This is a genomic window from Natronococcus sp. A-GB7 (assembly GCF_029688865.1).
In the GTDB taxonomy this organism is placed as follows: Archaea; Halobacteriota; Halobacteria; order Halobacteriales; family Natrialbaceae; genus Natronococcus.
Genome location: NZ_JARUKV010000001.1, coordinates 165,776 through 220,778, shown reverse-complemented (window position 1 = coordinate 220,778; position 55,003 = coordinate 165,776). Strand labels below are relative to the sequence as shown.

Sequence of the window (55,003 nt, the reverse complement as noted above, 5' to 3'; positions counted from 1 at the left end):
AACTCGGCGTCGGCAAGGAACGCTACGCGGGCGACATCGGCGACCTCTGGGAGGGTGATCCCACGCAGCTGCTCGCGTACAACCTTCGGGACGTCGAAATCTGCGTCGAGCTCGACCGCCAGCAGAGCATCATTCCGTTCTGGGACGAGGTGCGCGCGTTCGTCGGCTGCAAGTTAGAGGACGCTCCCACGCCCGGCGATGCGGTCGACATGTACGTCCTCCACCAGGCCCACGGGCAGTTCGCCTTACCATCGAAGGGCCAGCAGGAGGCCGGCGAGGAGTACGAGGGCGGGGCCGTCTTCGACCCGATTACGGGCGTCAAGGAGAACGTTACCGTACTGGACCTGAAGTCGCTGTATCCGATGTGTATGACGACGGTCAACGCCTCGCCGGAGACGCGGGTCGATCCCGACGAGTACGACGGCGAGACCTACACCGCGCCAACCCAACCCGAGCCCATCCACTTTCGCAAGGAGCCCGACGGCGTGATGCGCGAGATGATCACGGAGCTGCTCGCCGAGCGCGAGGAGAAGAAGGGACTCCGGAACGAACACGAACCCGGAACGCCGGCCTACGAGCAGTACGACCGCCAGCAGGGTGCGGTGAAGGTCATCATGAACTGCTTCACGCCAGATACGGAGGTGTTGACTCCCGAGGGCGTCCGAGATATCACCGATCTCGAGGTCAGCGACGAGGTGTACTCGCTCGATCCGAAAACGGAGGAACTGGAAATCAAGCCCGTCGTCGAGACCCATTCCTACCCCGACTATGACGGCGATCTGATCGATATCGAGACGAGCAAGATAGATTTCAGCGTCACGCCGAACCACCGAATGCTCGTCCGCAAGAACGAGACGAACGGGATCACGGAAGACGAATACAGGTTCGTCGAGGCGGGCGATCTCGACCGGGCGACGAACTACGAACTTCCCCACGATTGGGAGGGTCCCGACGGTGACAAACTCGAGAGCGTCGACCTTACGGAGCTGATCGACGGCGAGTACGAGGTGTGGGTTCGGCCGTCCGTACACGGCCACACGTTCACCGCGGAGTTGGGGTGGACGCCCCGCCGCGTGCCGAAAGCCGACGTGGGGGAAGTGGGCTACGTGTTCACTGCCGAGGAGTTCGAACAGCACCGCGAGTATATCGAAGACGTCTGTGAGACGAGCTTCGTTCACCGTGAATCCGGCCGGAAGTGGATTCCGCGGACGTACGACGGGGACGACTTCCTCGATCTCCTCGCGTGGTTCGTCACGGAAGGGAACGTCTACACGTCCGAGGACAAGCAGTTCGGCGAGAACTTCCGTGGCTCTGCGACGACCGTCAAGCTCGCGCAGGACGATCGTCCCGTCGCTGATGGGGGTGAAAATCACCACACGACGATCGGTGACCTCCTTGACGGGATGGGATTCGACTCGTACGTCGACGATCGGTCGTATACGATCACGTCGAAGCTTCTCGGCGATCTCGTGACCGAACGCTGTGGCGACGGGAGTTTCGAGAAACGAATTCCCGACCTCGTCTTCGAGTGTAGCCGTCGACAGAAGCGACGGTTTCTGGAGGTTCTCATCGACGGGGACGGCGATCGACAGGTGAACTCCTGGCGATACTCTACCTCGAGCGACGAGCTTCGCGACGACGTTCTTCGGCTCTGTGCACACCTCGGCCTGACCGCCAACTACAGCCGAGACAGCGGGACGTGGCGGATCTACGTGACGGAAGCGTCGAAGAACACGCTTCGGATGCATCGAAGCTCGTCCCGGAGCACGGCCGAGAACGGCGTCTACTGTGTTACCGTCGAGGACAATCACACGCTGCTCGCAGGACGAAACGGAAAGTTCCAGTTCGTCGGCCAATCGCTGTACGGCGTCTCCGGATGGGAACAGTTCCGTCTGTACGACAAGGAAGCGGCCTCCGCGATCACTGCCACTGGGCGAGAAGTCATCGAGTTCACCGAGACGGCCGCGAACGAGATCGACTACCAGGTCACCTACGGCGACACCGACAGCGTCATGCTCGAGCTCGGACCCGGCGTCTCGAAGGAGGAGGCCCTCGAGCAGTCCTTCGACATCGAGGAGCACATCAACGACCGTTACGACGACTTCGCGCGCGACGAACTCAACGCGGAGTTCCACCGCTTCCAGATCGAGTTCGAGAAGCTCTACCGGCGCTTCTTCCAGGCGGGCAAGAAGAAACGCTACGCCGGCCACATCACCTGGAAGGAGGGCAAGGACGTCGACGACATCGACATCGTCGGCTTCGAGTACCAGCGCTCGGACATCGCGCCGATCACCAAGGAGGTCCAACACCGGGTGATCGAGATGATCGTCAGGGACGGCGACGTCGAGGGCGCCAAGGAGTACGTCCAGGGAGTCATCGAGGACGTCCGCGCGGGCGAGGTGAGCCTCGAGGAGATCTCCATCCCGGGCGGGATCGGCAAGCGTCTGGACAACTACGACACGGATACGGCCCAGGTTCGGGGCGCGAAGTACGCAAACCGGGTGCTCGGAACGAACTTCCAGCGCGGAAGCAAGCCGAAACGGCTCTACCTCGAGCGCGTCGATCCCGCCTTCTTCGAGCGACTCGAGGACGAGGAAGGGCTCGACGCGCGCCGGGATCCCGTCTACGGTGCGTTCAAGCGCGATCCCGACGTTATCTGCTTCGAGTACGACGATCAGATTCCCGAGGAGTTCGCGGTCGACTACGACACGATGCTCGAGAAGACCCTGAAGGGACCGATCTCGCGGATCCTCGAGGCGCTGGACGTCTCCTGGGAGGAGATAAAGTCGGGTCAGGAGCAGACCGGGCTCGACCAGTACTGGTAGGGGCCGCTCGAGGGAACTGAGTAATTCGTCCGCCTGGGGCAGATTAGGCGGCTGTGCCGACCGAATGACTCGGAGTCACTGCCAGTAGGGGTTTCGGATACTCCGGCGGTGATTCCCGCTCAATAAAATATTCTTGGTTATTCGAAACCGTATCCAACCGCATACGAAACCGTTATCAGGCAGACGACCCACGGTTCACACGACAGACTACTATGGCACGCCTCGAACTACGCAACCTGCACGCGGAAGTGGCGGACGGTGACGAGAAGATCCTCGAGGGCGTCAACCTCGAGGTCGAGTCGGGCGAGATCCACGCCCTGATGGGACCGAACGGCTCCGGGAAGTCGACCTGTGCAAAGGTCATCGCCGGCCACCCGGCCTACGACGTCACCGAAGGTGAGGTCCTGCTCCACCTCGAGGACGACGAGTTCGGCGAGGACATCGAGATCGACGAGGACCAGCGCACCTGGAACCTGCTCGAACTCGAACCCAACGAGCGCGCGGCGCTCGGCGTCTTCCTCGGCTTCCAGTACCCCGCCGAGATCGAGGGCGTCACGATGGTCAACTTCCTGCGCACGGCGCTCAACGCCAAGATCGAGGAGCGCGAGGAGCTCTTCGAGGGCGAAGACGGCGACGAGGAGGAAGAGGAGGAGGCCGGCTTCGAGACGTCCCCGATGGAAGGAAACGTCGACGAGGGCGAGGTCGGCGTCGCCGAGTTCCAGGAGATCCTCCAGGAGAAGATGGAGCAGCTGGACATGGACGAGCGGTTCGCCCAGCGATACCTCAACGCCGGCTTCTCCGGCGGGGAGAAGAAACAGAACGAGGTCCTTCAGGCAGCCATCCTCGAGCCGTCGGTCGCCGTCCTCGACGAGATCGACTCGGGGCTCGACATCGACCGCCTCCAGGACGTCTCGAACGGGATCAACGCCCTGCGCGACGAGCAGGGCACCGGGATCCTTCAGATCACCCACTACCAGCGCATCCTCGACTACGTCGAGCCCGATCACGTCCACGTGATGCTCGACGGTCAGATCGCCAAGAGCGGCGACGCTTCCCTCGCCGAGGAGCTCGAGGACAAGGGGTACGACTGGGTCCGCGAAGAGGTCTACGGCACGGCGTAACCGAATTCGACTAGAACAACCGTAATAACGCTGCAGCCGTAAACACGAATACATACCAATCATGAGTTCCGAACAAGACCACCTCAAAGAAACCGACACCGAGGCGCGCTTCGAGTTCAAGAAGGAGCAGAACGCCGCCGTCAAGTCCGACAAGGGCCTGACCGAAGAGGTCATCCGCATGATCTCCGAGGACAAGGACGAACCCGACTGGATGCTCGAGCGGCGTCTGCGCGCGCTCAAGCAGTACCAGAACATGCCGATGCCGACCGACTGGCCCGGTCAGCCCGATCTGACCGAGCTGGACATCGAGGAGATCGTTCCCTACATCCGCCCGGACGTCGACAAGCGCGAAGGCGTCGACGACTGGACCGAGCTCCCCGACGAGATCAAGGACACCTTCGACAAGCTGGGCATCCCGGAAGCCGAGAAGAACGCCCTCTCGGGCGTCGGCGCTCAGTACGAGTCTGAGGTCGTCTACCAGAACATGCAAGAGCAGTGGGAGGAGAAGGGCGTCGTCTTCATGAACATGGACAAGGCGGTTCAGGAGCACCCTGAGCTCGTCAAGGAGCACTTCATGACGACCTGCGTCCCCCCGAGCGACAACAAGTTCGCCGCACTCCACGGCGCCGTCTGGTCGGGCGGCTCGTTCGTCTACGTCCCCGAGGACGTCACCGTCGAGATGCCCGTGCAGGCGTACTTCCGCATGAACTCCGAGGGGATGGGCCAGTTCGAGCACACGCTCATCATCGCCGAGGAGGGTTCGGAGGTCCACTACATCGAGGGCTGTTCCGCACCGAAGTACGGCACCCACAACCTCCACAGCGGAGGCGTCGAGGTGTTCGTCGGCGAGGACGCCCACGTCCAGTACTCGACGGTCCAGAACTGGTCGAAGAACACGTTCAACCTCAACACCAAGCGCGCGATCTGTGAGGAGAACGGAACGATGGAGTGGGTCTCGGGCTCGATGGGCTCGAAGGCCACCATGCTCTATCCGTGTACGATTCTCAAGGGTCGCGGCGCGACGGACACCCACATCACCATCGCCTTCGCGGGCGAGGACCAGGACATCGACACCGGCGCGAAGGTCTACCACAACGCGCCCGACACGAGCTCGACCATCGAGTCGAAGTCGATCTCGAAGGACGGCGGCCGCACCAACTATCGCGGCCTCGTCCACATTGCCGACGGCGCCGAGAACTCGAGCACCGCGGTCGAGTGTGACGCGCTGATGTTCGACAACGAGTCGACCAGCGACACGATGCCGTACATGGAGATCGAGGAGTCGAAGGTCGACGTCGCCCACGAGGCGACCGTCGGCAAGATCGGCGACGAGGACATCTTCTACCTCCAGAGCCGCGGCCTGGACGACGACGACGCCAAGAAGATGATCGTCGCCGGCTTCATCGAGCCGATCACGGAGGAACTGCCCATCGAGTACGCGGTCGAACTCAACCGCCTCATCGAACTCGAGATGGAGGGGAGCCTCGGATAATATGAGCGCAGGAACGCAGGTACACGCCAATCTGACGGAGGAACAGGTACGCGAGATTTCCGACGGGCTGGACGAGCCCGACTGGCTGCTCGAGACCCGTCTCGAGGCGCTCGAAGCCCTCGAGGAGCTCGATATGCCCGACGTCATCCGGACGCCGGGTCGAGACTGGACGAACCTCCACGAGCTCGATTTCGAGTCGCTCGTCGACCCGCTGAACGCGGCGGAGAACAAGGACCAGGTCGGTCCCGACGAAGCCGAGGTTCTGCCCTGGAGCGACGCCGTTGCCGAACACGAGGAGCTCCTGAAGGAGCACTTCGGCTCGATCGTCGACCCCCAGGAGAACTACCTGACGGCCCTGTCCACGGCGCTGTTCAGCACCGGGACCGTGGTCTACGTCCCCGAGGGCGTTGACGCCGAGGACGTGACGATCCGAACCGAGCAGAACTCCAGCTCGCTGTTCAACTACACGCTCGTCGTCACCGAGGAGTCTTCCTCGGTCACGATCATGGAGCGTCAGTCGACCGGCGAGGAGGCCGAAGAGCAGTACTACAGCGGAATCGTCGAGGTCGTCGCCGGCGAGAACAGCAACGTTCAGTACGGCAGTCTCCAGAACCTCTCGGAGGAGGCCTACAACTTCGCGCTCAAGCGCGGCGACGCCGACACCTACGCGACGATCAACTGGATCGAGGTCAACTTCGGCACGCAGCTGACCAAGTCCGGCGTCTCCACGGAGCTCAACGGCGACTCCTCGGAGACCCAGATCGTCGGTGCCTTCTACGGCCACAACGACCAGCACTTCGACCTCGACGCGAAGGTCTGGCACCGCGCCGAGCACACGACGGCAGACCTCGTCACCCGCGGCGTCACCGACGACATCGCTCGCTCGGTGTACGAGGGTGTCCAGGACGTCGGTCGCGACGCGTGGGACACCAGCTCCTACCAGCGCGAGAACACGCTGATGCTCAGTGACGAAAGCGAGGCCGACGCCTCGCCGAAGCTGATCATCAACAACCACGACACCGAGGCCAGCCACTCCGCGACGGTCGGCCAGATCGATCAGGAGGATCTGCTGTATATGACCTCCCGAGGTATCTCGCCCCGAGCCGCACGCAACATGCTCGTCGAAGGGTTCTTCGTGCCCGTCCTCGACGAGATCGCGGTCGACGAACTCCGTGAGGACCTCGAGGACCTCGTCGCGGCGCGTCTCCGGAAGCGCGACTGACGAGGATCGAAGCGGTTCGGACACTCCGTTTTCGTCCGTCTGACGAGCTTTTTTGTATCGAAGCCCGGTACCGATCGGTAATGCCGGGGCTGTCGGTCGCGTTCGACGCCGAAACGCTCGAGCAACTCGAGACGGAGCGACGGCTGCTCGGGTTCGAGAGTCGAGACGCCTACGTCCGGTGGATCGTCGATCGACGGGACGCGCCCGAGGACGCTCGACCTCGAGCGGACGGGCTCGGGATCGAGTCCGAGGACCGGGCTTCGACCACGACGGACGCGGACGACACGAGTGGGTCGACCGAAACCCCCGGATTCGACGACGCTCCGGGATCGCTGACTCCGGAGCGTGTCATCAGAGTTTCCGAGGACGACGTCGGCGCGGATGCGACCGTCCTCGAGACGGTCCGGGTCGATCGCCTCGACGAATTCTCGCGGCGGGCGATCGCCGAGACGCGCAGTCGGCTGGACCGGGACGTCGAGACGGGCCTCGAGTACCGATCGACGACCCCGATCGGGCGGGAGACGCTCCGGCCCGGTTCCGATCTCGTCGATCTCGACGCGCTGTCGGTTCCGGGTCGATCCGCGGATCGACGCGAGCGGCGACGGACCGTCGCCGGACGCGCGATCGCCTTCCTTCGCGACGAGGGGCAGACGAAGAAGGCGGCGGTCGTCGCGGAGCTGTACGACTCTCATCCAGCCGGCTACGAAACCGCAGACGGCTGGTGGGCGTTTCTCAAAGACGTCTTCGAGCAGGTCGACGCGGTCGAGGGCGGTGCCGGCAGCCGCGTCTGGCGGTACGTCGGCAGCACTCAGAGGCGGGATGCCTGAAGTTAAGTAGCACGCTCACCGACGGTACGTGTATGAGTCTGGGACAGCGCGTCTCGAGCGACCACCAGCTCGCCCGACTCCTCCAGATCGGGGTCGTCCTGGAGGAGGTGGTCGAGTCACGCGCGGCCCACCACCTCGAGTCGCTGCCGGCCGACGAGCGCGAGGCGATCGACGACGAGGTACGGGCGCTGCTCGCCGAGGCCGCCGAGGAATCGGCCGAGCACCGCGAGCGACTCGAGACACTGGTCGACGACCTCGACGCCGAGACGGTCGCCTACGAGGAGATCAACGCTCTGGTCGACGCACAGTACGGTCCTCCCGAGGACACCGACGGCGTGCTCTACGATCAGCTCTGTAACGAGGAGACCGCTTACAAGTTCTACGACGACCTGATCGAGGCGATCGAAGCGTCCGACGCGGCGTTCGCCATCGACCGCGATCGGCTCCTCGAGACGCTGTACGACATCCGCGAGGAGGAACGAGAGGGCGTCGAAGAAGTTACCGAGATTATGGAGCGCAGAGCATGATCGGCGCCCCGACCGAGCGACGACCGACGGATCGCAGCCGGACCGACACCGACGGAGGGACGCGATGAACACCGCAGACCAGTATCTCAAGGCGATCTACCTCGCACAGCGCATCGACGACGGCCCGGCCTCGACCGGCACGCTCGCCGACCTGCTCGAGGTTAGCCCGGCCAGCGTCAACGAGATGATCGGCAAGCTCGAGGAGCGCGGCCTGGTCGAACACGAGAAGTACAAGGGGGCGAGCCTGACCGACGAGGGACTCGAGCGCGCCCACGACGCTCTCCAGACCTACTGCATCATCGAGCGGTTCCTCGCGAACGTCCTCGAGGTCGAGGAGTTCCGGGAGGAAGCCCACGCGCTCGAAGCGGTGATCGACGACACCGTCGCCGACCGGCTCGACACGATCATCGACCGCCCCGAGGAGTGTCCGGACTGTTTCGACCCCGAGGCGGACTGTTGCAAGTACCTCGAGGCCTCCACCCGGGCGGATTAGCGGCCGAAACCGGCTACTCCGAACCGAATCGCACGTATCGGTGACCGACGACCGCCGCAACCGCGAGTGCGACGACGACCGCGACGGAGAGTTCGAACGGAAGCAACCAGGCGTCGCCGGTATCCTGATCGCTCTCGAAGACGTCGGCGTAGTACGTCGCCGCTTCCGTTCCGTGCAGGGCGAGCAATACCTCGCGGTTGTTTTGCAGCGAGTTTTCGTTCCAGTTCGCGCTGCCGACGACGGCGACCTCGCGGTCGATCACGATCCCTTTCGCGTGGATCTTCTCGAACGCGTCGGTGTCCTCGACGAGTGTTACCTCGAGCGACAGCTCCTCGTCGTCAGCGGTGCGTTCGAGGTCGTCCGCCAGCGTCTCGTGTTCGTCCTCGACGTACCAGCTCGAATCGAGCAGGATTCGGACGTCGACGCCCCGCCGGGCTGCGTCGAGCGTCGCCTCGAGCAGGGAGACGTCGTCGGCGATGCTGGCCTGTTTGATCAGGATCTCGTCGTCGGCATCGTCGAGTAGCTCCAGCAGCCGGGGCTCGGCGTTCTCCGGCGCGAGCAGGAGCTCGGCCTCGTCGATCGACACGGTCTCTGCCCCGTGGTTGGCCGGAAACTCCCGCGGCGGTGCGGCGTCGTCCTCGACGAACGAGGTGTCCTCCCGGAAGCTCGCTCCCGACTTGGCGTCCCAGCCCTCGAAGTCCGCCCGAAAGATCGCGGCCAGTTCGTCGGCGAGCGCGTCGTCCGCGAGACGGACGCCCCAGCCGCGACTCGACTCGCCGCCGACGCCCGCGGGCTTCCAGTTCTCGCTCGTCACGAGAACTGAGTCGTCGGCGACCGCGTACTTCGGGTGGTGAAATCGGTAGCGCGCCCCCTCGCCGCCGACGAACCGAACGTCGACGCCGCCGCGCTCGAGCGTCTCGACGACGGACTCGGTCGCCGCGGGCGTCCCGCCGACGGGTCCCGACTCGAGCAGTACCGCCACGTCGACGCCGCGGTCGGCGGCCGCGACGAGGTCGGCGGCGACGTCCTCGTCGGTGAACGTGTAGCCGGCTACCAGGAGTCGGTCGTCGGCCTCCCGAATCGTCTCCCGCGGGACGTCGGGGCTGTCGGGAAGAACGAACGCGGTCGCCTCGTCGATGTCGACGGTCGACGACGGAAGACAGGTCGCGCCGCGGGGCCACCACTCGCCGCTGCCGGGTGTCTCGTCGCTCGGCTCGCTGCCGTCGATCTCGGCCGTTCGGTACCACCGCTCGGCCGTCGGCGCGCGGTCGTAGCTCACCGCGTCTACCGTTCGGCTCCCGTTTCGAAGCTCGAGGTCGTCCCCGTCGGCGGCGAGTCGCACCGTTCCCTCGAGCTCGCCGACCGAATCGTCGGTCAGTTCGCGGGTCTCTTCGGGATCGCTCGTGAGCGCGATCCGGCCCGACACCGTCTCGTTCGGGAGTTGCGCGGTCGTGTGGCCGTCGGTGAGCGACCAGTTCTCGAGGTCGGTTTCCGGCGGCGTCTCGACGACGAGGTACTCGCCGACGTTTCCGTGTGTCGTCGGGTTCGGATACAGCTCGACGATTCGGGGATCGGCGACCGTTTCGGTAGCGTCAACCGGTTGCGGACAGCGGAGGGCGTCGGCTTCGTCGGCTTCGGCTGTCAACTGCGAACGCTCGGCTGTCGCGCCCGAACCGTCGAGCCCCGACGAGGGAGAGGCGGCGCCGAGGCTCGCCGCGAGCGGGAGCCCGAGGAGAGTACCGAGCAGGGCCGTCGCGCAGAGTACGAGCGCGACTCGCCTGGAGGCCATCGGCTCTCCTGGCCGCGCTTTCGGATATAAACCCGCGGAGAGAAAGAGCGACGATCAGGCAGCCGGCTCGAGGTCGGCGCGTTCGGCCTCGGCCTGGACGAGGTAGGCCCGGTCGTCGGCGTAGTCGGCGACGACCTCGAGTGCGTCCTCCGTGCCGATCTGGTTGAGCGCCCACGCGGCGCTGGCACGGACGCGGTCGGCGTCGTCGTCCTCGAGGACGTCGGAAAGCGGCTGGATCGCCCGCGTGTCGCCGATCAGCCCGAGCGCGCGGGCGGCGTTGCTGCGGACGGCCGGCTCGTCGTTGGTGGCGAGCTCCTCGGCGATCGGCTGGACGGCGTCCTCGGCGCCGATCTCGCCCAGCGCCCTGAACGCGGGCCGCTGGAGCTGGATGTTCGAGTCGACGTAGTCGAGCAGCGTGTCGACGACCTCCTCGTCGTCGGCGCCGATCTTCCCGAGGATGCTCATCGCCTTGGTGTCCCGGCGGTTTGCCTTCTGGATCATCGGCTCGATAGCCTCCTCGCGGCCCATTCGCTCGAGGGCCTCCATGCAGTGGTCCTCCATGAACTCCGATCCCAGGGAGTCGAGCGCGAGCAGGATCAGCTCGACGTTGCCCCGCTTCTCGTGGACCTTCAGGGCGTGCCACTCCGGCGGGAAGTCCTTGACGTGGTCGAGTACGTCGTAAAAGCCCTCTCGACGGAGCTGTTCGCGGACCTTCAGGTCGGTCCACTCGGTGGCCTCCTCGACCCCGTCCTCGAGGACGTCGGTCGCCTCGAGCAGCGCGGCGATCGTCTCGGCGTCCTCGTCGGCGTCGAGATCGGCGTCCTCGACGGCGTCGGTGACGTCCTCGAGCGTCGCCGCGAGCCGTTCGGGAACGCCCTCGTCCTCGTCGGGAACGTCCTCGCGGAGTTCGGCACACTCGGTGGGTTCGAGGTCGTCAGGAACTGAAACGGACGCGCCCAGCAGCTCGTTTGCGTCCGCGACGAACGCCTCGACGGGGTCGATCAGCTCCTCCTCGCCCTCGATCGTCCAGCGGGTGCCGGTGATCGTTCCGGCGACGCCGTTTATCTCGCCGATCACGTCCTCGGCGTAGGGGCCGCGCTGGTCCTCGAGGTCGTCCTCGAGGTCGTCGAGGTCGTCCTCGATCTCGTCGTAGCGGTCCTGGAGCTCCTCTTCGGGGTGGACGACGTCTTCCTCCTCGTCATCGTCGTCCTCGTCTTCCTCGGGCGGGTCGGGAATCTCGAGACCCTCGAGTTCCTCGCGGAACGCCTCGAGCTTCGGCTCGACCTCGTCGAGGTCGTCCTCGGTCTCGGCGGCCTCGAGTTCGGCCTCGAACTCCTCGATCTGGGTCTCGAAGGCCTCGAGCTGGCCGCGGATCGCCTCGAGTTCGTTTGCGTCCTCGTCCAGGTCTTTCTCGTCTTCCTCGTCCGCTGCGCCCTCTTCGTCGTCCGCATCCTCTCCGTCGTCTTCGTCTACTTCGCCCGCTTCGGGCGATTCGGGCTCCTCCTCGGTCTCGTCTTCGTCGGAGTCGGCTCCGTCGTCGGCCCGGTCTTCCGCTTCCTCCTCGGTTTCGGCTTCCTCGTCGGCCGTTTCCCGCTCGTCCGGCTCGTCGGCCGGCTCCTCGTCACCGTTCGCCTCGTCCTCGCTCATGGAACCACCCGGGGACGACACCGACGCGTGACTTCGTTCATACGTACAGGTCGTGTCAGCACGTTCCTAAGCGTTTCCATGCAGGTCGGTTTCGGCCGGGCGGGGTTCGGGGCGCCAGTAGAGCCAGGGACTCAACGTCATGTACGCGATTCCGAGGGTCAACAGGGCGTAGGGAAAGGTTCGGCCGGCGGCCGTCGGCACGAGGATCGCCAGCGCGTGGACGACCCCCATGATGGCGGCGTCTCGAGCGAGCAGGTCGGGGTAGGGGATCCGCGAGACCATCAGGTACGTGAAAGCGGCCGTGATCGCCAGGATGAGCACGGGGGCGTCGGCAGGGTCACCGGCGAGGATGGCAGCACCGATGATCGTCGCAGCCAGCGTCGTCTGGACCCCCTCGGTGTAGCTACCGGTCGTGTCGTAGGCGGTGTACAGTCCCAGGCGAGTGACGGCCATCGCGACGAACAGCGCACAGACCGCGGTGACGACAAGCAACTCGGCGGTGACGGCGTCGAAGCTCAGTCCGAGCCCGTCGCTGACGACGACGAACGCGAGGACGGCCGGGGCGACGGCGAACGAGGCGACGTCGGCCAGCGAGTCGAGGTAGGGTCCCGCCTCGGTCCCGCCGTACCGGCGCGCGAGTAGCCCGTCGAGGCCGTCGGCGATCGCCGCCAGCAGGATGAGCCGCGCCGCGAGTTCGATGTCGACGAACGCGACGACGATCGCGACGAAGCCAAGCGTCGCGTTGGCGATCGTCACCGCGTCCGCGATCCCCAGTCGTCCGACGAACCGCGGAAGCATACTCCTCGATTCGAGCGGCGGCCACCTTACTGTTTTCGTTTCGAGGGGCGGTGAACTAATCTGATCGACGGTCGAATCGAACCCGAGGGGACGCGAGACCGACTCGAGTCCTTCGAGCGGTCGGCGGACGGATCCGAACGTGTTCGACGCCGAACCTCCGGTTCGAGAATCGAACCGGACCCGTTATACCGCGACCGTCCCAACGCTCGCGTATGCACCGGCGCGTCTACCTTGCGGCCGTCGGGACCGCCGCCTCGGCCAGCCTGGCCGGCTGCTCGTCCGTCCTCAGCGTCTTCGATGACGACGACGGACCGTGTGCCGGCGAGGAGTGTGACATCGGGATGAGCCGCAACGAGTTCCTCCCCGAGACCTACACCGCGAGCGTCGGCGAGACCGTCGTCTGGAAGAACACGAGCGGCGCCGACCACACCGTCACCGCTCTCGAGAACCAGATCCCCGAAGATGCCGCGTATTTCGCGAGCGGCGGGTACGAGGACGAGGATACGGCGATCGACGCCTGGCACGAGTACCGGGGTGGACGGCTCGGAACGCGGGACACGTACGAGCATACCTTCGAGGTTCCCGGGACGTACGCCTACATCTGCGAGCCCCACGTCAAGGGCGGAATGATCGGCGAAGTCGTCGTCGAGTAGCCCGCGCGGCGCGGATCTTTTTTTACAGCGGACCGTGGGCCGGATCATGAACGTCCGTCAGGTGATTCCGAGGGACGCGATTCCGAGCATCGACGACCCGACCTTCGGGACCGAACGCGTCGGCGAACCCGACGACGAGGTGGTCGCCGTCGAGGCGTCGACACCGAAGGCGTATCCGGTCCGCGTGCTGGACTATCACGAAATTGTCAACGACGCCGTCGACGGAGACCCGATCGCGGTCACGTGGTGTCCGCTCTGCGGGAGCGCCGTCGTCTACGATCGAACGGTCGACGACCGCGTCCTCGAGTTCGGCGTCAGCGGGAAACTCGTCGACGACGATCTGGTCATGTACGATCGAGAGACCGGTTCCGAGTGGAAGCAGTCGTCTGGTAAGTGTATCGACGGCCCGCTGCGGGGGCGGGAGCTTCGGGTTCGCCCTGCGGGCGTACTCACTTGGAGGGGGTTTCGAGAGCGCTATTCGAACGGAAAGGTGCTTCAGCCCCCAGAGAACGCGGTGAGCGAAGCGGCGAGCGACGGTGACAAGCCGACTCCGATCGAGTACGACGAGGCGCCGTACGCAGCGTACTTCGAGAGCGACGGGTTCGGCCTCGCGGCCCACCGGGGAACGGGCGACGAACGCACCTGGGACTACCCCGAGTTCGGCCCCAAGACCGTCGTTCTCGGACTCGAGATCGGCTCCGAAGCGCGCGGATTCCCTCTCCCGCGGGTGGAATCTGAGGGAGGAGTCGTCCACGAGGCCGTCGGCGGAACCGATACCGTCGTCCTCGCGACCGACGATGGAATTCACGCGTTCGAGAACCCGGGCTTCGAGTTCGACAGGGCCGACAACGGGACGATCCGCGCCGACGGGACCGCGTGGGACCCCGCCACCGGTTCGGCTGCGGACGGTCGACGGCTCGAGCGACTCCCGGCCCGTCGGCTGTTCGCGTTCGCCTGGCGGGACGATCACGGCGTCGACGCGTTCTACGGTCGGCCGTAAAAATCGGGATCGAACGGGTTCGAGCGTCGCGTCAGTCCTCGGCTGCGACGTCTTCTTCCTCGACGTCGACGGAGGTCGCTTCCTCCTCGGCGACTTCCTCGGGGTGGGCCTCGAGGGTCGTCTTCTGGATCTCGACGCGGCGAAGCGGGTAGATCGTCTTGGCCTCGCCGTAGATCGCCGAGGAGAGTCGTCCCTCGACGATGCTGTCGATGAGTTCATCGAAGGTCCGCTCGGCGGCGGCCTCCTCGATCATCTGGACCATCTGCTCGCGGATGGCCTTCTCCTGGCTCGCGTCGGCCTTTTTGGTCGTAAAGGCGACGGGCTGGATCTGGACACGGTAGTCGTCGGTCGTGAGGACGGTGACGTAGGCCTCGACCTTCGAGGCGCCACGGCGGACCAGCGAGCGCAGGTAGTCACGGGTCAGGGCGTGTTCCTGGAACTCCGTGTACGCCGCGTCGCTGCCGACGTCGGTGATCTTGAAGGTCAGTTTCGTGTTGTTCTCGCTGGCGTTGTTCGTCAACTCGCCGAGCGTCGTTTCGATGGTTCGGTCGTAGACTTTCTCCGGTTCGTCGGCGGGGGTCTCACCGAGCTCCTTGCGATCGAACTGCTCGGGCGCGAGGATGGTGTACCACCGCTTTTCCTGTTTCGTTCGTGAAACCGATCGTTCACTCATAGTTGGGTGTTATCTGGGGTGTCGGACACAGTGCCCGTGTCCGTCGGGTGTGCGTGCTGTGCGACCTCGATCGCGACCGCGAGGTTGACGACGTAGTCGTCGACCGTCGACTGCAGCCCCGACGTCGTCTCGCGTTCGATCCGGGTAACGACCGCGTCGTCGCTCGAGGAATCGCCTCCCTCGCCGTCGTCGACCGTCGTCTCCATCTCGTCGGTGTTGTCCGGCGCGATCGCGCGCGCGATCAGCGCCGGATCGTCGTGGGTCGTCCGAATCGTCGCTCGTCGGGTCATCTGAACTCCCTCGTCGTCGCGATGATCGTCGAGTCGTCCGTCTCGGGGTCGTACCGCAGGTAGCCGCGTCGCCGGCCGTCGTCGTACTCGAGCCCGTCGACGTCGCCCTCGAGGGCCCTGGCGATCGCTTCGACTGTCGAGCCGAGTGACTCGTCGGTCCGAGTCGCGAGTGCGGCCTCGCCGTCGCCGACGACCAGCACGGTCGGTTCCGGCGATCGGTAGGCGACGGCGACCTCGGCAACCGTCTCGACGGGGCCGTCCTCGATCTCGAGGACGAACAGGCCGTCGTGTCGGCTGATCGACGCCGAGTCGAGCGCCGCGTGGGCGCGTCGACCGTGGGTTCGCCAGGCCTCGAGTGCGGCCCGGTCGACGCCGTGGCCCATCGCGAGGGCGACGCCGGTCCCGGGTTCGGTCCTGGCCGTCGCCGCCAGCACGTCGGCGTAGCCGCCGACGGTTGCGAACGGTCCCTCGGGCGTCGCGTACGGCTTCAGCGCGCGCCCGACCGATCGGGCGCTTTGCTCGTGTGCGTTCTCGGCGCCGACCGCGTCGAGCGCGACCAGCGAGGCGATCGCACGATGGTCATCGATCTCGAGCGCGTCTGGCTCGGGGAGCTCGAGCCCCGAAAGCGCGTCGCGGACCGCGTCCGGGTTGCCGGACCACGGTGCGCGAACGCGCGTCGAGTGTGCGAGCCCGTCGACTGGATCCGTGGTCGCCAGTGCGACCCCGGGTCCTCGATCGACGAGGCTTCGATCCCGTGCGGTCTCGAGTACCCACTCGCTCTCGCCGGCGCCGGGTTCGCTCCCGGCCGCGACGAGTCCCGCAAGCGCGAGCACGGGGTCGGGCGTCTCGCCCAGCCCGCGAACGAGTTCGACGGCCTCGAGCGTGGCGGCCCTGTCGGCCGCTGCGAGCCGGGTCGCGTCGAGATCGGCGTCGGCGCTACCGACGACGATCGTCGCGTCGTCGGCCTCGGGTTCGTCGGCCGTCGCCCGTTCGGTCCGTTCGGCAACGGTGCGGCCGACGGTTACCTGGAACGGCGTTCCGCGTTCGCGGATCGCCCGCGCGAGCAGCCCGGTCGCCGCGAGCGCGTCGCCGTCGGCGCTCGCCACGAGCCGGACGAAGCCCGCGCTCTCGAGGGGGGCGATCGACGCCTCGGCGGTTCGACCCTCTGTAGACATTCCTTACTCCTCGAGGAGCTCGACTGCCACGTCGTAGGAGTACTGGAAGTCGGCCTCGAGCTCGTCGCCGCGGTAGTAGTTGACCAGGCGACGGACCTTCGACTCGGTGTTTTGCAGGGCGCGCTTGTTCTGGTAGTCCTGGGGGTTCTCCCGGATGTGCTCGCGCAGGCGCACCGCGCGCTGCATCAGGCTGCGCAGGTCCTCGGGGATGTCCGCTTTCGCGTCGTTCTCCTCGAGGATCTCGGTGACCTTCTTTCCGGTCGCCAGCTTGACGTCCGGGACGGGCGTCCCCGTGACGCCCTCGTCGCGCAGCTTGATCCCGATCTGGCTGGGATCGTGACCCTGCTCTGCCAGTTCGACGACGCGGGCTTCGATGTCGTCCGCGTCGACGTCGCTCCACTCCGGCGGTTCGTCTGCCGTCGGCTTGTCCGATCCGGACGAGCCGCGACGGCGGGTGTGCATTCGTGCCATTGGTGAGGATAGGAACCGCACTGACCGCTCGAGTGTTCGGCAGCCGGATCTCCGGCTGCCCGTGCACTTCCGCAATCCCAAGCTGCCCGAAAGGGTGGACAGCGAGTCGGATTTGCGGCCGTGCGCTTCCCACCGTCGCTACCGGGAGCAGCGACTAAAGGGTTGCGTCCTGCCGTCAGCCCTGCCCGACCATCGACTCCTCGTCCTCCCACTCCCGCTCGCGGAGTTCGTACTTCTGGATCTTGCCCGTCGCGGTCTTGGGGAGTTCGTCGACGAACTCGACCTGGTGAACCACCTTGTAGCCCGCGAGCCGCTCGCGGGTGTAGGCCGTCAGATCGTCCTCGGTGACCGGCGGGTTCTCCGGGTCGCCATTGGCGGGGACGACGAACGCCTTCGGCGTCTCACCCCACTTCTCGCTGGGCGCAGGGATGATCGCGACGTCGCCGACGTCGGGGTGGTCGAAGAGGGTGTCCTCGAGTTCGATGCTCGAGATGTTCTCCCCGCCCGAGATGATGATGTCCTTCTTGCGGTCCTGGATCGCCATCAGGCCGTCTTCGTTCACGACTGCCAGATCGCCGGTGTGGAACCAGCCCTCGCGTTTGTCGTCGAACGCCTCTTCGGTCTCCTCGGGTTTCTCCCAGTAGCCGTCCATCACCTGGTTGCCCCGGACGACGATCTCGCCGATCGTTTCGTCGTCCCAGGGGACTTCGTTCCCGTCGTCGTCGACGACCTCGACCTCGGTCGCGAGAGGGGCGATCCCCTGGCGCTTCTTGAGGGCGAAGCGCTCCTCGCTGTCCTCGTCGATCAGTCGCCGGGTCGCGGAGGTACCGATCAGGGGACCGGTCTCGGTCGCGCCGTAGAGCTGGCGGAAGTGCCAGCCGAACTCCGTCTCGACGGTCTCGATGATGCTCTCGGGTGGCGCGGCGCCGGCGGCGGTGACCCGCATCGGCGCGTCACCGGTCGTCGGAACCTTGTTGTCCTCGAGGTACTCCTCGAACAGGGTGAGGACGGTCGGCGCACAACAGAGGAAGGAGACGTCCTCCTCGCGTATCTGCCGGAGGTTCGTCTCGGCGTCGGTCCCGCGTGTACAGACGTGTTTCGCGCCCATCCCCGTGATCGCGTAGATGTGTCCCCAGCCGTTGACGTGGAACATCGGCAGTGTCCAGAGGTAGACGTCGTCGTCGCGGATCTCGTGGTGGATCGTCACCAGCTGGGCGTGTAAGGACTCGGTCCGATGGGTCCGCATGACGCCCTTCGGATCGCCCGTCGTCCCCGAGGTGTAGTTGATCGTGATGACGTCGTCCTCGCTCATCTCGGGGCGGTCGTAGTCAGCGTCGGCCTCGGCGATGACCTCCTCGAAGTCGAGCCACTCGCCGTCACAGTCCTCGAGGGCGTCGGCGTCGGTTGCGATAAACGTCTCCGTCGGCACCTCCTCGCGAACGGCATCGATCTTGTGGGCGTACTCGTAGTCCGCGACGACGGCGTCGACACCGGCATCGTTCAGCATGTACTCGTAGTCCGCGGGCGTCAGCCGGTAGTTCAACGGGGTGTGGATCGCCCCGAGCTGCATTATCCCGTAGGCCGCCTCGAGCTGGTAGTGGGTGTTCGGGTCGAGCACCGCGACCCGATCGCCCTTCTCGATGCCCCGCTCCTGGAGTACCGCGGAAAGGCGGTCAGCGCGGTCACCGAACTCGTCGTAGGTGTAGCGTTCACCTGTCGTCGCGACGACGGCCTCTTCGTCGCCGTAGTACTTCCGTGCGCGGTCGAGAAAGTCGGTTACGAGGAGCGGAACCTCCATATACGAGATCCTTGGATATCGTTCATTATACTCCTTGCGGATGGATCAATCGGTGTCGAGAGCAAAACCGGGGACCGAGCCGAACCAGTTCGGCCTACTGCTGGCCGACGCGGCGCTCGGCGTCGTCCCAGTACTCCTCGCGGAGTTCGTACTTCTGGACCTTCCCCGTCGCCGTTTCCGGGAGATCCTCGACGATCTCGACGCTCGTCGGCTTCTTGTAGCCCGCCAGGCGGTCGGTGACGAACTCGACGATCCCGTCCTCGGTTGGGTCGGCGTCCGCACCGGGGACGATCAGCGCCTTCGGGGTCTCGCCCCACTGCTCGCTGGGGACGGGGATCACCGCGGCCTTCTGGACGGCCGGATGATCGTAGAGGACGTCCTCGAGTTCGATGCTCGAGATGTTCTCCCCGCCGGAGATGATGATGTCCTTCTTTCGGTCCTGGATGGCGACCATCCCGTCCTCGTCGATCGTCGCGAGGTCGCCAGTGTGGAAGTAGCCCTCGAGGCGCTCGGAGAACGCTCGTTCGGTGGCATCGGGTTTGTTCAGGTAGCGATCCATCCCTGGTTACCCCAAACGACGATCTCGCCGATGGTGTCTCCGTCGCGGGGAACGTCCTCGCCGTCCTCGTCGACGACCCTGACGTCCGTACAGAGGGTCTCGGCGCCCTGTTTGACCTTGAGTTCGCGCCCGCGCTGGGCGAGCCGCCGCGGCGAGTTACTGGTCGTGATGATCGGCGCGGTCTCGGTCAGCCCGTAGATGTGGATGATCCGCCAGTCGAACTCGTCCTCGACGGTCTCGATGGTGGTGGTGGCGGGTGCGCTGTCCGCGGTCGCGAGCCGAACGTCGCGGTCGCCCGTCGTCTCCACGTCGTTTGCTTCGTGGTACTGGATCAGCGAGTTCAGCACCGTCGGCGCGCCGCACATGAACGTGACGTCGTACTCCCGAACCCGATCGAAGACGCCCTCGGCGTCGAAGGTGCGCTGGCAGACGTGGGTTCCACCGGTGCCCGTGATCGCGTAGGTGTGGCCTCAGCCGTTGCAGTGGAACATCGGGAGCGTCCAGAGATAGTTGTCGTCGTCGCGGATCTCCATGTGCTGGTTGAGCACGAGGGCGTGCCAGTGTTCGGTGCGGTGGGTGCGGACGACACCCTTCGGGTCGCCCGTAGTGCCGGAGGTGTAGTTGATGCTGGCGTCGTCGTCCTCGCCGATATCGGGGCGGTCGGGTTCGTCGGCGGAGTGGCCCTCGAGGAACGCCTCGTAGTCGGTCCACTCGCCCTCGATCTCGTCGGCCCGGTAGCCGACGAACGTTTCGGCGGGGATCGAGTCCCGGATCGGCTCGACCTTGTCGGCGTAGTCGTAGTCGGCGATCAGGGTGTTCGCGGCACAGTCCCCGAGGATGTACTCGTACTCGCCACTCGTCAGACGGTAGTTCAGCGGGACGAACACCGCGCCCAGCTTGTTCGTCGCGTACAGCGTCTCGATGAAGTAGTGGGTGTTCGGCGCCAACAGAGCCACCCGATCACCCTGCTCGACGCCGCTCTCCTCGAGGGCGTGTGCGAGCCGATTCACTCGCTCGTTCACCTCCGCGTAGGTGTACTCCGTTCCGTCGTGGGCGACGATACCCGTCACGTCGTCGTAGAGGTCGACGGCCCGGTCGAGGAAGTCGGTGGTCCGCATTGCCGTTTTCATGGTTCCCGTTCACATCCAACGGCAGTATCTGCCTAATCATTTATCATGCACACGGATGCCCCCCGGCGATTCGGCGCTCGAGGAGACTGCGACGCGACCGAAAGAGGGGCGTGGCTCGAGATCACGTACCGTGTTCCTCCCCGCCGCTGTCACCCGATATCGAGGGGTTTATACCGATGTGTGCGAAAACAGGGAGTGCAGAGAGGGCTCGTAGATCAGTGGTAGATCATCCCCCTGGCACGGGGAAGGCCCGGGGTTCAAATCCCCGCGAGTCCACTTCCTTCCGTTCGTTTCACTCGCTCCAGCAGCGTCCTCGCCGTCCCTCATAAACCTATAGGAGTCGCTCAGTCCCGGCGGGTTCGTCCCGTCTCCTCCCCGTTCTTGGCCCTCTACTCGTGCGTTCCGTGGTAGAAATCGGCTTTCACGAGGAGAAAAGAGCGTGGAATCGAGCGGCCCCGAGATAGGTGAGCCGAACAGAGCGTCTCGAGCGGGACTCGACGCTTCTGCGTCTTATCGAGCAACAAACTCCGATTGATCGGTTGCTCCGGTTCCTCGCGCTGGTTGCGCATCGTGCCGTCGGGGTCGTACATCGGGAGGACGTGGTTGCTCGGTTTGGACGCGCCCACTCGGGGCAAACTCCGTAGCTTCGATGTGGGTTTTCGGCTCCAAGTTGCTCGGGCTCGAGCCCGACGTTCAGCTCGTGGTTGCCATCGTCCGAGTGGTCGACCGCCGTCGGCTCGCAGTCGAAGCCGATCGTTTACTCGTTCCGTGGATTGCATCGTAGTGGTACTCCTCCGATCCCGCCACGTCCGTGAATCCGAGGGGAACGCCGACGTCGTAGGAGCCTTCTCGTACGGTCTCGAAAAACGGACTCCGAACGCGAACTTGGCCGTCCGGTACCCGTCGAACCCCTCTGTCGGAACGCTGGGGACCGCGTTCGGTCCGCAAACCCTGAGTTGAGAACTGAGCCTCGGAAACGGCGAACGGATACCGATTGACTTTCGACCCAATTCATATTAGAAACTCTGAAACTCATATAATTCCGTAAAATGGGTTTATCGGGTTTCGCAGAAATATCTCTGCTACTGTAGTTCAACTATACATGACTGATGCTCTTCGATCCAGGCGATGGGTGCTACGGGCCACGGGTATAACCATCGGTAGCGGACTCGCAGCGGGGACTGCGGGCGCGGATACCGACGACGAAACCGATCTCGAGGATCTCCCGACGACGTTCGCCGCGGAGCTCACGGCGGGGTCCGTTCCGCGAGACGTCGAGACGGACGCGAGCGGAACCGCCACGTTCGAGATCGATTTCGAGGAGCGAGCCGTCCACTACGTGCTCGACGTCGACTACCTCTGTGATCCGACGGACGCACATATCGGGTACGGAGCCGACGGCGAGACCGGAGAGAGGTTCGTTCAGCTCTACCCCGGTGCCGACGACGAGTCCGCCGAGGGACGGTTCGACGGGACCCTCGCCGAGGGGACCCTCACCGTCGACGAGTTACTCGAGGCGTTCGAGCGACACGATCTCGAGACGGTCGCGGCCAAGCTGGCCGACCGAGAGATCTACGTCGGCGTGGCTACCGAGGCCAATCCGGAGGGCGAGATTCGCGGGCAGATCGTACTCGAGGACGGTTCGTCGGAGGTGTCGGAGACCGACGATTTAGACGACGCAGACACTGCGGAATCCGATACCGAGGAGGAACCCGTCGAAGACGAGGAGGCTGCGGAGTCCGATACCGACGAGGAGGACGCCGACGAACCGATCTATCGGGCACCCGCGGATCCCGACGACGCGGCGGACGACGAGGACGCGGACTGACTCCTTTCGTATCTGAGAACGGACGAGCCTCTCGAGTCGAGTAAATTGCGCTCTCGGGGGAAACCGATCGTAGAGATCCGAGTTACGACGTCCCGAAATCAGATGACCACGCCGCCGAACTACCGAGGAGGACGACGATGACGCCGAGAAACGCGGCGGTGCAACCGACAGCGCGAAGACTTTTCCAACGACGGTGACGTCGAGTACGACGACACGGGCGACTGCTACCCATCGCTGACCTTCCGGTCGCGGTCGTCACACGCTTCTACGGTCTCGAGACCGACCGGGGAGACGCCGCTCCGTGGTGACTCGCACTCGAGTCCGATATCCACCGATCGATCCGTCCGTACTGCGAGACGAGTCTCCCTTCGGTACTCGACTCCGTCTCGAGCCGGTTCGATCCGCGGATCCGCGGTGTACGTCCAACCTACTGCCGATCGAACGGGAATCTCACCGATAGATTCCGCTCTATGACAGTACTACACGTCAGTAGAAAGGGGGAGGAAGGTCGTCGGGAGCTACAGTTCGGGCTTCGAAAAGGGTGTTCTCCGCATGACGGTCGCGTTACCTGTGCCCACGACGATCTCGGCGGTACACGAGAACTGTCCCGAACGTGTACAGTATCGCGGTTCGGATGGTTCGGTGCGACAAACGGGTTCCGATCGGTACGTAAGCTTCATCTAGACATCTCGGCGATAGCGCTGTCTCGAGCGGAATCGAGTAGCCTGCAGATACTTACTATCCGGTCTCTGGATAGCTGTTCCCGTGCACCCGGTGCGTGACGGCGCCGTACTGGCCGCTTCGGGTGTGCAGAGCTACCAATGGTAAACATCTCAAAACGTGCGATTGCGCTCGTGATGGCGCTGATGATGGCGGTGGCCATCGTCAGCGGCGCCGGCGTGATTGCGACCGATGACGATCACGATGAGGAGAAAGTCGACGATGGTGTCGACAAAGAGGAGGTAGAGAAAGCCGACGACAAAGCTGAGGAGGAGGCTGACGAGAAGGCCGACGACAAGGCTGACGACGTCGACGAGAAAGCCGACGAGAAGGCTGACGACGTCGACGAGAAGGCCGACGACAAAGCTGACGACAAGCACGACGACGTCAACGACAAGGTCGACGACAAGGCTGACGAGAAGGTCGACGACAAGGCTGACGAGAAGGCCGACGAGAAGCACGACGACGTCAACGACAAGGCCGACGAGAAGGCTGACGACAAGGCTGACGAGAAGGCCGACGAGAAGGTTGACGACAAGGCTGACGAGAAGGCCGACGAGAAGGTTGACGACAAGGCTGACGACAAGCACGACGACGTCAACGACAAGGCCGACGAGAAGGTTGACGACAAGGCCGACGACAAGCACGACGACGTCAACGACAAGGTCGACGACAAGGCTGACGACAAGCACGACGACGTCAACGACAAGGTCGACGACAAGGCTGACGACAAGCACGACGACGTCAACGACAAGGCTGACGACAAGCACGACGACGTCAACGACAAGGCTGACGACAAGCACGACGACTACGCCGACAAGAACGACGACAAGCACGACGACTACGCCGACAAGAACGACGACAAGCACGACGACTACGCCGACAAGAACGACGACGTGAAGAAAAGCTACTGCTAACCGCTGGTAGCAATCTCGATACCGCCGTTATTCTTTGGTGAGATTCGTTCCACGAGAGACGTCTCGAGCAACGGACCGGCCTTCGCTCACTGCTTCGCTATCGACGAGGCAGATCGGGTCGCGAAACGGTCCGTCCGATCCCGAGTTCGTGAGCGTTCACTCGTCGACAGCGGTCGTCGGGTCCGGATACGCCTCGAGGTCGGTGACCGTTTCCTCGAGGCACTCCTCGTCGGTTTCGTAGTAGTGGCGGCGCTGAATCCACTCGAGCCGTCGATCGTACCTGATTTCGACTCGTTCCCAGATGTCCCCGTCGCCGTCGGGGGCCGAGCGAATCGAGACGGTCTCGAACGCCCGAAGTTCGTAGTCGCCGTCGGCGTACCCCGTCAGCTCGAGGGTCGTTCGGGCGGGCTCGAACTCGGAAGCGGCATGCTCGAGCAGTCGGTCAGCTAACGGGTCGAGGTCGGCGAGACGTGGCAGTTCGGGTTCGGAGTCGGTCATCAGTGACAGGCCGCAAAAAATCGTCGACCGCGAACGGTCCGATCGTCGGCCTCAGTCGTCGCTCGGTGCCGCACCGGCGCTGTCGCCGGCACTGACGCCGGTACCGGGGCCGATATCGATCTCGAGTGCCTCGAGTTTCTCGTCCGGGACGACGCCGTCGACCCAGCCGCGGTGCTCGTAGTACTCCTCTTTCATCTCCTCGAGCTCGCAGTACTCGCCCTCGCTTGCGCCCTGGCCGGGCGTACCGCCCTCCTCGAGGAAGACCTCCGGCAGGGAGTCGTCGTCACCGTCGAAGCCGACGAGGTTGTTGTAGTAGCGCTCCAAGTTGTAGATGCGCTCGCCGGTTTCCATCAGTTCGTCCTCGGTGACGTCGAAACCGGTCATCCCGTTGTACTGGTCGACGTACTCCTCGATTCCCTCGGCGAAGGCGTTGAACTTGCAGATGTCGAACGAGTCGGAGATGGCGTGCAGGTCCTGGAACTCGGCGGTGAGTTCGCCCTTGCCCTCGTACTCGTAGGGGTCGACCTTCTCGGGAATCCCCAGAATCTCGGCGGCGGGGGTGTAGCCACGCAGGTGGCAGGCGCCGCGGTTCGAGGTGGCGTAGCCGATCCCCATCCCCTTCATGCAGCGGGGGTCGTAGGCCGCGATCGCCTGGCCCTTGACGTCGAGGCGGCAGCCGTGAGCGTCGACGGCGTCGGCGAACCGCTCCTGGCCCTCCGCGAGCAGGTCCGGAAGCTCGCCGTCGCGGTTGGCGATGCGCTCGATCATCTCGATCATCTCGTCGGCGTCGCCCCACTCCATTCCCTCGTCGACGTCGTCGAGCTTGCCCTCTTCGGTGGCGTCCATCGCCATCGCCATGATGTTGCCCGCCTCGATCGTGTCGATCCCCATGTCGTTACAGCGATCGATCATCACCGCGATCTTGTCGCGGTCGTCGTTCAGCGAGTTCGTGCCGAGCGCCCAGGCGGACTCGTACTCGAACGACTCCATCCGGACGTTCATCTCCTCGCCCTTGTGCATCACGTCGACCTCGACTTCCTTCTTGCAGGCGACGGGACAGGAGTGACAGGTCGGCTCGTCGACGAGGATGTTCTCGCGGACGTTCTCGCCGCTGATCCGCTCGGCGTCGAGAACGTTCTCGCCGCCCTGTTCGGCGTCGTTGTAGGAGATCGCCGAGGTGTACCGACCGTTCTTGGTCGGGTGGCCGTCCATCTCCTCGGTGATGTTCATCAGGACGTTGGTGCCGTACATCGAGAGTCCGCCCTCGTTGGGCGCGGTGACGTCGGACTCGGTGATCGCCTGCATCGCCTGCTGGTGACCCTCCTTGAACGTCTCCGGGTCGGCAGGCTGGGGCATCTTCGTGTTGGACTTGATGACGACGGCCTTGAGGTTCTTCGAGCCGGCGACGCAGCCGGTGCCGCCCCGTCCCGAGGCCCGGTCGTCCTCGTTCATGATGCAGGCGTACCGGACCTGGTTCTCGCCGCCGTCGCCGATCGCCATGATCGAGAGGTTCTTGCCGTACTGGCCGTCGACCTCCTCCTCGATCGTGTCACGGGTCTCGTGGACGCCCTTCCCCCAGAGGTGGGAGGCGTCGCGAAGTTCGACCTCGCCGTCCTCGACGTAGGCGTAGACCGGTTCGTCGGCCTCACCCTCGAACAGCAGGCCGTCGAACCCGGCCCACTTCAGTCGGGCGCCCGACCAGCCGCCGTGGTGGCTGTCGGTGACCGTCCCGGTTAGCGGCGACTTCGTACAGATGGCGATCCGACCGCTCATCGTCACCTGCGTCCCCGACAGCGGGCCGTTCATGAACGCCAGCAGGTTGTCCGGTCCGAGCGGATCGACGTCCGCTCCCTGTTCGAAAACGTACTTTACCCCCAGTCCGCGCGCGCCGATATACTTCCGTGCGTCCTCCTCGTCGATACCTTCGTAGTTTACCTCGCCCTCGCTGAGGTCGATGCGCGCGACGTTGTCTTGGAATCCGCCGATATCGGTCATTGTAACGTATGATCAGTACATTCGTTCCGGGGCTTGTTAGGTGTTGCCGTATAGAGGTAACCGGTAGCGGTTACAACAGTCGGCCGTCGGTCGAATCGCTCCGGTCGCGATCGATCCCGGCCACGGGGGTAGAAATCTCGCCCGAAGACCGTTTCGAACGATTCGAGCACCGGGCGGCGCACTCGAGCGGAAGGCGCGAGGAGACGTCTCTGGTAATCACTCGTCTCGAACACGATCCGAACTCCGACTACTCGTTGAGGTGAGAGCGGTATCCCTTCGGCTCGAACCCGCGCCGGCAGATCACGCGCTTCTGTCCCACCGTGATCGCGCTGACCTGGTCCTCGTCCTCCATTCGTTCGACGACCTCGCGCAGGTGTTCTTCCGACCAGTCGGTCTCCTCGAGGACCGTCGATTCGTCGACGCGCCCGCCGCGTTTGACGAGCAGGCGCAACACCTTGTCGTCGTCGGGGAGCTGGCGATCGTCCGTGCCGTACTCGATCTGTTCGGCGTAGCTCAGTGTTTCGTTTCGTTGCTCTTCGGTCGACCCCGTCTCCGGTTCCGTCCCGGAGTCGGCGTCGTCGGCGCCGGCTGACTCGTTCGACCAGAGCGACGAGAGCCGGGTCCAGAGTGTGTTAAATACCATCTGTTGATCTCCTCCGCTGCGAGTATCGCTGCTTGAACGTCGGTCTACCTTGCACTTGTGTTCGGTCCGTTATATACTTGGTCTGCTGTCGAGTTCGGTTTGTGCTCATGCGATCACGGCCGAATAGCGACGGCCTTGCGAGGCGCAAGTCGACCGAACCGGTTCGCGAGGACGACGGGGTCCGTCGGCGTCGACGTTGCGACAGTGGTCCCAGAGGGTTCTGTCCCGGTACGAGCGCCAGTATCGGTTCCCGAGCGCGTCGTACGAACAGGAGGACGGCGGAGACAGAAACAGTTCCGGATCGCGCCGAGTTTACCTGCTGGCCGCGGTGACCGTCTCGAGGTAGGTTTCGGCCAGCGCCTCGAGCGCCTCGTGGTGGTTCGTCGAGTGCGGTGCCGTCAGCGGCGAGACGCTGATCCGGCCCTCGGCGACGGCCCGGCGATCCGTCCCCTCAGGATCGGGGATCGTCTCGGGGTCCATCGACTCCCAGACCCGGTCGGTGAGGTGGATGGCATCACCGTTTCGCTCGGCGTCCATCTCGTAGCGCTTCGACGGATGGGTGATCTCGATCGGTGCGGGATCGGTGTCCGGCAGGGGAACGTTGACGTTCAGATACGCCGCATGCTCGAAGACCCCCGAGTCGAGGGCATGTTCGGTGAGATAAGAGGTAACGCGGGTCGCCTCCGCGAAATCCGCGGGCTCGAGCTCGATTTCGTCGAACGAGATGTCGCCCAGCGGAACGTACAGCGAGGTCGCGATCGCCGGCACGTCGAAGAACGCGGCCTCGACGGCCGCGCTGATCGTTCCCGATCGTCCGAGGACGTACTCGCCGAGGTTCGCCCCCTCGTTACAGCCGGCGACGACGAGATCCGGCTTGGGGCCGAGTTCGGCCAGGCCGGCGACGACGCAGTCGGCCGGCGTCCCCTCGACGGCGTAGCCGAGTTCGTGCTCCCGGACGTCGACTGCGTGGGAGATCGATCGGCCGCAGGCGCTCTGGTCGTTCGCGGGCGCTACGACGGTAACGTTCGCGTGCTCGGCGAGGGCGTCGTGGAGGGCTCTGATTCCCGTGCTGTCGATCCCGTCGTCGTTCGTCAACAGGATCTCGAGAGTGTCGCTCATATCGAGGTTCTCGGACGGGGGCGCGAAAAGGGCTCCGGAAGGGGCGACCTACCCGATCCGGTCGACGATCGTCTCCTCGTCGACGACCAGGTTGTAGGCCTCCTCGTCGTCGTTCCAGAGGACCAGGATCCCCTCGAAGGTGAGCACCTCGCCGTAGTCGGCCTCGACCAGCGGCCGGTTGAGCGAGCTCTCCCGGGTGAGCACGGCGTAGTGATCGACGGTCTCGCTGCCGTCGCTGATCTTGAACAGCGGGTTCGCGTCCTCGGCCGAAAGCGAGCGACTGAGCTTCGCCGCGGCGAGGTCGACCCGGTTCGTGACGTGGCGCTCCGTCTCGGCCATCTTCGCCCGGTCGCTGGTCGCGAGGTCGATCTCGATCCGGCGTGTCCCATCCAGACGGAGCAGCGAGTAGGAGAACTGGACATCGACGTTGACGAACTCGCCGGGGGCGTGGTCGGCGTCGTCCTCCGGCGTCGCCTCGTCGAGCCTGCGCTGGAACGACGGCACCGCCAGATCGGGGCGGGCATCGAACGACCAGCCCCGATCGGTCGGCGTCGCCCCGGGCCAGAGCCGAACCGTCGGCCCGTAGACGGTGACCTCGCGGGCGGAGCCGTCGTCAGCGCTCGAGGGGACGACCGTCGTCCCTTCGAGGTCGCGCTCGAGTTCGCGGAGCTCGATGCTCGTGTTCCTGTCTGCGGGCGCCATCCCGAGGAACGTGCCGTCGGGTGCGAGCGACTCGAGCGCCGAACGGGCGACCGCCTCGGCGTCCGCGAGCTCGCTCAGGACGTTGCAGGCGAACACGAGGTCGAACCCCTCGCCGTCGCCGATCGAATCGAGGTCGACGTCCTCGACGGGGTCGCGGTGGATCGTCGAGTGGACGTTCCGGCCCGTCTCCTCGAGCAGCCCCTCGAGGACGTCGGCGGCCGCGCTGGGCTCGATCGCGTGGTACTCGAGGACGGCGTCGTCGGGAAGGTAGTCACAGAGCCCGAGGGCGGGGCCGCCGACGCCGGCCCCGATATCGAGGACCCGAAGCTCCCGGTTTAGCAGCCCTCGCTCGGCCAGATCGTCGAGCGCGTACTGTACCGCCGCGTAGTAGCCGGGCAGGTGGTAGATCGCGTAGCCCGCAGCGACGTCGTCGTCGTACTCGACGGGTCGGCCCTCGAGGTAGCGGGATTTGAACCGGCGGATCGTCGACCGCAGGAGCTGTCCCGTTCCGTCGCGATGCCAGTCGACGCCGTAGCGGTCGACGAGCAGGTCCTCGAGTCGCTCCCCGTAGCGGTCGGGAAAGCGCTCGACGGGGCCGCGACGCGGGCTTACGGGCTCGTCTCCGACCGGAACGAAGGTGCCGTCCTCGCGCTCGAGCAGGCCCAGCGAGACGGCGTCCTCCCGGAGGTGCTGGCGGACGACCGCCGGATGGGGGCTGCCCTCGACGTAGTCGCAGATCTCCTCTGGATCGATCGGCCGGACGTTTCGCAGGTACTTCGCGTTCGAACGGATCGCCTCTCGTTGGTCGGTCATTCGTGATCACCCTCCTCGCGTAGCTTCCGTGCCGCCGCCGCGTACAGATCCTCGAACTCGTCGTGGTCGGCGTCGGCGAGCGCTCGAGCGGCGTCGGCGACCGCGTCGGCGCCGTCGAAGGTTTCCTGGATGTCGGCGTAGACTCGAGGCGTTCCCTCGGTTACCCGCGCCGCGAGCGCTCGCAGTTCCTCGTAGACCGGCGTCTCGAACCCGTCGGGCACGTCTCTGGCCGCCAGCGCGAACGCGAGAACGGCGGCGTGGGTCGCCGACTGAACCGTCTCCATCGCCTCGTCGTGCTCTTCGGGCGTCGTCTCGACGAGATCGTTGCCCCGGTCCTCGAGGGCCTCGAACATCGCCGCGGTCGTCGGTCCCGCGTTCTCGCGGACGACCGCGATCGAGCCCGGCGCCCGTTCGGGCGCAAAGAGCGGGTGAAGGCTCGCACGCTCGAGATCGGGTGCGTGGCGAGCCATCGCCGCGAGCGGGTCGGCCATCGCCCCCGAGACGTCGACTATCGCATCGCTCGCTCGCGAGGCGTGAGCGGCGATCGCCTCGTCGGCGTAGGAGAGGGGCACCGCGATACAGACGACGTCGTAGATATCCCCGTCCTCGAGGGGGACGGCCTCGCCCCCGACGGCGTCCGCGGCCGCGACGGCGGTCGCCGGATCGACGTCGGCGAAGGCGACGTCGGCGTCGACGGCGCCGCCGAACCACGTCCCCATGGCCCCCGCGCCGACGATCAGTACGTCCATTGGGGTACCGTACCCGACGGCGTCGCAAAAGGCGTTCGATCGCCCGTCCGATCCCGCAAGCACGAGGGCTATCCATGCGAGTCGAGAACCTCGACGTATCCGATGACCGAGGACTCACAGTTGCCCCTCGAGCGCAGAGACGCGATGAAACTCTCCGGCCTGGCTGCGGTCGGCTCGCTGGCCGCGCTGGCCGGCTGTAGCGACGACGACGGCGAGGACGACGACCAGATCGACCACCCGGACGAGGCGAACGACTCCAACGGCGGCGGCGGGAGCCCGATCGACGAGGAGAACGAGACCGGTGGCAGCCCCGACGAACGGGACGACGAGAACGAGAGTTGACGGTCGCCGTCGACGGTCGCGCTCAGCCGCCTCGAGGACCGCTCAGCAAAGTACAAATACCGTCTGCGAGAGACGGCACGGATCGTATCCGCACCGGTAGTCCACTGGCGATATGGTCGATATCGGAAATCCGTTCGGCGTGGACCTGGCGACAACGATCTTCGGCGCGGGACTCTCGCTGGTCGTCTCTGCCGGAGCGATGACCTACGAGGACCAGATCACCGGCTGGACGTCTGCCGAGATGATCGGTGCTACGGGCCTCGGGCTCGTCGCGGTCGGTGCGTTGCTGGGAATCGTGCTGGTGCTCGCCGGGCTTCGATAGCTTCGGCTGGTCACCGACCGTCGGTTCGGTTCGATCGATCCGTCTCCTCTTGCGCCCGGAGCAGACTCCAGGCGGCGCGCGTCGCGCCGTTCGTTCGAATCCGTCCGGTTTCCGGGTCGTACTCGATCACACCCCGATCCGCCATCTTCGGCAGGTGCCAGTGGTAGAGCGCGACCTCGAGCCTGGTTCGCTCCGACGGTCGAACGTCGTCTCCGCTCTCGGCGAGCGCCGCGGCGACGGCCTCGAGGGTCGTCTCGGGCCGCGATCGGAGAACGCGGAGGAGCCGCCGCCGAGTCCGGTGAGCGCAGACGTCGTGGATCCCGTCGACCGCGTCGGACGCGTCGTGGCCGGGAGACATCATAAACTGGGGTAAACAGCCGTTCCGTTTCTAACGTCGGGTGGTTACGACAACGAGTTTATAAGGAGCGGCGAGAGCCGGTCACTCCGATTGGGGGATGGGGAGGGCGGCCCGGAGCACCGCGTTGGCGCCGCGGCGGACGCGCTCGGAGGCCGCCTGCTGGGAGATCCCCAGCTCGTCGGCGATCGCGGTGAGATCGGTCTCCCGCGGCACCTCGAAGTAGCCCCGCTGGACCGCGAGGACGATCGCCTCCCGCTGACCGGGCGTGAGTTCGAAGCGCCGGCCCGCCCGCGGGGCCTCCGCGAGGGGGTGGACCCGATCGACGCGGATCGAGATCGACCGCTCGGTGCAGTACTCGGAGAACCGCTCGACCAGTTCGTTGCTCGAAAACCGGACCCGAAAGTACCAGCCTGCCTCCGTCGTCATCGCCTCGAGGACGACGGCCTCCGAGTCGGCGAGTCCCTCCAGCAGGCCGTCGGCGTCGCCGGACCACACCGCCCGGTACAGCGCGGTGCCGTCGATCCGATCGATCTGGGCGATGCTCTCGATGCCCGGGTCCGAGCCGACGTGGCGCTCGAACGCCTCGAACCCCTCTCCGGTCGCCCAGAAGTACGGCACGACCTGCCCTCCGACGGGAACGATCGCCTCGAGTTCGATCTCCATGTGCTCGACCGTCTCGAGGGCCGAGCCGAAAACGAACTCCTCGGTCGCGATGCTGAACTCGACGATAACGCTCATGTAACTGTATTCGTGCGGCCGAGTATACGCTGTGTGCCGTCCACTGCAGTTTCGACGGCTCGGCGGACACCATCTATATGATAATTCGTGTCGATGGTAGCGACGCATATCATGGTGGCTGGTAACGTATTGCGTGGAATGTTCGAGGAGATGGCAACGGCACGATACTACGAGGAGCGGCTTCAGGAGGAGTATCTCGAGGGCAAACAGCCGGCGTTCGACATCTCGGCCGGGCCGATCCCCGGCGAGTTACACCTCGCCGCGGGCCAGGAGGCCGCTGCGGCGGGCGTCTGTCGGCACCTTCGCGACGACGACACCGTGACGGCGCCCCACCGCCCCCACCACGTCGCGATCGCGAAGGGGGTCGATCTGAAGCGAATGACCGCCGAGATCTTCGGTCGGGAGAGCGGGCTGAGCAGCGGGAAGGGCGGGCACATGCACCTGTTCGACCCCGACGCTGGCTTCGCCTGCAGCGGGATCATCGCCCAGGGCTGTCCGCCCGCGGTCGGCGCGGGACTCGCAGCGAAAAAGCGCAACGAGGACAGCGTGGCCGTCGCCTTCCTCGGCGAGGGGGCGATCAGCCAGGGCGCCTTCCTCGAGTCGCTGAACCTGGCCGCAGTACAGCAGCTCCCCGTCGTCTTCGTGATCGAGGACAACGACTGGGCGATCAGCATGCCCAAAGAGCGCGTCACCGACGTCGCCGACGGCTCCCGGCGAGCGGGCGGGTTTGACATGCCGGGTGTCCGCGTCGACTACGACGACGCGACGGCGGTCTACGACGCTGCGAAGGAGGCCGTCGGACGGGCGCGAGCCGGCAACGGGCCGACGCTACTCGAGGTGCAGGTCCACCGACGGATGGGTCACTTCATGGGCGATCCCGAGAGCTACCGGCCCGACGAGGACGTGGCAGCCGCCGAGCAGCGCGACTCGATCGAGCGCCTCGCCGACGACCTTCGAAGCGAGGGCGTCGAGGACGACGAACTCGAGGCGATCCGCGAGGAGGCCCGCGAGCGCGTCGACGAGGCCATCGAGTGGGCGAAAGAGCAACCCGAACCCGATCCGGACGCGGCCTACGAGGACGTCTTCGTCAACCCGCCGTCGGGCGTGACGGCCCAGGAGCCGGATCACGAACTCGCCGGAGGTGACGACTGATGTCGGAACAGGAACAGCGGGCGGTCGAGCGCGAACTGACGATGAGCCGCGCGATGGTCGAGGCCGTCGCCCACGAGATGCGCGAGGACGAGGAGGTCTTCTACATGGGCGAGGACGTCGCCGACTACGGCGGCATCTTCGACAGCACGGAGGGGCTGCTCGAGGAGTTCGGGCGCGACCGGATCATGGACGTGCCGATCAGCGAGACGGCCTACCTCGGCGCGGCCGTCGGCGCCGCACAGGAGGGGATGCGCCCCATTGCAGAGCTGATGTTCGTCGACTTCTTCGGCGTCGCGATGGACCAGATCTACAACCAGATGGCCAAAAACACCTACATGAGCGGCGGGGCGGTCAACGTCCCGATGGTGTTGACGGCCGCAGTCGGGGGCACGTACAACGACGCCGCCCAGCACTCCCAGACGCTGTACGGCACCTTCGCCCACCTTCCCGGAATGAAGGTCGTCGTTCCCTCGACGGCCTACGACGCCAAGGGCCTGATGCACAACGCAATCCGGGACGACGATCCCGTCGTCTACCTCTTCCACAAGCGGCTGATGGGGATCGGCTGGATGCCCGCCCCCGACGGCCCGAAGACGCCCGTTCCCGAGGAGGAGTATACTATTCCCTTCGGCAGCGCCGACGTCAAACGCGAGGGCGAGGACGCCACCGTCGTCACGCTCGGTCTGCACGTCCACCGGGCGCTCGAGGCCGCCGACGCCCTTGCCGAGGACGGGATCGACGCCGAGGTGATCGACCTCCGGACGCTGGTACCGCTCGACACGGAGACGATCCACGAGTCGGTCGCGAAGACGGGCCGACTCGTCGTCGTCGACGAGGACTACCAGTCCTACGGCGTCACCGGCGAGATCATCGCCAGCGTCGCCGAGGATGGACTCGCCGACCTCGAGGCCGTCGAGCGGGTCGCGGTGCCGGACGTACCGCTGCCCTACGCCCGTCCGATGGAAAACGAGGTCGTTCCGGATAGCGAGGATATCGAAAGCGCGGTTCGCTCCGCACACGACGCATGAGCGGGACCGACGACCGCGTCGCCGTCGCCGCGAGCGGCGTCTGGCCCGAGGACGTCGAGGACGACGAGACGGCCGTCGTCGTCAACTGGTTCGCCCGGGAGGGCCGTCGGGTCGAGGAGGGCGAGACGATCTGCGAGATCCAGATCGAGAAGGTCAGCATCGACGTGCCGGCTCCCGTCACTGGGGAACTCGTCGCGATCGAACGCGGCGAGGACGCCGAACTCACGCGCGAGGACGTCCTCGCTTACGTCGCTCCCGGCTAACGGGGGCTCTCGTCACTCGGTGACCAGCAGCAGCTTCCCGACGAAGTCGCCGTCCTCGCCCAGGCGGTGGGCCGCGGCGACCTCGTCGAACCCGAACCGCTCGTCGATGTGTGGTTCGACCGCGCCGTCGTCGACCAGCGCCGCGATATCGGCGAGCTCCTCGCCGATCCGTTCCCGGCGCTCGCCGAGTATTACCGGCAGGATGACCAGCACGACTCCCAGCTCGAGCGAGTTCATATGCATCGGCGAGAGATCGAGCTCTCCGGCCGCGCTCGACTCGGTCGTTACGACGGTTCCGAACGGCCGTACCGCCTCGAACGCCGTCTCGAGATGGTCGTCGCCGATCGGGTCGAAGACGGTGTCGAAGCCGTCGCCGCTGGCGTGCTCGGCGACGTACGTCTCGACGTCGGTCTCGGTGTAGTCGACGGTCGCGTCGGCGCCCAGCTCGGCGGCGAGTTCGCGCTTCTCGTCGCTCGAGCCCGTCGCGGTCACCTCGGCGCCGAACCACTTCGCGACTTGCACCCCGATGTGGCCGACGCCGCCGCTGGCGCCGTAGACCAGCACCTCCTCGTCGATGTCGACGGTCGTCTTGTCCGCGAGCATCTCCCACGCCGTGAGCGCGACGACGGGCAGGGCCGCGCTCTCCTCGAGCGAAATCGCCTCCGGGGCGTGGGCGAACGTCCCCGCGTGGCCGACGACGTACTCCGCGAGCGCGCCCTGTCGGCCCGCGCCGCTGGGCATGCCGTAGACCTCGTCGCCTTCCTCGAAGGCCTCGACGTCCTCGCCGACGGCGTCGACGACCCCCGAGACGTCACAGTGCAGGATTGCAGGCATCTCGGGACCGATATCGGCGAGGTCGCCCCGGCGGATCTTGTAGTCGACCGGGTTGAGGCTGGTCGCGGCGACCTCGACGCGGATCTCCTCGGGACCGGGCTCGGGGACCTCGACGGTCGTCTCGGTGAAGTTGTCCGGATCGCCGTACTCCTCGAGCACGTAGGCAGTCATCTCGCTCATCGTGGCTCGAGCGAGGGGCTGCCGCCCGGAGTATCCCGCGCTTGCGGAGGGACGTGCCGGAACGACAGCGTCGTGTCGGTTCGGGAAACATTCAACCTCGTGGCCATCGAACCGACGGGTAATGACGCGGGTCCTACTGGAACCGTTTCGCAACGAGGACGGCGACTGGACCAGCCCGTCCGGACGGGCAGGCGAGTTCCTCGCCCTGCTCGTCGGACTGCCCCTGTTCGCCTGGTTCGCCTCCGGCGACCTCGGCGGGCTCGCGCCCGGCGAGAGCTGGCTCGCGCTCGCCGTCGGCGTCTGGGCCGGGTCCGCCTACGCCGTGTTCTTCCGCGAGCGGCTGCTCGAGGCCGTTCCCGACCACCTCGGCGGTTGGACCCTCGTCTCACTCTTCACGGGCGGGTTCGGCCTCTCCGTCCTCGAGGTCGTCCACCTCGGGGCGCCGACGGCACTGTTCGCCCTCGCGGCCGGAACGACGGTACTCGCCGTCTCCGCGATCAGGCTCGTCTCGCCGCTCCACGAGGGGATGGAACCGCAACGACGGGGCGTCGAACCGCCCGCGTCCGCGGACCTCGAGCGAGAGTAGCAGATAGCGTCATAGCTTCTTAGTTTAGCAGTGGAGAGTGGCACGATTTCGTTATTCACTATCCGACGTGACTCTGAGCTGGTCGATTCGTTACGTGAGAATGCAAACAGAACACTAGAGCTATCTTAAGTAGAGATAGCCTTGGTAAAGCGACTAAGTAGCGCACGCGATTATCGCTTCTGTATGTACGGATTGTGGCAAGTGGTGTCCGTCCGGAGATCCTAAGAGTTTCTATTCGAGCGACTTTGCCCGATTATGGAAGTCACCGCTGCATTCAGAGCATTCTCCGGGATGGGTTTCGGCCCGAACGATTTTCCCGCACTGGAGACACTCGTACTCGGAAGTCATTCCAGACGTATCTCCTTCGATGTCTTGATCGTGGGGCATACATCCACCTTGTTTCGCCAGCCACAAGTAATAACTGCAAAATTGAGGGTGAAATAGTATCAGGAGCGGGATAGATACGTTCCCTAGCAGTACATTGTCAATCAGTATCTGTCACTTCGATGAGTACGAGAAGCGTTCTAAGAGAGCCCCCTCACTCGCCGATCGGGTCTTCCTCCTGACGACCGTCGAGAGTCGGATTCTCGATCGCTCGAAACTCCGTCGATCCGCATCGACAGCCGTTTTTGGCTCCGATCGGTTTGATCGCTCCGTCAGCCCACTGTTGAGCGGCGTAGACCGACCTGCAGGCGAGACATTCGCCGAGTATCCGTTCGCTTTGACCGCCGGGCATTCTGTTCCCCACTGCAACGGCTAGCGCAGTCAAAGTAGCTTGGTATTATACAAAACCCTTTAAAACAATCTACCGGTGGAGTCGCTCGGTTTCGGGAATCGTACTTCCCAGGATGTGCTTGATTCCGCGGCGGAGTCGGGATGCGACGGCTTGCTGAGAGATGCCGAGTTCGTCGCCGATATCTTCCATCGTCACCTCCCGCGGTGATTCGAAGTAGCCGCGATCGTAGGCGAGAACCAGCGCCTCCTGTTGGGTGTCGGTGAGCGCCGCCTCGGTCTCCGTCTCGAGCGGCGTGAGTGCGTGTAGCTTCGTCAACGTGACCGGAACGTCTGACTCCCGACAGCGGTGCTGAAAGGCCGCAATATCGCTTCGATCGTCACCGCGTACGTCGAACGTCCACTGCTGATCGGTCCCGACGGCTTTGATGAGCGGAACCTCCGTCTCCGTCAGCGCGCTCAAGACGCCGTCGTACTCCAGCGTCCACTCGACGCGCAACAAGTACTCGTCCGCGACGGAATCGACGAGACGGACGTCTTCCACCCCGGGGTGGTCGAGAAACGCGCCCTCGATGTCGTCGACGACGGTCCCTCGCACCCAGAAGTACGGTACCACCACGTCCTGAGCCGGGATAATCCGCTCGAGCGTAACCGTCACGTCCGGCAGCTGTTCGAACACGGTTCCCAGGGGGAACTGGTGCGAGGGAACCGTGAAGGTAGCCTCGGTAGCCATCGTCCGAATCGTCGCCTTCGATCGGTAAATACCCCCGCCGACGACTGCGACTGATGATCGAACGGATCGCATCGCCCACCGTTCGCACCGCGTACTCGGCTCGCACCGTCCTCCGATGGCGGCGACCGCGCTATGATCAGCACGATCCGAACGAGTCGGATTCGTCACCGGAGCCGGACGGCGAACCCGTATCACCGATTGCCGCTGAACTACCACGCCGCCTCGAGCACGCCCTCGATCTCCGCGGCGGTCGGGTCCAGTCCCGGCGGGGCGTTGGCCATGAAGCCGTCGGCGAGGATCGCCTCCGCGACGTCGCCGAACTCGTCGTCCGCGACGGACTCGAGGTCCCGCAGGCGGGCGGGGAGCCCGAGTTCGTCGCGTAGCTCCGCGACCCGGTCGACGACCGCGGCGCCGTGGTCTGCGGCCTCGCCGACCCCGAGCGCGTTCGCGAGCAGCCCCGCCCGCGCGTCGACGCCCTCCTGCTCGAAGAGGTAGCGCAGGACGTGGGGGACGACGACCGCGTGGGCGACCCCCTGCTGGAGGTCGTAGGCGTCCCGCAGGCCGTGGCCGAAGGCGTGGACGACCGACAGCGTCGTCCCGTCGGGACGGGAGATCCCGTACTGAACGAGGATCAGGCCCTCGAGCAGCGTCTCGAACGTCTCGACGTCGCGATCGCCCCGTCCGAACGCTTCGAGTCCGTCCCCGAACTTCTCGAGGCCGTGCCTGGCCGTCGCGTCGGTCACCGGGGTTGCGTTGGCCGCGTAGATCGTCTCGATCCCCTTGTCGAAGCCGTTCATCGCCGATCCCGCGAGGATCGAATCCGGGGTCGTCGCGAACAGTTCGGGGTCGTAGAACGCCGCGGTCGGCATCAGCCCGGGATCCGAGATCCCGCCACCGAGCTCCTCGTCGACCAGCCCCGAGTCGGGTGCGGCCGTGATCCCGGCGCCCGTCGAGAGGTCGGCACCGGCCAGCGTCGTCGGGACCGCGACGATCGGAACCAGCCCCTCGTCGGGGACGTCGATCGTCCCCGTCTGGGCGAACTCCTCGGCGATCCGATCGCGCGAGCGGTCGCTCGCCGCGAGGACGCTGACCGCCTTCGCGACGTCGAGGCTGCTCCCGCCGCCGAGACTGACGAGGACGTCCGCCTCCTCCGTCTCGAGCCGATCGAGCCCGTCGAACGCCGTTCCGAGGCGCTTGTCGGGCGTCGTCTCGTCGAAGACGCCCGCCAGCCGATCGCCAAGTCCCTCGCGAACCGGGTCGATCACCTCTGGCGTGCTCCCGACCGTGGAGCCACAGACGACCAGCGCTCGCTCGAGGTCCAGCGCCTCGAGTTCGGTCTCGAGGGCGTCGGCACAGCCCGCACCGAACCTGATCGTCGCCGGGTGGTACTCGAACCGGAACGCCGGATCGCGCGTCGTCTCGTCGGTTGCAGTCATGACTTCCCGTAGGATGGGGCCGCAGTAAAAAGGACCAGCGGCGTCAGCCGGCCCGAGGGAGCGAGCTCAGTCGCTCGCGTCAACGGTCGGGTCGTCGAACGGCGGCAACTGCGCCTCGATGCGTTCGCGCTCGTCCTCGAGGTGCTCGGGAAGGACGAGTTCGGTACCGAGCTCCGCGGGGTCTTCGTCGACGGCGAACCCGGGCCCCGTCGTCGCCATCTCGAAGAGGACCCCGCCGGGCTCGCGGACGTAGATCGACTGGAAGTACTTTCGGTCGATCACTTCCGTCGGCGAGAGCCCGTGGTCGGCGAAGGCCTCGCGCCACGCCTCCTGTTCCTCGACGTTCTTGACCGTGAACGCAACGTGGTGGACCGTTCCGACGCCCATCCGACCGCGGCCGACGTCGGTCTCGACGAGGTCGACGATCGAGCCCGGTCCGCCGGCTGCACTCCGGTAGCGCCGTCGGCCGTCGACCTCGTCCTCGAGTTCGTACCCCAGCACATCGGTCAGCACGGCCGCAGTCGCCTCGATCGAATCGACCGCGAGGGTCACGCCGTAAAAGCCCCGCAGCTGGTGTTCCGCGGGAACCGGTCCCTCGGTCCACGGTGTCGCGTTCGATTCGCCGCTCGCACTATCCGAGGCCCGTTGCGCCTCGCCCGCAGCCACCAGCTCGAGCCCGATCCCGTCCGGATCCTCGAACCGGAGCACCGTCTCGCCGAACCGGTCCGCGACGTCGACCGCGACGTCCCGTGACTCGAGGCGGTCGCGCCAGTAGTCGACCGACTTCGGCGGGATCCGGTAGGCGGTCGTCTCCGTCTGCCCGGTGCCGAACTGCCCGGGCCGGCCCTCGTCAGTCCACGGGAAGAACGTGATGTTCGTCCCGGGCGTCCCCTCCCCGTCGCCGAAGTAGAGGTGGTAGGTGCCGGGATCGTCGTGGTTGACGGTCTTCTTGACGAGGCGCAGGCCCAGCGTGTCGACGTAGAAGTCGACGTTTCGCTGTGGATCGCCCGCGATCGCGGTCACGTGGTGAAGGCCGGGCGTTTCGGGTGTCATACCGGTAGGAGGCGCTCGAGCCTTGAGACGTTTCGCTCACACCGACGTCAGGGGGTGACACCGACGTTATCGGTGCTGGAGCCATCGGTCAAAAAGAACCGGTTCGGCGTCTCACTCGATTTCGAGCCGAGTCACGAGCGGCACCTCGTTCGTGATGGCGTCCATCAGCGGCGAGGTCGACTCGACGCGCTCGCGTAGCTCCTCGAGGCGCTCCTCCGACGCGTCCGCCTCGATGTGGGTCGTACAGGTGATCGACTCGTAGCCGGGACGGACGTCCTCGTCGAGCCCGAGGAAGCCCCGCAGGTCCACATCGCCCTCCATCTCGAAGCGGAGGTCCTCGAGTTCGATCCCCATGGCCGCGGCGTTGGCCGCGTAGCCGACGGTCAGACACGAGCCGAGCGCACCCAGCAGTAGCTCGACGGCGTTGGGTCCCGTTCGCTCCCCGAGGATCTCCTCCGGTTCGTCGCCCTGGAGCGTAAACTCGCGTGTGTGGACGGTTTCTCCCGCCTGATCGAACTCGTCGATGGTCGTTGTGGCCTTCAGCGCGTCCTCCCACTCGGTTTCGGCTCGGAAGGTGAACGCCCCGACGGTAGCGTCGCTGTCGATCGCCTCCATCGCACCCTCGAGGCCGGAAACGTCGACGCCGTTGACTATGGGTTCTTCTCTGGTCGCCATTGTTGACTCACCGGTTCTCTCTTCGACGACCGCGACGATAACCTAGCTAGCCATTCTCTATCTTTCTGTCCGGTTCGCCGCGACTCGCCCGAGTCCTATCCAGTGAGAACGGTTACCATCGAACGAGACGTACCGACGGGCGTGACCTGCCCACACCTCGAGTACCGCGACCGAACCGACGACCGACGCTTCGACGAGCCGCGAGCGTACTGTACCGTCGCCGACCGGTTCGTCCAGCCGATGCGCGCCGACGTCTGTAACGACCGGTACGAGCTCGCACACGACCGCCACTGCGAGATTTACCTCGAGCGCGCTCGCGACGACACCAACGGGAGAGACGAGGCCAACGACCCGGAGGCGGCGAACGGATGAGCTACGACGCCTACCTCGCCGGCGAGCCCCTGATCGTCACCGCGGCGTTGACCGGGGGCGTCCACGGGAAGGAGGCGAACCCGAACCTGCCGGAGACGCCCGAGGAGATCGGTCGGGCCGCCGCGGCGGTCGAGAAGGCGGGCGCGTCGGTCGTTCACCTCCACGCCCGTCGGCCGAACGGCGAGCGCAGCTTCGCGACCGAGCGGTTCCAGGAGATCGACGACGCGGTTCGACGACACGCCGACGACGTGATCATCCAGCACTCGACCGGCGGAACGGGCGCCCCCGACGACCGGCGCCACCTCCCACTGCGGACCGATCCCCCACCGGAGATGGCCTCGCTCGACATGGGTCCGTTGAACCGGTACGACCACCTCACCAGCGAGAACACCCGCGGACTGGTCGACGCCCTCCACGAGGAGATGGTCGACCGCGGGATCAAGCCCGAACTCGAGGTGTTCAACGACGGCCACGCCAACGAGGTTCGGGGACTGCTCGAGCGCCGCGAGCTCGCCGACCCGGTCTACGCGACGCTGATCTTCGGGCCGGGGACGCTCACCCCGCCGACGCCGCGAAACTTCCTGACCGCCGTCTCCAACCTGCCCGACGACGCGCTGTTCAACACGCTTGGCTTCGGGCGCCACCAGCTGCCGTTCGCGACGATGGGGACCCTCTTCGGCGGCCACGTCCGCGTTGGTCTCGAGGACAACGTCTACTACCGGCGAGGTGAACTCGCCGAGAGCAACGGCCAGCTGGTCGAACGGGTCGTCCGGATCGCCGACGAACTCGGTCGTCCCGTCGCCACACCCGCGGAGGCGCGGTCGATCCTTGGGCTCTGACCGACGGCTCGTGGTCGAAATCCTTATATCCCTCATTAGTGTGTAAGGCATTAACACACATGCAAGGATGCTCGGACCAAGCGCTGTTAGCCACGCTTGCCGAGCGGGGGCCGGCCGAGATGGTGACGTTAGCCGACGAGTTCGAGACCCACCCCGTGACGATCACCGAACGCTGTTACGAGCTTCAGTCCGACGGCCACGTTCGCCAGATCTCGGGCGGGGTCTACGTGATCACCGACGACGGCAGGGCCTACCTTGAGACGCTCTCGGAGTGAGCTACGACCCGCTCGAGGCGCGCCGGCGCTCGCGCTCGATCGTCGTGACGTAGATGCCGCCGAGGACGACGAGCCCGCCCGCGACGGTGATCGCGTCGGGCACCTCCGCGAGCAAGACGAGCGCCAGCAGGGTCGACCCGACCGGTTCGCCCAGCCAGGTGACGCTGACGACGACCGACTCGAGGTGTTTCAGCGCCCAGTTGACGATCGTGTGTCCGAAGATCCCCGGCCCGATCGCCATCCCGAGAAAGAGCAGCCACTCCCGCGGTGGATAGTCGAGGTAGGCGTGGCCCTGCGCGCCGACGAGGACGAACAGCGTGAGCGTACAGGCCGCGTAGACGACGGTCACGTACGGAAACAGCGAGACGCGCTGGCGGATCGACCGCCCCGCGAGCACGTAGCCCGCGACGGTGACCGCCCCCAGGACCGCGAGGGCGTTGCCGTACATCGTCGCGTCCGAGATCGGCGCCTCGCCGGCGTCGCCGAGCGACATCGCGGTCGCGCCGATCAGGGCGACGACGATGCCGACGATCGTCTCGCGGTTGACGTGCTCGCCGAGCACCAGCCCCGCGCCTAGGGCGACGAAGATCGGCTGGGTCTGGACCAGCGTGACGCTGGCGGCGACGCTCGTGTGATTGAGACTCTCGAACCAGGCCGCGAAGTGGACCGCGAGGGCGACGCCGGCGACGATCGCAAAGCCCAGGTCCCGCCTCTCGAGGCGGGCGAACTCCTCGCGGTACCACACCAGAGCGATCGGAGCAACGATAGCCGTCGTGAACAGCACCCGGTAGAGGGCCGCGACCGAACTCGGGGCCGCGCTCCAGCGTACCAGGATGGCGCTCGTGCTGGCGGCGAAGACGGCGAATCCCAGGGCGGCCAGCGGCGTGACCTCGAGGTCGGCGGCGTTCACGTCGTGTCACAATACGTGATCGGAACAAACGAGTTCCGGTCGCCGGCCGAGCGGGCCGGTACCAGCTCGCCGAAACGATCCTACTCGTCGGGGAACCGACCGTCCCGGTAGATCGAGGCGACGTCGGCGTCGATCTCGTCGAAGCCGACGATATCGTCCTCGGAGAGCTCCTCGGCGTCCCACTCCTCGAGGTAGGCGACGGCGTCGTCCTCGTCGGCGAACGCCCGCGGATTGAGCCCCATCACCTCGTCGTCGACGCCGTCCTCGTCGGTGACGATCACGAAGTGGGCCTCCGTGGCGTCGATCAGTTCGCCGGTCTCGTAGTCGACCGTCCAAGCGCCGACGATCTCCGAGTCGACCGGAACGTCCGCGAGGTAGGCGGTCATACAGCCCGAGGAACAGAAGACCGCCCGCTCGCCGCTCTCGTGGGCGAGCTGGCTGTGCCAGTCGGGGTAGTCCGTCGGCGTCATCGCACAGACGACGCAACTCTGGTCGCGCTCGAACTCGAGGGGTTCGTCGCCGGACTCCTCGAGGTGGGGCGCGTTCGGATGCTCACCGTCGTCCGTCTCGTCGCCGTCGTCGCCGTTTCCGCTGGCACCATCGTCCCCATCGTCGTCGCCGTCCAGACAGCCCGCGACGGCGACGCAGGCGCCCGCGCTCAGTGCGCCCAGGAGCCGTCGCCGGGCGAGCGATCGGCGATCGCGTGCACTCATAGAGGAAGGTAGCGACGCCGCGATCAAAACAGGCGTGGTTCGTCCGTCGATCCGCTCACTCGAGTTGCTCCTTCGTCAGCCGGTGGCGAGCCCGGAACATCGTCTCGAAGCCGATCCGGGAGAACGGCGTCGCCGCCCTGCCCAGCGGACCGAACGGCAGTTCGTACTCGACGCGGTCCCGAATGAGCGTCTCGTCGCCGTCGCCGTAGAAGGCGTGGGTGTGGACCCACCGTTCGAACGGCCCGCTAACCATCTCGTCGCGGAAGTACGCCGTTCCGTCGGTTCGTTCGCGCTCGGTGATCATCGACGTCCACCGCTGGCGCGGTCCGACGCCGAACGGGCGTGTCGACAGCGTCACCTCCGAGCCGGCCTCGAGGACGCCCGGATCCGGCTCCCCGTCGGGGCCGACGACCGACTCGACGGTCAGTCCCATCCACGCAGGCGTCACCCCCTCGAGTCCCGTTACTCGCGAGTGAAACTCCCAGACGTCCTCCAGCGGGGCCTCGATCCGCGTCTGCCGTTCGTACGTCGGCATACGAACCGGTAGGGCAGCTGGATGGAAAAGCGCGAGGCCTACGTCGCGCGGTTCGCTCTCGTTTCGAGGGCCCAGCGGCGGCCGAGAGCGAGCTACGACGAGGTTACCGCTGGGCCGACTTCTCCACCACGCCCCGCACGACCGCGATCCGTTCGTCCTCGAGGTTTCGGACGACGTTTTGCATCTTCGTCGGCGTCTCCGGGCCCATGAGCAGGTTGAGGCCGAGCGGCGGGGGTGCGTCCGCCGGTCGAGCAGCCATCGCCTCGAGCCTGCTCCGGAACCACTCCAGGGAGTCGTCGGTCGCGTCGACCCACTCGAGTTCCTCGAACCCCGCGTCGGCCAGGAGCCGGGATAGCTCCTCGGCCGTCGTGAGGAAACTGATGGACGGATCGTCCGCCCACGGCACCGGGAACTGCGGTGAGCCGCCGGGGCCGGCACAGACCTCGTGTACGGCGAGCCGTCCGCCGGGTCGAAGGACGCGGTGGAGTTCGTCGGCCAGTCGTCCCTTCTCCGCGACGTTCATCGAAACGTGTTGCAGCCAGACGACGTCGAACGCGCCGTCGTCGAACGGCAGGTCGACGGCGTTGCCGCGCCGAACGCTCACGCGGTCCTCGAGCCCGAGTCGTTCGGTGAGGGTCTCGGCGACCCGGCAGTACTCCTCCACGAGGTCGATTCCGGTTACGCGACAGTCGAACTCGGCGGCGAGCGTTCGCGCGGGTCCGCCGATTCCGCTGCCGACGTCCAGTACCCGGTCGCCGGGACGGAGTTCGGCGAGGTCTGCGAGCGCTCTCGTCGCGTCGCGTCCCTGGATGTGGAACTCGTCGAGCGCGGCGGTGTCGTCCCGGGTGAGCCGTGTGGTATCCATCCCCGCGTTCTCGTAGGCGTCTAAGATCGTCCGCTCGAGGTCCGGTCGGCCGTAGTTGTCGGCGATCGCTCGTTCGTCCGCGTGATCGGTTCGTTCGGTCATCGGTAGTCTCGCCTCCGTCCAGTGTTCCGGGCGCTCGAGGAGTCCGATCCCGTCGAGTGCTCACGTAACTCGTACGCATACACTCGTCGTAGTCGTTCGGGTCTCGCGGACTACCGAAACGACCGCGATCGATCCTCGGGCGCCTCGAGGACGTCGGGCAGTTCGTCGAGCCCCTCGAGTTCGTACACCGCCCCCTCCGGCAGCGGGACGTCGGCGTTGTGCGGTCGTCTGAGGTAGGCGGCCTCGAGACCCACTTTTCGGGCGGCGAGGACGTCGGTCTCGCGGTCGCCGACGTACAGCCCGTCCTCGACCCCCAGCCCGTCGAGCGTCTCGCGGAGGAGGTGGGGATCGGGCTTGCGCCGACGGAACCCCTCGGGTGTCGGCGGCCGTCCCCTGGCGGCCGCGAACGGCACCGGAAGGAAGTCGGCGACGAACCGGGCGGTCTCGTGGCGGTTGTTGCTGACGAGCGCGAGCGTCGTTCCGTCGGCGAGTGACTCCAGGGCCGCGACGTCCCCGTAGATCCCCCGCTCGCCCGAACGGATCCGTTCGGCCGCGAGCCGGGAAGCCTCGTCCTCTTTTCGGCGCCAGAACTCCCGGGGGTCCGCGCCGAGTGCCGAACAAGCCGATGCGACGGTCTCGTAGCCGTGGCTCCGGAGCTCGCGGCGCTGTCGGTCCGTCGGCTCGAGCCCGAGTTCCTCGGCCGCGGCGTCGGCCGCGCGGTCGTAGACCGACTGCGGCGTCCCCGGTCCCTCGAGGACGACGCCGTCCATATCGAGCAGTATCGTCTCCGTCACGGCGGCCGCTACGGACCGAGCGCGTATGGATCCGACGGAAAGAGTGGGACGGGAAAACGTAGCAGGGGCGGCGGCGAGAAGCGACGGAGCCGACGGCGGACGCGGCGAGCGTTACTTCAGTCGCTCCTGGAGGAACGAGGGGTGAGCGGCCGTGACGCCCTCGATCTCGAGCAGCTCCTCGGAGATGATCTCGCCGAGCGCGTCGCCGTCCTCGGCTCGCACCTCGGCCATCAGCATGTGGTCGCCGCTGGAGCTGTACAGCGCCTCGACCTCCTCGAGTTCCTTGATCGCCTTCGTCGCCTCGACGTAGCGCTCGCTGGCCACGTCGAGTCCGACCATCGCAATCGTCTGGCTCGAGAGCTTCTTCGGGTCGACGTCGGCCGAGTAGCCGACGATGACCCCCTCGTCCTCGAGCTGGTTGATGTACTTGCGGACCGTCGGCTTCGAAACGTCCGCGCGGTCGGCGATCTCGGCGTAGGACGCCTGTGCGTCCTCCTCGAGAACCGCAAGAATGCGGTCTTCCGTCGCTTGCGTGCTCATACGGCATAGTTTTGCTCCGGACGGAAAATAACTTTTGTATTCGAAAACGTCGGCTGTCGTGACTGAAGGTCCACTTTCGGTCGACCCCGACGGCGGGGAGATCGCCGGTTTTATTCGCTCGCTCCGCCGAAGACCGTCGATGGTCGACGCGAACGTCTTGCTGGGGCTGTTCTGGATCGGCTGCGGGCTCGTCATCCTCGCGCCTGCCGTCCTAATCGCGTTCGGCGGGCGAGCGGATCTCCACGTCCACTACGACGAAAGCGTCGATCCCGACTACGTCTCGCGGCGGGCCGGGACGACGGCCCTGCTGATGGGGCTGGTGACCGTCGCCTACGGCGCCCACCAGCTGCTGTACGGCTTCTCCTCGACGGCGTTCGGCGGTCTGCTCGTCGCCCTGTTGATCCTGAGCTCGCTCACGAAGCGGTTCGCGCAGGGGTGGGGGTACGACGCGGACGACGACGCCACGGCGGAGTGAGTCGGGCGGGGCGACCACTGGTACCCGTTGCTCCCGGCTGCGTAGGTGACGACGGTTACGACGCCGACGACGAGCATCGACAGCCGATACCGTCGAACCGGATCCATATCGGTAAGCGACGCTGTCGGCTCGGACACGTCCGCGAAAAAGATCGCTCGGGGTCGTCTTACGTGTGGCGCTCGAGCAGGTCGTAGCTGCGCTCCCACTCGGCGTCCTCGTCGAAGTACCGTTCGGCGACCGGCTGGTCAGGCATCTCGCCGACGGCCTTCTTCTCCTCGGTGTAGGAGGGGCTCTCGTCGTCGACGTAGTACCGACCGGTGAGGACGGTGCCCTCGTTGAGGACGTCCTCGGTCTCGCGCATCATCTCGGCGGCCTCCGCCCGATCGTTGACGTCGAACTCGTAGTCGTCGGACTCCTGGACGTCGACGTAGGGGACGTACTGCCGGGCGTCCTTGTTCCAGGTCGGACACTGGGTCAGGAAGTCGACGTGGGCGAAGCCGTCGTGCTCGATGGCCTCCTTGATGATCTCCTTTGCCTGGTTGGGGTTGACCGCGGCGGTGCGAGCGACGTACGTCGCACCGGCGTTCAGCCCCATCGAGAGCGGACGAAGCGGCGACTTCGCGCTGCCGGAGGGCTGGGTCTTCGACTTGTGGCCCTTCGGGCTCGTGGGCGACGTCTGGCCCTTCGTCAGCCCGAAGATCTCGTTGTTGAACACGATGTACGTCATGTCGTGGTTCTCCCGGGCCGTGTGGATGAAGTGGTTCCCACCGATGCCGTAGCCGTCGCCGTCACCGCCAGCGGCGATGACCTCGAGTTCGGGGTTGGCCAGCTTCGCCGCACGGGCCACGGGTAGCGAGCGGCCGTGGATCGTGTGGAAGCCGTACGTGTCGAGATAGCTGTTGAGCTTGCCCGAACAGCCGATCCCGGTGACCGTCAGGACCTCCTCGGGGGTCTTGCCGACCTCCGGGAGCGCCTGCTTCAGCGACTTCAGTACGCCGAAGTCGCCACAGCCAGGACACCAGGTCGGCTGCGGTTCGACGCCGGGCGTGTACTCGTCCCGGTCGATCTCTCGTTCCTCACCGATTGCGTTGAATGCACTCATGTTCAGTCACCTGCAGCGGGTTCGATTCGTACCTGTGCGGACGGTTCGCGGTCCTCCTCGGCGACGTTGACCTCGTAGCCCTCGACGATCTCCGCCGGTTCGAACGGGTTACCGTTGTACTTCAGCAGGCTCGTCATCTTGTCGCCGAAGCGGCCGAGTTCCTTCTGGATCAGGCCGCGGAACTGGGCGGTGGCGTTCATCTCGACGACCATCGCCTCGTCGACGCTCTCGAGGAACTCCGTCACCTCGGCCTCGGCGAACGGCATCATGTCGGAGACGCTGATACCCTTCACCGAGTGGCCGCTGTCGTTCAGCCGTTCGACGGCCTCGACGACGGCGCCCTGGCTCGAGCCCCAGGTGATGATACCGTACTCGGCGTCTTCGTCGCCGAAGTAGGTCTGGTTGGAGTCGTGTTCCTCGTCGAGCTCCTCGCGGATGGAGTCGAGCTTCTCGATGCGGCGGGTCATCTGGTAGACCCGGTTGTCGGGATCCTCGCTGATGTGCCCGACGGGCGAGTGCTCGTTGCCGGTCGCGAGGTAGCGCCCGCCCTTCTGGCCGGGCAGCGAGCGCTTGCTGACGTTCTTCTCGTTGTCCTCGTAGCCGAAGCGCTCGAACTTGCCGGAGTTGTCGTGTGCGGCCTCCTTGAGCTCCTCCTCGGTGAGCGTCGTACCCAGTCCCGGCTCGGGCTCGCGGTCGAAGAACTCGACGTCGACGTTCTTGTTCTCGCCGGAGAGCTTCTGGTCGTAGATGATGATCGTCGGGATCTGGTACTCCCAGGCGATGTGGAAGGCGAGTCGGGTCTGCTCGTAGGCCTCCTCGATGGTGCCCGGAGCGAAGACGACCCGCGAGGAGTCGCCCTGGCTCGTGTAGAGGACGAACTCGAGGTCGCCCTGCTCGGGTTTCGTCGGCATCCCGGTCGAGGGGCCGGCGCGCATCGATTCGACGAGCACGAGCGGCGTCTCGGTCATCTCCGCGAGACCGAGCGGTTCGCTCATCAGCGCGAAGCCACCGCCCGAAGAGCCGGACATGGCTTTCGCGCCGGCGTGGCTCGCGCCTACCGCGAGCGCGGCCGCGGCGATCTCGTCTTCGACCTGCTCGGAAACGCCCCCGATGTCGGGGAAGTTCTGGCTGAGGATGGTGAAGACGTCGGTCCACGGCGTCATCGGGTAGCCCGCGATGAAGCGACAGCCGCCGTCGATGGCGCCGTAGGCGATCGCGTTCGACCCCGACAGCAGCGCCTGTTCGGTGTCGTGTTCGCCCGTCGGGACGCGGAGGTCGTGGGTCGTCTCGAACTCCTCGTCGACCATCTCGTAGGCCTCGTGGAGGATCTCGAGGTTCGCCTCGAGGATGTCCCCGCCCATCGCGTCGGACATCAGGTCCTCGATGTGCTCGAGTTGCATATCGAGCAGTCCGGCCGTGATGCCGACGCCGGCGGTGTTGCGCATGACCTCGCGGCCGTGTTCCTTGGCGAGGCCGCGCAGGTCGACCGGGTAGACGTGCCAGTCGTTCTCCTCGGCGCGCTCCTCTAAGTCGAGCTCGGCGACGTCGTCCTCGCTGAGCAGCCCCTCGTCGTAGACGATGACCCCGCCCTCGCGGAGTTCGTCTAAGTTCTCCGAGAGGGGTTTGATCTCCTCGTTGCCGTAGTAGGCCTCCTCCTGTGGGTTCCGGGCGAAGGAGTCCCCCAGCGCGAGGAGGAAGTTGTAGCCGTCGCCCCGTGACTGTACCTCGTCTGCTGCCGCCCGAATCTCGACGTAGGTGTGGCCACCACGGATCCGCGACGGATAGTGGCGGTGTGTAAATACGTCGAGCCCCGAGCGCATCAGCGCCTTCGCGAAGTTCTGGCTCGTCGAGTCGATTCCGTCTCCGGAACCGCCTGAGACTCGCCAGATGAGTTCGTCATCGCTCATTGAGATCAGTGGCCAGTTGGCCAGCCGTATCCGAATTTTTGTCTCACCGTGCCTAAAGCCTTTGCTATGGATTGTCATGCATCTATCGTGAAGAATGTACAACCATCCAATTTACGTCGCCTACAGTCCTTCTACCCCGAGGCAGCGTTCTGTGTCGTTCGAAACTGATAGCTCTACCCTCGGTACGTAGCGTTTCGAACTGGGCGATATATGGTACCAACTAGCTTTCCTATACTACTCGCTCCCCTATCGGCGATAGCCATGGTTGAAGAATCGACACTCGAGGGAAGCGTATCGATCGTCACCGGCGGCGGTGGCGATATCGGAACCGGGATCGCCGCCGAGCTCGCGGCCGCCGGGAGCGACGTCGTGATCGCGGACGTAGACGTGCTCGAGACGGAGTACAACCAGCAGGCGTCGACGGCGGTCGGAGGGATCGAACGCACCCGAGAGGTCGTGGATCGCGTCGAGGAGGAGGGACAGCGCGCACACGTCCTCGAGTGCGACGTGACCGACGCCGAGCAGGTCGAGGGAATGGTCGAGGAGGTCGTCGACGAGTTCGGCCGCATCGACGTCGTGGCGAACAACGCCGGTGTTATCACCGTCGCCCCAGTCGAGGAGATGGCCGAGGCGGAGTGGGAGTCGATCGTCGACGTCAACGCGAAGGGCGTGTTCCTCGTGGCCCGGGCCGCGATCCCGTATCTCCGAGAGTCGAACGGGACGATCGTCAACACCGCCTCGATCGCCGGCGAGATCGGCGCCGGCGGGCTCGCCCACTACTGTGCATCGAAACACGCCGTCCTCGGGTTTACGAAGTCGCTGGCGCTGGAACTCGCCCCCGAGGTCACGGTCAACGCCGTCTGTCCGGGGATCGTCGAGACGCCGATGTGGGAGGACGTGCTGACTCCGTCGCTCGACGAGACCTACGAGGAGACGGTCGAGGGGGCGATCCCGATGGGTCGCGATCAGGACCCCGAGGATATGGGTCGGGCGGTCGTCTTCCTCGCAAAGAACCGCAACATCACCGGCGAGTCGGTCGTCGTCGACGGCGGTATCCTCCAGAACGTCATCTGAGGACTCGCCGACGGGGGCCGGGCCGAAACTGCTCCCCGGAGCGGCGGGTGCGCCGTTCGGCGTCTCCGGACGAGAGATACGCTTTAGTGACGAGCTGTATTGTGTGCAAGTGACATGGGGTACGTTGTCAAGATGCCGAAGCTCGGTCTGGAGATGGAACGCGGGGAGCTCCTCGAGTGGGCGGTCGACGAGGGCGAGACGATCGAAGAGGGAGAACTCGTCGCCGAGGTCGAATCCGAGAAGAGTATCGGAGAGATCGAGGCCCGGGAACACGGCGTTCTCCGACGGACCTACCTCGAGGCGGGCGAGACGGTGCCACCGGGGACCCCGATCGGGATCGTCGCTCCCGCAGACGCGGATATCGGTGACCTCGAGGCCGAGGTCGAGGCGGAACTCGAGGGCGTCGACGGGAGCGCCGAACCCACGGACGAGCCGGCTCCGGCCGAGAGTTCGAGTGCCGAAGCCGCGACCGACGGCGCCGCCTCGGCGACGGGGTCGGCCGCCGACGCAGGCAAGGTTTCGCCGCGCGCACGGAAACGGGCCGAAGAGCTCGGCGTCGACCTCGAGGGCGTGGAGGGAACGGGGTATCAGGGCGCGATCACCGAGGACGACGTCGAACGGACGGCCGACGCCGACGAGGGCGAGACGGGAGGCGACGTCCAGGCCTCTCCGCGAGCCCGCAAGCGCGCCGAGGAGTTGGGCGTCGACCTCGCGACCGTCGACGGCACGGGGTACCAGGGGTCGGTCACCGAGGAGGACGTCGAGGCGGCCGCCGAGTCGGCCGACGACGCCGGACGGACCCTTCGCGAGGAGCGCCCGTTCGACGGGATGCGCCGGACGATCGCCTCGCGGCTCGGCGAGAGCTACCGGGAGGCCGTCCACGTCACGACCCACCGCGAGGCCGACGCCGAGGCGCTGTTTTCGGCCGTCGACGCCGCGGACGACGCCCTCGAGGTCGACGTCTCCGTCCAAGACGTACTCCTGCTCGCGATTTCGGCGGCGCTCGAGGATCACCCCGAGTTCAACGCGACCTTCGAGGACGACACTCACCGCCTCTGGAACGAGCACAACCTCGGGGTCGCCGTCGACATCGAGCAGGGGCTCATCGCCCCCGTACTCCGGAACGTCGACGAGAAATCGCTCGAGGCAGTCGCCACCGAGCGCCGCGAGCTCGTCGGCGCGGCGACCGAGGGCGAGTACACGATGGACGACCTGCGGGGCGGAACGTTCACGGTGACGAACCTCGGCGTCCTCGGTGTCGAGTCGTTCGATCCGATCATCAACCCGCCCCAGGTCGCGATCCTCGGCGTCGACGCTGTCGCCGAGCGACCCACGCGAGGCGCCGACGACGGCGTCGAGTGGCGCCGTCACCTCCCGTTCGATCTCTCCTTCGACCACCGGGTCGTCGACGGCGCCGACGCCGCCAGGTTCCTCGGGACGCTGGTCGAACGCATCGAGGAGCCGTGGTCGCTGCTGCCGGACGAGGTCGCCGCTGCGGCCGGCGACCGAGCGGACACGGCCGAAACGGAGATGCCCGGCCGAACCGTCTCCGCCTCGAACGCCGGGGGGATGGCCGGCCGGATCGAGGCCGGCTCCTTCGAGTGGCGCTACGACGAGCCCGAAGACGCCGGCGGGACGGAGACGGGTCCGACGCCAGTCGACGTCTTCCTCGGCGGGCTGGCCGCCTGTCTCTCGCTCTCGATTCGGTTCCAGGCCGAGAAGCGCGACGCCGCCGTCGGCGAGATCGACGTCACGACCGACGCCGAGCCCGAGCACGGGGCGGTCGAAGAGATCGCCGCGACGGTTCGCCTGGAGAGCGACGCCGACGACGGAACCCTCGAGCGGATCGTCGAAGTCGGCGAGCGGGGCTGTCACGTCTCACAGCTGCTCCGCGAGGATCTGGCGCTCGAGCTCTCCTGGGAGCGAATCTAGGGGAAGCGGCGCGGTCCGTTTAGTTGGGATTAGTTATGGTATGGTGCCGACGCCGGGAAAATAGCGTTTGGCGTACTCCCGAACGAGTGAACGCTCGGGCTCAGTCCTCCGGCGACGGCGGCACGTCGACCGCCTCGAGGGCGAACGTACCGGCGTCGGCTCCGGCCGCAAGCGCGGCGTCGACGTCGACCAGTCGCGGACCGTCCGAGCGAACCCGGAACTCGACCGTCGTATCGGTGAGCTCGAGTTCGCGCTCGCCGTCGGCGCCGACGACGCCATCCGGAACCTCGAACGCGACCGGCTCGTCGGGTTCGACCCGCTTGCAGGACTCGATCCCGACTGTCGCCACGACGCCGGGTGCCAGCACCGCCCGAGCGGTCCGCGGGGCGTCGACGGGATCGGTCAGCCGGAGGGCGACGCCACCGGGTTCGCCGGGTGCGACGGACTCGAGCGCGCCGGCGACCGCGGGGAGTCCGATGTCGCCCGGACGGGCCCGGGAGACGACGCCCCCGACGAGGTCGTCGGGATCGAGCAGCGCCCGAGAACCGATGAACGACCGGGAAGAGACCTCGGCAGCCGCGAGCGCGGCGAGTCGCTTCTCCCCGCTCGGGGTCTCGGCGCGGGCCTCGATCCGTCCGTGCCGCTCGACGACGTCGGCGGCCGAGACGGTGCTCGTCGCGACCAGCGCCGCGGCGACGCCCGCGACGGTGCCGTCGACGGCCGAGGGGACGACGTTGTTCGTTCCCGTCGAGACCGAGACGACCGGAACCGACCCGATCTCGCCGGCGACGTCGCGGGTCGTCCCGTCCCCGCCGAGGACGACGACGGCGTCGGCGCCGTCCGCGCGAAACTGTGCGGCCGCCCGGCGCGTATCCGCTGCCGACCGCTCGAGGGGGATATCGAGGGCTTCGGCCTCGATCGCGTCGGGCGCCTCCTCGAGGACGTGGTCGGCGATCCCGGATCGATCGGGCATGACGCGAACGCTCGGGGGGTCGGGGACCGCAGTCAGTCCCTCGAGGACGCAGTCGGCGACCCGCCGTTTCGCGTAGTCGTCGACGACGCTGGCGCCGCCGGTGAGCCGCCGGATGTCGCGCCCGGCGGCGGGGTTGACGACCAGTCCGACGCGGGCCACTACGTCACCCGCTCGACCGCCTCGCGGACGTCGTCGCCGTCGGGCAGGACCTCCTGCTCGAGGGGCGTGCTAAACGGCATGTGGGTGTCCGGCGTGCCGACGCGCTGGATCGGCGCGTCGAGGCTGAAGAAGGCCTCCTCCTGGACGCGGGCGATGATCTCGGCGTGGGTCCCGTACGACAGAGGACTCTCGTCGGCGACCACGAGCCGACCGGTCTTCCGGACGCTCTCGACGATCGTCTCGGTGTCGAGGGGGTACAGCGACCGTGGATCGATTACCTCGGCCTCGACGCCGGCGTCGGAGAGGCTCTCGGCGGTCTGTAGGGATTCGCCAACCAGCCGCTGGGTGGCGACGACGGTGACGTCCTCGCCCTCGCGTTCGATCGCGGCCTCGCCAAGCGGGACGGTGAACTCCTCGTCGGTCGGCACTGCGCCCTGCTGCTCGTAGATCATCTTGTTTTCGAAGACGAAGACGGGGTCGTCGGAACGGATCGCAGCCTTCGTTAGCCCCTTCGCGCTCGCGGCGGTTCC

At 66.0% G+C, this 55,003-nt stretch carries 55 protein-coding genes, 1 tRNA gene, 1 pseudogene and 1 CRISPR repeat array (2 of these 58 cut by a window edge); of the genes and pseudogenes, 23 read left to right on the top strand and 34 right to left on the bottom strand.

Going from position 1 to position 55,003, the window contains the following annotated elements:
• The 7 genes from QA609_RS01150 to QA609_RS01120 form a co-directional block, all read left to right on the top strand.
• Positions 1-2,825 carry the 3' portion of a DNA polymerase domain-containing protein gene (locus tag QA609_RS01150; protein WP_278300743.1) on the top strand. Its footprint begins 1,138 nt before the window's first position, so the window shows 2,825 of its 3,963 coding nt (coding positions 1,139-3,963); the start codon falls outside the window, past its left edge; its stop codon occupies positions 2,823-2,825.
• Positions 2,826-3,037: 212 nt separating this feature from the next.
• Complete coding sequence (gene sufC / locus QA609_RS01145; protein ID WP_278300742.1) at positions 3,038-3,946, top strand: Fe-S cluster assembly ATPase SufC; 909 nt, start codon at positions 3,038-3,040, stop codon at positions 3,944-3,946.
• A gap of 61 nt (positions 3,947-4,007) precedes the next feature.
• Positions 4,008-5,438 (top strand): Fe-S cluster assembly protein SufB, encoded by a 1,431-nt coding sequence (sufB, locus tag QA609_RS01140; protein WP_278300741.1) that lies wholly within the window; start codon positions 4,008-4,010, stop codon positions 5,436-5,438.
• A gap of 1 nt (position 5,439) precedes the next feature.
• Positions 5,440-6,660, top strand: a complete 1,221-nt coding sequence (gene sufD, locus QA609_RS01135) for a Fe-S cluster assembly protein SufD (protein ID WP_278300740.1) — start codon at positions 5,440-5,442, stop codon at positions 6,658-6,660.
• 80 nt (positions 6,661-6,740) lie between these two features.
• The gene (locus tag QA609_RS01130) at positions 6,741-7,487 is read left to right on the top strand and encodes a hypothetical protein (RefSeq protein WP_278300739.1); all 747 of its coding nucleotides are present in this window, start codon (positions 6,741-6,743) and stop codon (positions 7,485-7,487) included.
• Between the two features lie 32 nt (positions 7,488-7,519).
• Positions 7,520-8,014 (top strand): ferritin-like domain-containing protein, encoded by a 495-nt coding sequence (locus QA609_RS01125; protein ID WP_278300738.1) that lies wholly within the window; start codon positions 7,520-7,522, stop codon positions 8,012-8,014.
• A gap of 64 nt (positions 8,015-8,078) precedes the next feature.
• On the top strand, positions 8,079-8,507 hold the full coding sequence (locus QA609_RS01120) for a metal-dependent transcriptional regulator (protein ID WP_278300737.1): 429 nt from the start codon (positions 8,079-8,081) through the stop codon (positions 8,505-8,507).
• A 13-nt stretch (positions 8,508-8,520) separates the two neighbouring features.
• Here the strand turns inward: QA609_RS01120 and QA609_RS01115 are convergent, their stop codons facing one another.
• From QA609_RS01115 to QA609_RS01105, 3 genes are all read right to left on the bottom strand, one after another.
• Entirely contained in the window at positions 8,521-10,296 is a 1,776-nt protein-coding gene (locus QA609_RS01115) for a phospholipase D-like domain-containing protein (RefSeq protein WP_278300736.1), read from the bottom strand.
• A gap of 54 nt (positions 10,297-10,350) precedes the next feature.
• The gene (locus QA609_RS01110; protein WP_278300735.1) at positions 10,351-11,943 is read right to left on the bottom strand and encodes a HEAT repeat domain-containing protein; all 1,593 of its coding nucleotides are present in this window, start codon (positions 11,941-11,943) and stop codon (positions 10,351-10,353) included.
• 66 nt (positions 11,944-12,009) lie between these two features.
• Positions 12,010-12,741, bottom strand: coding sequence for a protein sorting system archaetidylserine synthase (locus QA609_RS01105; protein WP_278300734.1), 732 nt, complete (start codon positions 12,739-12,741; stop codon positions 12,010-12,012).
• Positions 12,742-12,953: 212 nt separating this feature from the next.
• Between QA609_RS01105 and QA609_RS01100 the strand changes: the two genes are divergently transcribed.
• On the top strand, positions 12,954-13,394 hold the full coding sequence (locus QA609_RS01100) for a plastocyanin/azurin family copper-binding protein (RefSeq protein ID WP_278300733.1): 441 nt from the start codon (positions 12,954-12,956) through the stop codon (positions 13,392-13,394).
• A gap of 46 nt (positions 13,395-13,440) precedes the next feature.
• Positions 13,441-14,394, top strand: a complete 954-nt coding sequence (locus QA609_RS01095; RefSeq protein ID WP_278300732.1) for a DUF3179 domain-containing protein — start codon at positions 13,441-13,443, stop codon at positions 14,392-14,394.
• 31 nt (positions 14,395-14,425) lie between these two features.
• Here QA609_RS01095 and QA609_RS01090 read toward each other — a convergent pair whose 3' ends face one another.
• The 6 genes and pseudogenes from QA609_RS01090 to QA609_RS01065 form a co-directional block, all read right to left on the bottom strand.
• Complete coding sequence (locus tag QA609_RS01090; protein ID WP_278300731.1) at positions 14,426-15,067, bottom strand: 30S ribosomal protein S3ae; 642 nt, start codon at positions 15,065-15,067, stop codon at positions 14,426-14,428.
• Positions 15,064-15,357, bottom strand: coding sequence for a KEOPS complex subunit Pcc1 (locus QA609_RS01085; protein WP_278300730.1), 294 nt, complete (start codon positions 15,355-15,357; stop codon positions 15,064-15,066). The genes QA609_RS01090 and QA609_RS01085 overlap by 4 nt, the downstream gene beginning before the upstream one ends.
• Positions 15,354-16,532, bottom strand: coding sequence for an exonuclease (locus QA609_RS01080; RefSeq protein ID WP_278300729.1), 1,179 nt, complete (start codon positions 16,530-16,532; stop codon positions 15,354-15,356). Before QA609_RS01080 ends, QA609_RS01085 begins: the two co-directional genes overlap by 4 nt.
• A 3-nt stretch (positions 16,533-16,535) precedes the next feature.
• A complete protein-coding gene (locus QA609_RS01075; protein WP_278300728.1) occupies positions 16,536-17,003 on the bottom strand; it encodes a 30S ribosomal protein S15 in 468 nt (155 codons plus the stop codon).
• 175 nt (positions 17,004-17,178) lie between these two features.
• The gene (locus QA609_RS01070; protein ID WP_278300727.1) at positions 17,179-18,801 is read right to left on the bottom strand and encodes a long-chain-fatty-acid--CoA ligase; all 1,623 of its coding nucleotides are present in this window, start codon (positions 18,799-18,801) and stop codon (positions 17,179-17,181) included.
• Positions 18,802-18,895: 94 nt separating this feature from the next.
• A pseudogene (locus QA609_RS01065) lies at positions 18,896-20,490 on the bottom strand (long-chain-fatty-acid--CoA ligase).
• 204 nt (positions 20,491-20,694) lie between these two features.
• Here QA609_RS01065 and QA609_RS01060 point away from each other — a divergent pair.
• Positions 20,695-20,766, top strand: a tRNA-Ala gene (locus QA609_RS01060).
• Positions 20,767-21,592: 826 nt separating this feature from the next.
• Entirely contained in the window at positions 21,593-22,318 is a 726-nt protein-coding gene (locus QA609_RS01055; protein WP_278300726.1) for a CHRD domain-containing protein, read from the top strand.
• An 833-nt stretch (positions 22,319-23,151) separates the two neighbouring features.
• On the opposite strand, the gene QA609_RS01050 is transcribed toward QA609_RS01055, so the two are convergent.
• From QA609_RS01050 to QA609_RS01020, 7 genes are all read right to left on the bottom strand, one after another.
• Positions 23,152-23,499 (bottom strand): hypothetical protein, encoded by a 348-nt coding sequence (locus QA609_RS01050; RefSeq protein WP_278300725.1) that lies wholly within the window; start codon positions 23,497-23,499, stop codon positions 23,152-23,154.
• A gap of 119 nt (positions 23,500-23,618) precedes the next feature.
• Positions 23,619-23,890: a CRISPR direct-repeat array (repeat unit 26 nt; unit sequence CGACAAGCACGACGACGTCAACGACA).
• 221 nt (positions 23,891-24,111) lie between these two features.
• Positions 24,112-24,453, bottom strand: coding sequence for a hypothetical protein (locus tag QA609_RS01045; protein WP_278300724.1), 342 nt, complete (start codon positions 24,451-24,453; stop codon positions 24,112-24,114).
• A 51-nt stretch (positions 24,454-24,504) separates the two neighbouring features.
• Positions 24,505-26,448 carry an aldehyde ferredoxin oxidoreductase family protein gene (locus tag QA609_RS01040; protein WP_278300723.1) on the bottom strand — a complete coding sequence of 648 codons (1,944 nt, stop codon included), beginning with the start codon at positions 26,446-26,448 and terminating at the stop codon, positions 24,505-24,507.
• A gap of 247 nt (positions 26,449-26,695) precedes the next feature.
• Positions 26,696-27,091 carry a hypothetical protein gene (locus QA609_RS01035; protein ID WP_278300722.1) on the bottom strand — a complete coding sequence of 132 codons (396 nt, stop codon included), beginning with the start codon at positions 27,089-27,091 and terminating at the stop codon, positions 26,696-26,698.
• A gap of 312 nt (positions 27,092-27,403) precedes the next feature.
• Positions 27,404-28,210, bottom strand: a complete 807-nt coding sequence (surE, locus tag QA609_RS01030; RefSeq protein ID WP_278300721.1) for a 5'/3'-nucleotidase SurE — start codon at positions 28,208-28,210, stop codon at positions 27,404-27,406.
• A 48-nt stretch (positions 28,211-28,258) separates the two neighbouring features.
• Complete coding sequence (locus tag QA609_RS01025) at positions 28,259-29,725, bottom strand: class I SAM-dependent methyltransferase (protein WP_278300720.1); 1,467 nt, start codon at positions 29,723-29,725, stop codon at positions 28,259-28,261.
• Positions 29,722-30,474 carry a prephenate dehydrogenase/arogenate dehydrogenase family protein gene (locus QA609_RS01020; protein ID WP_278300719.1) on the bottom strand — a complete coding sequence of 251 codons (753 nt, stop codon included), beginning with the start codon at positions 30,472-30,474 and terminating at the stop codon, positions 29,722-29,724. The genes QA609_RS01025 and QA609_RS01020 overlap by 4 nt, the downstream gene beginning before the upstream one ends.
• A gap of 102 nt (positions 30,475-30,576) precedes the next feature.
• Between QA609_RS01020 and QA609_RS01015 the strand changes: the two genes are divergently transcribed.
• Both QA609_RS01015 and QA609_RS01010 read left to right on the top strand, forming a co-directional pair.
• The gene (locus QA609_RS01015; RefSeq protein WP_278300718.1) at positions 30,577-30,816 is read left to right on the top strand and encodes a hypothetical protein; all 240 of its coding nucleotides are present in this window, start codon (positions 30,577-30,579) and stop codon (positions 30,814-30,816) included.
• A 112-nt stretch (positions 30,817-30,928) separates the two neighbouring features.
• Positions 30,929-31,138 (top strand): hypothetical protein, encoded by a 210-nt coding sequence (locus QA609_RS01010; RefSeq protein WP_278300717.1) that lies wholly within the window; start codon positions 30,929-30,931, stop codon positions 31,136-31,138.
• A gap of 10 nt (positions 31,139-31,148) precedes the next feature.
• On the opposite strand, the gene QA609_RS01005 is transcribed toward QA609_RS01010, so the two are convergent.
• Positions 31,149-31,499, bottom strand: a complete 351-nt coding sequence (locus tag QA609_RS01005; RefSeq protein WP_278300716.1) for a hypothetical protein — start codon at positions 31,497-31,499, stop codon at positions 31,149-31,151.
• A 78-nt stretch (positions 31,500-31,577) separates the two neighbouring features.
• The gene (locus QA609_RS01000; protein WP_278300715.1) at positions 31,578-32,234 is read right to left on the bottom strand and encodes a helix-turn-helix domain-containing protein; all 657 of its coding nucleotides are present in this window, start codon (positions 32,232-32,234) and stop codon (positions 31,578-31,580) included.
• A gap of 138 nt (positions 32,235-32,372) precedes the next feature.
• On the opposite strand from QA609_RS01000, the gene QA609_RS00995 reads away from it, so the two are divergent.
• From QA609_RS00995 to QA609_RS00985, 3 genes are read left to right on the top strand one after another with little or no spacing between them, the layout of a single operon-like run.
• Positions 32,373-33,386 (top strand): thiamine pyrophosphate-dependent dehydrogenase E1 component subunit alpha, encoded by a 1,014-nt coding sequence (locus tag QA609_RS00995; RefSeq protein WP_278300714.1) that lies wholly within the window; start codon positions 32,373-32,375, stop codon positions 33,384-33,386.
• Positions 33,386-34,414, top strand: a complete 1,029-nt coding sequence (locus QA609_RS00990) for an alpha-ketoacid dehydrogenase subunit beta (protein ID WP_278300713.1) — start codon at positions 33,386-33,388, stop codon at positions 34,412-34,414. Before QA609_RS00995 ends, QA609_RS00990 begins: the two co-directional genes overlap by 1 nt.
• Positions 34,411-34,677 (top strand): lipoyl domain-containing protein, encoded by a 267-nt coding sequence (locus QA609_RS00985; RefSeq protein ID WP_278300712.1) that lies wholly within the window; start codon positions 34,411-34,413, stop codon positions 34,675-34,677. The genes QA609_RS00990 and QA609_RS00985 overlap by 4 nt, the downstream gene beginning before the upstream one ends.
• Positions 34,678-34,689: 12 nt before the next feature.
• On the opposite strand, the gene QA609_RS00980 is transcribed toward QA609_RS00985, so the two are convergent.
• Positions 34,690-35,691: a zinc-binding dehydrogenase gene (locus tag QA609_RS00980; RefSeq protein WP_278300711.1), complete on the bottom strand. Its 1,002-nt coding sequence runs from the start codon at positions 35,689-35,691 to the stop codon at positions 34,690-34,692.
• Positions 35,692-35,812: 121 nt separating this feature from the next.
• Here QA609_RS00980 and QA609_RS00975 point away from each other — a divergent pair, with 121 nt between their 5' ends.
• The gene (locus tag QA609_RS00975) at positions 35,813-36,277 is read left to right on the top strand and encodes a hypothetical protein (protein ID WP_278300710.1); all 465 of its coding nucleotides are present in this window, start codon (positions 35,813-35,815) and stop codon (positions 36,275-36,277) included.
• A 231-nt stretch (positions 36,278-36,508) separates the two neighbouring features.
• On the opposite strand, the gene QA609_RS00970 is transcribed toward QA609_RS00975, so the two are convergent.
• The 5 genes from QA609_RS00970 to QA609_RS00945 all read right to left on the bottom strand — a co-directional run bounded on the left by QA609_RS00970 (position 36,509) and on the right by QA609_RS00945 (position 40,906).
• Positions 36,509-36,664: a rubrerythrin-like domain-containing protein gene (locus QA609_RS00970; RefSeq protein ID WP_278300709.1), complete on the bottom strand. Its 156-nt coding sequence runs from the start codon at positions 36,662-36,664 to the stop codon at positions 36,509-36,511.
• A gap of 418 nt (positions 36,665-37,082) precedes the next feature.
• Positions 37,083-37,742, bottom strand: coding sequence for a helix-turn-helix domain-containing protein (locus tag QA609_RS00960; protein WP_278300707.1), 660 nt, complete (start codon positions 37,740-37,742; stop codon positions 37,083-37,085).
• 209 nt (positions 37,743-37,951) lie between these two features.
• Positions 37,952-39,178 (bottom strand): iron-containing alcohol dehydrogenase family protein, encoded by a 1,227-nt coding sequence (locus tag QA609_RS00955; protein ID WP_278300706.1) that lies wholly within the window; start codon positions 39,176-39,178, stop codon positions 37,952-37,954.
• A 66-nt stretch (positions 39,179-39,244) separates the two neighbouring features.
• Positions 39,245-40,231, bottom strand: coding sequence for a ring-cleaving dioxygenase (locus QA609_RS00950; RefSeq protein WP_278300705.1), 987 nt, complete (start codon positions 40,229-40,231; stop codon positions 39,245-39,247).
• A 111-nt stretch (positions 40,232-40,342) separates the two neighbouring features.
• Positions 40,343-40,906 (bottom strand): OsmC family protein, encoded by a 564-nt coding sequence (locus tag QA609_RS00945; RefSeq protein ID WP_278300704.1) that lies wholly within the window; start codon positions 40,904-40,906, stop codon positions 40,343-40,345.
• 141 nt (positions 40,907-41,047) lie between these two features.
• On the opposite strand from QA609_RS00945, the gene QA609_RS00940 reads away from it, so the two are divergent.
• Genes QA609_RS00940 through QA609_RS00930 form a run of 3 tightly spaced genes read left to right on the top strand, consistent with a single transcriptional unit; the run spans position 41,048 to position 42,392 of the window.
• Positions 41,048-41,278 carry a hypothetical protein gene (locus QA609_RS00940; protein ID WP_278300703.1) on the top strand — a complete coding sequence of 77 codons (231 nt, stop codon included), beginning with the start codon at positions 41,048-41,050 and terminating at the stop codon, positions 41,276-41,278.
• Positions 41,275-42,117 carry a 3-keto-5-aminohexanoate cleavage protein gene (locus QA609_RS00935; protein ID WP_278300702.1) on the top strand — a complete coding sequence of 281 codons (843 nt, stop codon included), beginning with the start codon at positions 41,275-41,277 and terminating at the stop codon, positions 42,115-42,117. Before QA609_RS00940 ends, QA609_RS00935 begins: the two co-directional genes overlap by 4 nt.
• Before the next feature lie 59 nt (positions 42,118-42,176).
• The gene (locus QA609_RS00930) at positions 42,177-42,392 is read left to right on the top strand and encodes a hypothetical protein (protein ID WP_049891396.1); all 216 of its coding nucleotides are present in this window, start codon (positions 42,177-42,179) and stop codon (positions 42,390-42,392) included.
• Between the two features lies 1 nt (position 42,393).
• On the opposite strand, the gene QA609_RS00925 is transcribed toward QA609_RS00930, so the two are convergent.
• The 6 genes from QA609_RS00925 to lrpA1 all read right to left on the bottom strand — a co-directional run bounded on the left by QA609_RS00925 (position 42,394) and on the right by lrpA1 (position 46,851).
• Positions 42,394-43,302: a DMT family transporter gene (locus tag QA609_RS00925; protein ID WP_278300701.1), complete on the bottom strand. Its 909-nt coding sequence runs from the start codon at positions 43,300-43,302 to the stop codon at positions 42,394-42,396.
• A gap of 80 nt (positions 43,303-43,382) precedes the next feature.
• Positions 43,383-44,015, bottom strand: a complete 633-nt coding sequence (locus QA609_RS00920; protein WP_278300700.1) for a nitrous oxide reductase accessory protein NosL — start codon at positions 44,013-44,015, stop codon at positions 43,383-43,385.
• A 55-nt stretch (positions 44,016-44,070) separates the two neighbouring features.
• On the bottom strand, positions 44,071-44,550 hold the full coding sequence (locus tag QA609_RS00915; protein ID WP_278300699.1) for an SRPBCC family protein: 480 nt from the start codon (positions 44,548-44,550) through the stop codon (positions 44,071-44,073).
• 103 nt (positions 44,551-44,653) lie between these two features.
• On the bottom strand, positions 44,654-45,517 hold the full coding sequence (locus tag QA609_RS00910) for a methyltransferase domain-containing protein (protein ID WP_278300698.1): 864 nt from the start codon (positions 45,515-45,517) through the stop codon (positions 44,654-44,656).
• 110 nt (positions 45,518-45,627) lie between these two features.
• The gene (locus QA609_RS00905; protein WP_278300697.1) at positions 45,628-46,311 is read right to left on the bottom strand and encodes an HAD-IA family hydrolase; all 684 of its coding nucleotides are present in this window, start codon (positions 46,309-46,311) and stop codon (positions 45,628-45,630) included.
• Between the two features lie 111 nt (positions 46,312-46,422).
• Positions 46,423-46,851 (bottom strand): HTH-type transcriptional regulator LrpA1, encoded by a 429-nt coding sequence (gene lrpA1 / locus QA609_RS00900; protein ID WP_278300696.1) that lies wholly within the window; start codon positions 46,849-46,851, stop codon positions 46,423-46,425.
• A 139-nt stretch (positions 46,852-46,990) separates the two neighbouring features.
• On the opposite strand from lrpA1, the gene QA609_RS00895 reads away from it, so the two are divergent.
• Complete coding sequence (locus QA609_RS00895; RefSeq protein WP_278300885.1) at positions 46,991-47,326, top strand: hypothetical protein; 336 nt, start codon at positions 46,991-46,993, stop codon at positions 47,324-47,326.
• A gap of 166 nt (positions 47,327-47,492) precedes the next feature.
• On the opposite strand, the gene QA609_RS00890 is transcribed toward QA609_RS00895, so the two are convergent.
• Together QA609_RS00890 and QA609_RS00885 are read right to left on the bottom strand one after the other, a co-directional pair.
• Positions 47,493-48,428, bottom strand: coding sequence for a thiamine pyrophosphate-dependent enzyme (locus tag QA609_RS00890; protein ID WP_278300695.1), 936 nt, complete (start codon positions 48,426-48,428; stop codon positions 47,493-47,495).
• 2 nt (positions 48,429-48,430) lie between these two features.
• Positions 48,431-50,335, bottom strand: a complete 1,905-nt coding sequence (locus QA609_RS00885) for a 2-oxoacid:acceptor oxidoreductase subunit alpha (RefSeq protein WP_278300694.1) — start codon at positions 50,333-50,335, stop codon at positions 48,431-48,433.
• A gap of 261 nt (positions 50,336-50,596) precedes the next feature.
• Here QA609_RS00885 and QA609_RS00880 point away from each other — a divergent pair, with 261 nt between their 5' ends.
• On the top strand, positions 50,597-51,409 hold the full coding sequence (locus QA609_RS00880; RefSeq protein WP_278300693.1) for an SDR family NAD(P)-dependent oxidoreductase: 813 nt from the start codon (positions 50,597-50,599) through the stop codon (positions 51,407-51,409).
• A 114-nt stretch (positions 51,410-51,523) separates the two neighbouring features.
• Entirely contained in the window at positions 51,524-53,341 is a 1,818-nt protein-coding gene (locus QA609_RS00875; RefSeq protein WP_278300692.1) for a 2-oxo acid dehydrogenase subunit E2, read from the top strand.
• 100 nt (positions 53,342-53,441) lie between these two features.
• On the opposite strand, the gene QA609_RS00870 is transcribed toward QA609_RS00875, so the two are convergent.
• Together QA609_RS00870 and QA609_RS00865 are read right to left on the bottom strand one after the other, a co-directional pair.
• On the bottom strand, positions 53,442-54,473 hold the full coding sequence (locus QA609_RS00870) for an NAD(+)/NADH kinase (protein ID WP_278300691.1): 1,032 nt from the start codon (positions 54,471-54,473) through the stop codon (positions 53,442-53,444).
• Positions 54,473-55,003, bottom strand: partial view of an alpha-ketoacid dehydrogenase subunit beta gene (locus QA609_RS00865; RefSeq protein WP_278300690.1) — the 3' portion only. The gene runs 480 nt beyond the window's last position; the window shows 531 of its 1,011 coding nt (coding positions 481-1,011); the start codon falls outside the window, past its right edge — the gene reads right to left on this strand; its stop codon occupies positions 54,473-54,475. The genes QA609_RS00870 and QA609_RS00865 overlap by 1 nt, the downstream gene beginning before the upstream one ends.

Excerpts from the sequence above, each read along its gene's own strand:
- QA609_RS01070 (WP_278300727.1), bottom strand. The coding sequence starts at position 18,801 with ATGGAGGTTCCGCTCCTCGTAACCGACTTTCTCGACCGCGCACGGAAG.
- QA609_RS00920 (WP_278300700.1), bottom strand. The coding sequence starts at position 44,015 with ATGAGTGCACGCGATCGCCGATCGCTCGCCCGGCGACGGCTCCTGGGC.
- QA609_RS00970 (WP_278300709.1), bottom strand. The coding sequence starts at position 36,664 with ATGCCCCACGATCAAGACATCGAAGGAGATACGTCTGGAATGACTTCC.
- QA609_RS00955 (WP_278300706.1), bottom strand. The coding sequence starts at position 39,178 with ATGACTGCAACCGACGAGACGACGCGCGATCCGGCGTTCCGGTTCGAG.
- QA609_RS01105 (WP_278300734.1), bottom strand. The coding sequence starts at position 12,741 with ATGCTTCCGCGGTTCGTCGGACGACTGGGGATCGCGGACGCGGTGACG.
- QA609_RS01015 (WP_278300718.1), top strand. The coding sequence starts at position 30,577 with ATGACCGAGGACTCACAGTTGCCCCTCGAGCGCAGAGACGCGATGAAA.
- QA609_RS00995 (WP_278300714.1), top strand. The coding sequence starts at position 32,373 with ATGTTCGAGGAGATGGCAACGGCACGATACTACGAGGAGCGGCTTCAG.
- QA609_RS00975 (WP_278300710.1), top strand. The coding sequence starts at position 35,813 with ATGACGCGGGTCCTACTGGAACCGTTTCGCAACGAGGACGGCGACTGG.
- QA609_RS00875 (WP_278300692.1), top strand. The coding sequence starts at position 51,524 with ATGGGGTACGTTGTCAAGATGCCGAAGCTCGGTCTGGAGATGGAACGC.
- QA609_RS00990 (WP_278300713.1), top strand. The coding sequence starts at position 33,386 with ATGTCGGAACAGGAACAGCGGGCGGTCGAGCGCGAACTGACGATGAGC.
- lrpA1 (WP_278300696.1), bottom strand. The coding sequence starts at position 46,851 with ATGAGCACGCAAGCGACGGAAGACCGCATTCTTGCGGTTCTCGAGGAG.
- QA609_RS01115 (WP_278300736.1), bottom strand. The coding sequence starts at position 10,296 with ATGGCCTCCAGGCGAGTCGCGCTCGTACTCTGCGCGACGGCCCTGCTC.
- QA609_RS01005 (WP_278300716.1), bottom strand. The coding sequence starts at position 31,499 with ATGATGTCTCCCGGCCACGACGCGTCCGACGCGGTCGACGGGATCCAC.
- QA609_RS01085 (WP_278300730.1), bottom strand. The coding sequence starts at position 15,357 with ATGACCCGACGAGCGACGATTCGGACGACCCACGACGATCCGGCGCTG.
- QA609_RS01010 (WP_278300717.1), top strand. The coding sequence starts at position 30,929 with ATGGTCGATATCGGAAATCCGTTCGGCGTGGACCTGGCGACAACGATC.
- QA609_RS01020 (WP_278300719.1), bottom strand. The coding sequence starts at position 30,474 with ATGGACGTACTGATCGTCGGCGCGGGGGCCATGGGGACGTGGTTCGGC.
- QA609_RS01040 (WP_278300723.1), bottom strand. The coding sequence starts at position 26,448 with ATGACCGATATCGGCGGATTCCAAGACAACGTCGCGCGCATCGACCTC.
- QA609_RS00960 (WP_278300707.1), bottom strand. The coding sequence starts at position 37,742 with ATGGCTACCGAGGCTACCTTCACGGTTCCCTCGCACCAGTTCCCCCTG.
- QA609_RS00895 (WP_278300885.1), top strand. The coding sequence starts at position 46,991 with ATGGTCGACGCGAACGTCTTGCTGGGGCTGTTCTGGATCGGCTGCGGG.
- QA609_RS01125 (WP_278300738.1), top strand. The coding sequence starts at position 7,520 with ATGAGTCTGGGACAGCGCGTCTCGAGCGACCACCAGCTCGCCCGACTC.
- QA609_RS00880 (WP_278300693.1), top strand. The coding sequence starts at position 50,597 with ATGGTTGAAGAATCGACACTCGAGGGAAGCGTATCGATCGTCACCGGC.
- QA609_RS00930 (WP_049891396.1), top strand. The coding sequence starts at position 42,177 with ATGCAAGGATGCTCGGACCAAGCGCTGTTAGCCACGCTTGCCGAGCGG.
- surE (WP_278300721.1), bottom strand. The coding sequence starts at position 28,210 with ATGAGCGACACTCTCGAGATCCTGTTGACGAACGACGACGGGATCGAC.
- QA609_RS01000 (WP_278300715.1), bottom strand. The coding sequence starts at position 32,234 with ATGAGCGTTATCGTCGAGTTCAGCATCGCGACCGAGGAGTTCGTTTTC.
- QA609_RS01100 (WP_278300733.1), top strand. The coding sequence starts at position 12,954 with ATGCACCGGCGCGTCTACCTTGCGGCCGTCGGGACCGCCGCCTCGGCC.
- QA609_RS01130 (WP_278300739.1), top strand. The coding sequence starts at position 6,741 with ATGCCGGGGCTGTCGGTCGCGTTCGACGCCGAAACGCTCGAGCAACTC.
- QA609_RS01095 (WP_278300732.1), top strand. The coding sequence starts at position 13,441 with ATGAACGTCCGTCAGGTGATTCCGAGGGACGCGATTCCGAGCATCGAC.
- QA609_RS00980 (WP_278300711.1), bottom strand. The coding sequence starts at position 35,691 with ATGAGCGAGATGACTGCCTACGTGCTCGAGGAGTACGGCGATCCGGAC.
- QA609_RS00885 (WP_278300694.1), bottom strand. The coding sequence starts at position 50,335 with ATGAGCGATGACGAACTCATCTGGCGAGTCTCAGGCGGTTCCGGAGAC.
- sufC (WP_278300742.1), top strand. The coding sequence starts at position 3,038 with ATGGCACGCCTCGAACTACGCAACCTGCACGCGGAAGTGGCGGACGGT.
- QA609_RS00945 (WP_278300704.1), bottom strand. The coding sequence starts at position 40,906 with ATGGCGACCAGAGAAGAACCCATAGTCAACGGCGTCGACGTTTCCGGC.
- QA609_RS00910 (WP_278300698.1), bottom strand. The coding sequence starts at position 45,517 with ATGACCGAACGAACCGATCACGCGGACGAACGAGCGATCGCCGACAAC.
- QA609_RS01025 (WP_278300720.1), bottom strand. The coding sequence starts at position 29,725 with ATGACCGACCAACGAGAGGCGATCCGTTCGAACGCGAAGTACCTGCGA.
- sufB (WP_278300741.1), top strand. The coding sequence starts at position 4,008 with ATGAGTTCCGAACAAGACCACCTCAAAGAAACCGACACCGAGGCGCGC.
- QA609_RS01035 (WP_278300722.1), bottom strand. The coding sequence starts at position 27,091 with ATGGTATTTAACACACTCTGGACCCGGCTCTCGTCGCTCTGGTCGAAC.
- QA609_RS00890 (WP_278300695.1), bottom strand. The coding sequence starts at position 48,428 with ATGAGTGCATTCAACGCAATCGGTGAGGAACGAGAGATCGACCGGGAC.
- QA609_RS01080 (WP_278300729.1), bottom strand. The coding sequence starts at position 16,532 with ATGTCTACAGAGGGTCGAACCGCCGAGGCGTCGATCGCCCCCCTCGAG.
- QA609_RS01045 (WP_278300724.1), bottom strand. The coding sequence starts at position 24,453 with ATGACCGACTCCGAACCCGAACTGCCACGTCTCGCCGACCTCGACCCG.
- QA609_RS01090 (WP_278300731.1), bottom strand. The coding sequence starts at position 15,067 with ATGAGTGAACGATCGGTTTCACGAACGAAACAGGAAAAGCGGTGGTAC.
- QA609_RS00950 (WP_278300705.1), bottom strand. The coding sequence starts at position 40,231 with ATGACACCCGAAACGCCCGGCCTTCACCACGTGACCGCGATCGCGGGC.
- QA609_RS01055 (WP_278300726.1), top strand. The coding sequence starts at position 21,593 with ATGACTGATGCTCTTCGATCCAGGCGATGGGTGCTACGGGCCACGGGT.
- QA609_RS01120 (WP_278300737.1), top strand. The coding sequence starts at position 8,079 with ATGAACACCGCAGACCAGTATCTCAAGGCGATCTACCTCGCACAGCGC.
- sufD (WP_278300740.1), top strand. The coding sequence starts at position 5,440 with ATGAGCGCAGGAACGCAGGTACACGCCAATCTGACGGAGGAACAGGTA.
- QA609_RS00985 (WP_278300712.1), top strand. The coding sequence starts at position 34,411 with ATGAGCGGGACCGACGACCGCGTCGCCGTCGCCGCGAGCGGCGTCTGG.
- QA609_RS01075 (WP_278300728.1), bottom strand. The coding sequence starts at position 17,003 with ATGGCACGAATGCACACCCGCCGTCGCGGCTCGTCCGGATCGGACAAG.
- QA609_RS00935 (WP_278300702.1), top strand. The coding sequence starts at position 41,275 with ATGAGCTACGACGCCTACCTCGCCGGCGAGCCCCTGATCGTCACCGCG.
- QA609_RS00915 (WP_278300699.1), bottom strand. The coding sequence starts at position 44,550 with ATGCCGACGTACGAACGGCAGACGCGGATCGAGGCCCCGCTGGAGGAC.
- QA609_RS01110 (WP_278300735.1), bottom strand. The coding sequence starts at position 11,943 with ATGAGCGAGGACGAGGCGAACGGTGACGAGGAGCCGGCCGACGAGCCG.